The following is a 52,959-nucleotide window of genomic DNA, read 5'->3' as shown; positions in this document are numbered from 1 at the left end:
TGGTTGATGGTGGTGGGGAAACGCCCGGTCCCTTTTCGAACCCGGTAGCTAAGCCCATTTCATGCTGATGGTACTGCATTCGTTGGGGTGTGGGAGAGTAGGTTGCTGCCAACACTAAAAATTCATAATGTGGTGGGGTGGGGTAGTAGGTTGTACTACCCCACCCCACCTTTTTCATACCCTCGAATAGAGTCGGATTCGTGGAAAGGCAGCATATGAATCGAGAGCGCCGGCATTCTCAGCGAGCTGGAAGCCGTAATCAGACTAACCCCCAGCGCCATGGTTTTCGCGAGGAACGGGCTAAGAATCGGGAGGACGAACCCGCTCTGTCGGAGGACATCGATGTCCGGGATCTCGATCCGATGGTGCTTCAGGATCTTAGAGTGCTGTCCAAGCAGAATGCGGAGATCGTGGCCAAACACATGATTATGGCGGCTACCCTCATGGAGGACGATCCCCAGCTTGCTTTGCGGCACGCCCGTGCGGCGAAGAATCGTGCGGGTCGCGTGGCGGTGGCCAGGGAGACTAACGGTATCGCGGCGTATCGTGCGGGGGAATGGAAAGAGGCGCTCTCGGAACTACGTGCGGCGCGTCGGATGGCAGGGGGACCGGGCCTCCTGGCTTTGATGGCCGATTGCGAGCGAGGGTTGGGGCGCCCCCTTAAGGCTATCGAGATCGGGCGATCGGAGGAAGCTACACAGTTGGATGGAGAATCCGCGATCGAGCTCGGAATCGTTCTTGCCGGTGCTCGCCAGGATTTGGGTCAATACGATGAGGCGGTGCTGACCCTGGAGCGGCTCAGCCCGTCGCGTACGGCTACGGGGATGACCGCCATGCGTCTGGCCTACGCTTACGCGGATGCCCTCGCGGCGGCGGATCGGCAGGCGGATGCTCGCCCGTGGTTTGAGCGTGTGGTTGAGCTCGACGAGGAGGGCTTGTTCGACGCCCAGGAGCGGTTATGACCCTGGCCGGTGAGCACGATGCCCTGCTTTTTGATTTGGACGGAACCGTGTGGCACGGTGACACCCCGATTCCGGAGGCAGTGGCGGCGCTACGCGATCTCGACCCTATTTACCTGACGAATAATGCCTCCAAGGCTCCGGAGGAGGTCCAGTCCAAGCTGCGCGGCATGGGGCTTCCGGCGGGAACAGTCTTGACCTCTGCACAGGCGGCGGTGACTCTGGCCCATCAGATGGCACCTGGAGCTCGGGTGCTGGTGCTTGGTGCGGATTCGTTTCGGGAGCTGGCGCAGGCGATGGGGCTGCAGGTCGTCGATAGCGCGGAGGATGATCCCCAGGTGGTGCTGCACGGGCACAGCCCGGAGACCGGTTGGGCTCAGTTGTCCGAGGCTGCCCTGGCCATTCAGCGCGGCGCGCGCTACATCGCTTCCAATCGAGATACTTCTTTGCCCTCGGAACGGGGCCTCTTGGTGGGCAACGGTTCGATGGTCGCGGCGGTGGAATCAGCCACAGGGGTACGTGCGATTGCGGCCGGCAAACCGGAGACCCGAATGTTTGAGCAGGCTGCCGCCGATGCGGAGAACCCCTTGGTGATTGGGGATCGCCTCGACACGGACATCGCCGGTGGCAATGCCGCGGGTATGGCCACGCTGCATGTACTCACCGGGGTTTCGGGTGCACAGGAACTCCTTGCCGCCCCTCCGGAGCATCGTCCCACGTACGTGGCGCGGGATGTAAGCGCCTTGGCTTGTTCGTCCCATCTCCTGCGCCCTGGACCGCAGGCGAGTGTTTGCGCCTATCGGGAGGGCGATGCCGTGGTGGTCGAGGGGGAAGACGATCCCTATCGGCGGCTTTTGGCGGCGCTTCCGGTGGCCTGGGCGGGATCGTTCTCGGAAGTCAGGGGACTATGAGCCCGGAGGAACTCAGCGCGGAGCTGGCCGCGATGCTGGGGCATGCCGCGGATACCCTTGAGGTCGAGGCGGATATTTTAGAGCGGGCCCACGGAATCCTGCAGGATGCCCTGAAGGGAAAGGAAGGCTGATGCGCAGAAGACTGGACGCGGAGCTGGTGCGGCGCAAGATCGCGCGCTCGCGGGAGCAGGCGGTGGAGATGATTCGTTCTGGTCGCGTGGTAGTGGCCGGTTTCCCCGCGCATAAGCCGGCCACCGTCGTCGAGGACTCATCCTCCATCAGGGTCGAGAGCAGCGAGGATGACACGTGGGCCTCCCGGGGCGCGCACAAGCTCATCGGCGCACTGGACGCCTTTGGGGTAGATCCGGCAGGCAAGAAGGTCCTCGACGCAGGGGCCTCTACCGGTGGCTTTACCGACGTCTTGTTGCGCCGCGGCGCGCGCGAAGTAGTAGCCGTGGACGTGGGGTATGGCCAGCTGATCTGGCGGCTGCAAAACGATCCCCGGGTCCGAGTACACGATCGCACTAATGTGCGTTCCCTGACCCCGGAACAGATCGGCGGCACCTGCGAGATGATGGTGGGCGATCTTTCCTTTATCTCCCTGCGGCTGGTGCTGCCGGCCCTGGCGGAATGTGTCACGGGGGATCTTTTCCCCATGGTCAAGCCGCAGTTTGAGGTCGGCAAGGAGCGTCTGGGGAGCGGCGGTGTGGTACGTAGTGCCTCCTTGAGGGCCAAGGCCACGGAGGAGGTCGCCCGTGAGGCGCAGCGGTTGGGCCTGGGGCTGCGCGGCGTGGTGGCGTCACCTCTACCGGGGCCGCAGGGCAACGTCGAATTTTTCCTGTGGCTGACCAAGGGGGCTGCCCCGGCGCGGAATGTCACGGAGATGGTGGCACAAGCCGTGGCGGAGGGACCGCAATGATGCGCGAGGTAGTGTTGGTTCCCCCGATGGGTAATAACGCGGAGGCTGCACAGCGCGCCGCCGAGCTTCTTTCCGCGGGCAATATTGCGGTGCGTTCCCCACGGGCCGGGGTGAGCGCGGGGGTGGAGCTGGTGCTCGTGCTCGGGGGAGACGGTACGTTTCTGCGCGCTGCGGATCTCGCTCACGAGGCGGACGTCCCGGTGTTGGGGATCAACCTGGGTCACGTGGGTTTTCTGGCGGAGTGGGAGGCGGAATCCCTCGAAGAAGCGGTGGGGAAGGTGATTGATGGCGATTACCGGGTGGAGGATCGCATGACCATCGATGCCACGGTGCTCTCGTCGACCCTGGCTCCGATAGCGCACGGCTGGGCGCTCAACGAGGTGAGTATCGAGAACGTGCACCGGCACGGAGTGCTGGACGCGAGCCTGGAGGTAGACGGGCGGCCGGTGAGTTCCTTTGGTTGCGATGGGGTTTTGATCTCTACCCCTACGGGTTCGACGGCCTATGCTTTTTCCGCCGGCGGCCCGGTGCTGTGGCCGGAGCTCGACGCGATCCTCGTGGTACCCAACAACGCCCACGCGCTGTTTACTAAACCATTGGTGATAAGCCCCCGTTCCACCGCGGCGGTGGAATCGCTGTCCTCGGCGCGGGTGGTCATGGATGGATTCCGGGAGGTGACCATGCCGGCGGGTTCCCGGGTGGAGGTGGCTCGCGGTGCGCGGCCGGTACGCTGGGTGCGCCTGGATGATTCTCCTTTTGCGGATCGCCTGGTGTCCAAACTGGAGCTTCCGGTGCAGGGGTGGCGTGGTAGGAAGGATAGTCATGCTGGCTGAACTCACCATCGAAAACCTCGGCGTGATCCCTCGCGCTACTGCGGAGCTGAGCCCCGGCTTGACCGTGCTCACGGGGGAGACGGGGGCGGGCAAAACCATGGTGGTCACTGGTCTGCGCCTGCTCACGGGGGGACGCGCGGACGCCTCGCGGATCCGTAACGGGGCGACCAAGGCGGTAGTCGAGGGGCGTTTCCTGCCGAGTGAAGAGGCCGCGGCCGTCGCGGCGGAGGCGGGCGGAGAACCGGACGAAAATGGCGAGTTCATCGCCTCGCGCACGGTGGCGGGTAGTGGCCGCTCGCGCGCGCACCTGGGTGGGCGCGCGGTGCCGGCGGCTACGCTGGGAGCCTTTAGCCAGGGGCTGCTGACCATCCACGGGCAAAACGATCAGCTGCGCCTGCGGTCCCCGGAACAGCAGCGGGAGGCGCTGGATCGCTACGCGCACATCGACCTGGGCGACTACCGCCGCGCCTATGGAACGTGGCGGGAACGGGAGCGCGACCTACGTAGGCGAACCCAATTGCGCCGCGAGCTGGCCCAGGAATCGGATCGCCTGCTTTTTGCCCTCGACGAGATCGATGCGGTGGATCCCCGGCCGGGAGAAGAAGCCGAGGTCCTGGATCTCGTGCGCCGCTTGCAGGACGTCGATGGCCTGCGCGAGCGGGCGACGGCCGCCCTGGCGGCCATCGACGGGGCGGAAGCCTTTGGGGAGACGGATGAGGCCGATCCCGCTTCCACCCTGTTGGGCCGTGCGGCTAGCTCCCTGACCGGGGATCCCGTGCTAGAAGAACTGGGGCAGCGATTGTCCGAGATCACCTCCGCATTGGGAGAAATTACCGCGGAGTTGGGGGCGTTTCTCTCCGAGCTTCCTACGGATCCCGAAGCTCTCGAAACGGCCTTGCAGCGCCAATACCAACTCAAATCGCTCACCCGGAAGTACGCCCCGGATATCGAAGGGGTGCTTGCCTGGCGGGACCAGGCCAGGGACAAGCTCGCCCGCATGGATACTTCCACGGAGGCGCTGGAAAAATTAAAGAGGCTCACCCGTCAGGCGCACGACGAGGTGCGCGCCGAGGGGGAAAAGATCAGCCGGGTGCGCCGCCGAGCGGCGCGGGAATTGGGGGAGCGCGTCTCACGCGAGCTGCATGGGTTGGCCATGCCCAAGGCCCGGTTCACCGTGGATGTCTGCGCCGGGGAACCGGGCCCGCATGGGCTCGACGAGGTTTCGCTGTTGTTGGCCGCCAATCCGCAGGCCCCGGCCCGTCCCCTCGATTCCGCCGCTTCCGGCGGTGAGCTATCGCGCGTGATGTTGGCCCTGGAAGTGGTTTTGGCGGGAGTTTCACCGGGCACCACCCTGGTTTTTGACGAGGTGGATGCGGGGGTGGGCGGGCGTGCAGCGATGGAGATTGGGCGTCGATTGGCGCGCCTGGCGCGGCACAACCAGGTCATTGCGGTGACGCATCTGCCACAGGTGGCGGCCTATGCCGACACTCACCTGCACGTGGCCAAGGATGATACGGTGACCTCCGGGGTGGAAACGCTCACGGGGCAGCGCAGGGTGGAAGAGCTTGCCCGTATGCTCGCCGGTCTGGTGGACGCCACAGGCCTGGCGCACGCTGCGGAACTATTGGAGCGGGCGCAAGAGTTTTCCCGCGTGCCTTCACCACTTGAACGCCCTGATGCGCAATGATAGCGGGCATGAGTCTGTTCTCCCGCAAAGACGATCTCCCCGGCACCCACGGAGTGCTGCGCGATTGCACCTCGCAGGGCAAAGGCCTCAAGCGTTTCTCCCCGGGGGACATCGCGGTGATTGACGCTGCGGATATCTCCCGCCGCCTGGCGCAGGATCTCATCGACCTTCGTCCCTCCGTGGTCATCAACAAGTCCGCCTTTAGCACCGGGGCCGTACCGAACTTCGGTCCTACCATGCTGCTCGATGCCTCCATTACGCTGATCGATTCCGCGGGCCCGCTGGGTGGGCTGCGTGACGGCAAGAAGGCGCGGGTGTCCGAGGAGGGGGGGATTTACCACGGTGATAAGCACCTGGGTGACGGGCGCGTGATGGGGAAAAAGGAAGCGGATAAGGCTTTCAACGAAGCCCAGCGATCCCTCGTCGAGCGCATGGAGGCTTACTTCGGCAATACCGTGGAGTTCATCAACTCGGAGGCTCCCCTCCTCGTCGATGGGCTGGGGATTCCTGATATCGGCGAGGAGATCCGCGACCGCAAGACCCTGGTGGTCAGTCCCGGCGAGCGCCACCGCGAACAGATCGAGTCGCTGCGCTATTTTATCCGGGAATACGAGCCCTGCCTCGTGGGAGTGGAAAGTGCCGCCGACACCTTGGTGGAGATGGGCTACCGGCCCCATCTCATCGTGGGTAACCCCGTGAATGTGGGCGCTGAGACGCTGCGCAGCGGCGCTCGGGTGGTGCTGCCCGCCGACGCCGATGGGCACGCCTCGGGGCTGGAACGAATCCAGGATCTGGGCATCGGCGCCATGACTTTCCCCGCCGCCACGGATTCCGCGACGGATCTGGCCCTGCTGTTGGTGGAGTACCACGGGGCCGAATTGATCGTGAACGCGGGGGCCTCGGTGAGCCTGGACGGCATGTTCGCCGGGAAGCATCACCCCGCCGCGCTGGTGACCCGGGCCAAGGTGGGCACCAAGCTCGTCGATGCCGACGCCGTGGCCAGCCTTTACATCGTCCCCGCCAGCGGGGGGATCGCTTGGTTGTGGGCGATCCTGGGCGTGCTGGTGGCCTGCGCAACAATCGTACTCATCGCTGGTTGGGAAGGGACGGGCACCTTTAGCGATAACCTCATCGATACCTGGAATAACCTGGCGCTGACCGTCCAGGGCTGGTTTAAGGAGTAACGCATGGCAAAAGCAGGATTGGTGATCGCTGGGCTGGGCTTCGGCGTTGCCCTGGGCTCCGCCCTGGGGGCCTTCGCGCTCGCGCCCGCGGATCACACCGATGAACAAGCGGTAGCCCAGGCCGAGCAACGGGCGCAACGTAGCGCGGACCAGGCGGATGCCTCGGATCGGGTGGTGGAGGGATTGGCGCCCGCCGCGCTGGCTGGCGCACTCGATCAGCGTCCCGTGCTGATCTTCGCGACGGCGGATGCGGCCGATCGTGCGTCCACGGTGCGCCGTTGGCTTAACCAGGCGGGTGCGATCGATGCGGGGCAGATCACCCTGGAGGGGCGTTTCCTCGATCAAGAGGGGGCGGATAGCCTCAAGACCATCGTGACCAACACGCTTCCGGCCGGTGCGCAGCTATCGGAGCACAGCCTTGATCCGGGAACCCACGCTGGGGAGGCGTTGGGGTCTGCGCTCATGCTTAACCCAGAGACGGGGGATCCCCAGGCCACCGTGGAGGAACGGGCCGATCTGCTTATGGCCTTGCGCGACGCGGGGTTCCTCTCCTATGCCAGCGGAACAATCCTGCCGGCGCAGGGAATCGTGGTGCTCGGCGGTCCGGATGAGGGTTTTGCCGAACGCACCCTGGAAAGCTTCGCGGCGGCCCTGGAGACCCGCGGCAACGCGGTGGTACCAGCTCCGGCGCCGGAGCGGGTGTCCGAGCAGGTCAGCGTGGTATTGCGGCTCCGGGATATGTTAAACTGAAGCTCCGTGAAAACGGCCACCAAGTATATCTTCGTCACCGGAGGCGTCGTCTCCTCCCTGGGTAAGGGTCTTACGGCTGCTAGCCTTGGCCAGCTCCTCACTGCCCGCGGCCTCTCGGTCACCATGCAGAAGCTGGATCCCTATCTCAACGTGGATCCCGGCACCATGAATCCCTTTGAACACGGGGAGGTCTTTGTCACCGAGGACGGCGCGGAGACGGATCTGGATCTGGGCCACTACGAGCGATTCCTGGACAGGGCGCTGACCTCCAAGGCTAACGTGACCACGGGTAAGGTGTATTCCACCGTGATTGCCAAGGAACGTAGAGGGGAGTACCTGGGCAAGACCGTGCAGGTCATTCCCCACATCACCGATGAGATCAAGGCGCGGATCTTGGCCATGGGGGAGGACGCCGACGTGGTGATCTCCGAGATCGGCGGCACCGTGGGTGACATAGAGTCGCAGCCCTTCCTTGAAGCCGTGCGCCAGGTGCGCCACGAGGTGGGGAAGGAGAATATCTTTTTCCTTCACGTTTCCCTGGTGCCGTATCTGGCCCCCTCGGGGGAGCTGAAGACGAAGCCCACCCAGCACTCCGTGGCCGAGCTGCGGTCCATCGGTATCGTCCCGGACGCCCTGGTGTTGCGCTGCGATAGGGAGGTGCCGACGGCCCTCAAGCGCAAGATCGCGCTCATGTGCGATGTGGAAGAAGAAGGGGTCATCTCGTGCGCGGACGCGGCCTCTATCTACGACATTCCCGAGGTGCTGTATCGGGAGCACCTGGATACCTTTTTGATTCGTCGGCTCGGCCTGCCGTTCCGGGACGTCGATTGGACCGCCTGGTCCGATCTGCTTGATCGCGTGCATCATCCACGCGGCGAGGTCACCGTGGGAATCGTGGGGAAATACATCGACTTGCCCGATGCGTACCTCTCCGTGGTGGAGGCGGTGCGGGCGGCAGCCTTTGCCCATCGCTTGCGGGCTCGGATCGTGTGGATCTCCGCCGACGAGGATATGTCTGCTCTGGAGGAGTGCGACGGAGTGGTGATCCCCGGTGGTTTCGGGGTGCGCGGTATCGAGGGAAAGATTGCCGCGGTGCGCTACGCCAGACACCACGGGCTACCGTTGCTGGGAATCTGCCTGGGGTTACAGTGCGTGGTCATCGAGGCGGCCCGTAGCGTCGGTATCGAGGATGCCTCCTCGACCGAGTTTGACGCGGACACCCCGGCCCCGGTGATTGCCACGATGGCGGAGCAGGAGGACATCGTCGCGGGGCGCGCGGACGTGGGCGGAACCATGCGCCTGGGGGCGTATCCGGCGCGCCTGCGGGAGGGGTCCGTGGTAGCGGGCCTGTACGGTACGACGGAGGTTTCCGAGCGTCATCGGCACCGCTTCGAGGTCAACAACACCTACCGGGAGCAGATTGAGCGCTCCGGGCTGGTGTTTTCCGGCACCTCGCCGGATGGTGACCTCGTGGAGTTCGTGGAGTACCCCGAGCATCCCTTTCTGGTGGCTACGCAGGCTCACCCGGAATATAAGTCCCGCCCGACCAGGCCGCATCCGCTCTTCGAGGGGCTTATCGCCGCATGTATGAAATAACCGACTCCCGCGTTCTGCTCGATGCCGCCATCATTGCGGTGCGCCGTGATGCCGTGACGATGCCCGGGGGCCGCAGCGCGCACCGGGAGATCGTGGAGCACTTCGGGGCCGTCGCGGTGGTGGCCCACGATGGCGAGCGCCTTGCCCTCGTGCGGCAGTACCGGCACCCCCTGGGCCGGCGCTTGTGGGAGTTGCCCGCGGGACTGCTCGACATCGCCGGGGAAGATGCGGTGGATGCGGCCCGGCGCGAACTCATGGAGGAGGCGGGACTAAGCGCTCGTCGGTGGGAGATGCTGCTTGACGTGGCTACCAGCCCCGGTGTGAGCGACGAGGTGACTCGCGTGTACCTGGCCACGGGGTTGGCCCCCACGCCGCGCCCCGAGCCACGGGACGAGGAGGCGGACATGGAGCTGGCCTGGGTGACGCTGGCCCAGGCGAAGGAAATGATCCTACGGGGGGAGATCGTTAATGCCGTGGCGGTGGCGGGTATCTTTGCCGCGGCGGAAGGGATGACCCGTCCCGTGGACACTCCCTTTGCGCTGCGCCCACAGGCCCTGGTGAGGAGGCGCGGTGGATCTGGCGCAGACATGGCTTAACCACCTGGCCGTGGAGCGGGGGCTGAGCCAGAACACGCTGAGTAATTATCGTCGTGACGTGCAGCGCTACCTGGATTGGTTGGACAAGCCGCTTGCCGAGGTGACCAAGATGGATGTGGAGGCCTATGTCGCGGATCTTCGCCGCGGAGGGCTTTCCGCGGCCTCCGCCGGGCGGGCCCTGGTAGTCGCCCGGGGCTTGCACCGCTTTGGGGTGGAAGAAGGGGTGCTCGACGTGGACGTGGCCAGGGAGGTCTCCCCGCCGGTGACGGGCCAACACCTACCTGATACTTGGACCGTCGAGGAGGTGGGGCGCCTTCTTGACTCCATCCCCAGTGAGACACCCGTGGATCTTCGGGATCGCGCCCTGGTGGAGTTGCTGTACGCCACGGGCGCGCGGATTTCCGAGGTGGTGGCCCTCGACGTGGGCGACATCGACGAGATGGTGGTGCTGACCGGTAAGGGGTCCAAGCAACGCATCGTGCCCGTGGGTGGCGCTGCCCTGCGGGCGGTGGAGGCGTACCTAGTGCGGGGCCGACCGACTTTCCGCGGGCGCTGCCCTGCGCTGTTTCTCAATCGGCGCGGCGGGCGGCTATCGCGGCAGAGTAGCTGGGCAGTGCTCAAGGCGCGCGCGGAAGCCGCGGGAATTGATAAGCATATCTCCCCGCATACCCTGCGCCATAGCTTTGCTACTCACCTTCTGGAGGGTGGAGCGGACGTGCGAGTGGTGCAGGAGCTCCTCGGTCATTCCTCCGTGACCACTACCCAGATCTATACCCATGTCACGGCCGATAGCTTGCGGTCTGCCTGGCGGCAAGCGCATCCTCGCGCCTAGTCTTTCGTCGCCGGACGATGCTGCGTATCGGCGGGAACGCCGATCCACCAGCATCGATAAGCCATCCTCTCGGTGCATGCGATGGTCGAGCTGACGCGACCGGCGCTGGACGGGTGTGGTGGGGATGCCTGGGGCAGATGTTTCTTCTGATCCCTCCGTAAATTATTGCTCCCTGTGATAGTCGAGGCGATGGCTTGGATCCGGTGTTCTATACAATTATTCCTCGTCGCCGGGACGGGGAGGATTGGATGTAGGGTCCCGCCCCCAGTCAAGTCTGTAGACTTGTTTCTGTATCTCCCGGGTAAAGCCTGTACTCTTTAGGGCAGAAAATGACGCGGGTGTAGTTTTCGGCCAAGGAAGTGGGTATGACTGTGGGTGCTGCTGAGTCCGTCGGGCTGACTGGTCGGCCGTTGCGCGACTTGCCCGAACCCGCCCCGCTGGACAGTCATGGTCCCGCCACCATCGTGGCGATGTGCAACCAAAAGGGTGGGGTGGGCAAGACCACCTCGACCATTAACCTCGGTGCCTGCCTTGCGGAACTGGGCCGCAAGGTCCTGCTCGTGGATCTCGACCCCCAGGGGGCGCTTTCCGCCGGCCTTGGGGTAGCCCACGAGGAACTCGACGTCACCGTCTATAACCTGTTGGTGGACAATCGTTCCAGTATTCACAGTGCTCTGCACCGCACCGCCGTGCCGGGATTGGATCTGGTCCCGGCCAATATCGATCTCTCCGCGGCGGAGATTCAACTGGTCAATGAGGTGGGGCGGGAACAAACCCTCGCCAGGGTTCTGCGGCCGGTCATGAAGGAGTACGACTTCATTATTTTGGATTGCCAGCCGTCCCTGGGCCTGCTGACGGTCAATGCGCTAGCGTGCGCGCACGGCGTCATCATCCCGATGGAGTGCGAATACTTCTCGCTGCGTGGTTTGGCGTTGCTGACCGACACCGTGGAAAAGGTGCGCGATCGTCTCAACTTCGACCTAGACATCATGGGCATCCTGGTCACCATGTTTGATCGGCGCACCAGCCACGCGCGCGAGGTCATGTCCCGGGTGGTCGAGGTCTTTGGCGACAAGGTCTTCGATTCCGTGATCACCCGCACCGTGCGCTTTCCTGAGACCTCCGTAGCGGGCGAACCCATCATCTCCTGGGCTCCGCGTTCCCAGGGGGCAGAGCAGTACCGGGATCTGGCCAAGGAGGTCATCGAGCGGGTGTGAGCGAATTCCGCGTGGCCCTGGACAACTTCGAGGGCCCCTTCGATCTTTTGCTCCAGCTCATTCACTCCAAGAAACTCAACGTGACGGAGGTGGCCCTCGCGGAGGTCACCGACGAGTTCATCGCCTATACCAGGGCACTGGGCGCGCGGGCGGAACTAGAAGAAACCACCGAATTCCTCGTGGTCGCAGTCACCCTGCTCGACCTCAAGGCGGCCCGCCTGGTGCCCAGGGGACAGGTGGATGACGAGGCGGATGTGGAACTCCTGTCCGCCCGCGACCTTCTCTTTGCTCGGCTTTTGCAGTATCGCGCCTATAAAAAGGTGGCCGATCTTCTGGCCCAATGGCAGCGCGCCGCGCAACGCCGCTACCCGCGCGCCGTGGCGATAGAGGAACCCTTCGCCGCATTGCTGCCTCCGGTTAGCCTGCCGAACAAGGAGCACTTTGCTCGGATCGCCGCGGGAGTATTTCGGCCCAGGCCACCCGAGGGGGTCTCCACCGATCACGCGCACCAGGTGGCGGTATCCGTCCCGGAGCAGGCCGGCCGGATACTGGAGATGCTGCGGATCGCGGGTGCGCAGCGATGGCTGACTTTCGCGGCCCTGACCGGTGATTGCGGTGTTTCGATGCAGGTGGTGGGCCGGTTCCTTGCCTTGCTCGAGCTGTACAAGGCCCGGGCCGTGGAGGTAAACCAGCACGATCCACTGGGCGAATTGACCGTGGCGTGGACCGGACTGGAGGTGGATCCGGCAGTGGTGGCCGCGGCTAACTGGGATTAGCCGTATCGTGGTGCCCATGGCAGCGATTATTGATGTCGAGCAGTGCGCCAGATTGCGCGGCAAGGCGGTGGTGCTCCATGCCGCGCGCGAAGCCGAGGAGGCGATCCCCGGCTCCCTGGAGATGGACGCAGGCGAGCAGGTAGACGATCCCCGCGAGCATTTCACGGCCCGGGGCATCAGCGATGACACCCCGGTGATCGTCTACGGGGACCAAGCCCCCTACGTGTGGTGGCTGGCCAAGGTGGCGGGACTACATAACGTGGCCGTTCTCGACGGGGGAGTGGCGGCGTGGAAGGCCTCGGGTCGTGCCACGGGGCACCGAGGACAACCCCAACGACCGGGCGACATTACCGCCGCGGTGGCGTGGGAGCGCATTGCCGACGAACCGGAATCCGACGGGTACGTCACCACGCTGGAGATGGACGAGGAATTAGAGACCTCCCTGATCGACAAAGAAGGGTACTTCGCGGAGGATCTGCGCGAGCAGCTGGAGCGGCGCGCCGGGGGTGCCCGCGCGCTCATCTTTAGCCGGGGCGAGCGTGCCTGCCTGGGAGCACTGGCCGCCACGGTCGCCGGATATGGGGATGTGCGGGTGTTGCTGTGAACAAGGTGCGCTCGCAGATTGAGTCCATCTTGCTGGTGGTGGATGCCCCGGTGACTCCCGCGGCCTTGGCTCGGGCGGTGGAGGCGGAGGAGACCGTGGTGCTCGATACCCTGCGGGCCATCGCGGTGGAGTTCGACGAGCGTGGATCGGGCTTTGACCTGCGGGAAAATAGCGAAGGATGGCGCCTTTATACCCGCCAGGCCAACGCGCCGGCGGTAGAGGCCTTTGTTCTCGACGGCACGCAGACGCGGCTGTCGCGGGCCGCGCTGGAAACGCTCGCGGTGGTGGCCTATCGTCAGCCGGTAACGCGCGCCCAGGTTTCCGCGGTGCGCGGTGTCAACGTCGATGGCGTCATGCGCACCTTACAGCTGCGCGGCCTTATTAGGGAGGCCGAAGCTCCCCACACCTATGCCACCACGGAGTTGTTCCTCGAACTCATGGGTATCGATTCCCTGGATCGCCTGCCGGATCTCGCGCCGCTCTTACCGGAACTCGATCATATTGATGAAGAGTATCCGGGGTAGTATGACGAGCGCACAGTAAGCACATGAGGAAGGACGCATCTGTGAAGGACGAGCCCATCGAGCTCTCTTTTGCCCGCCCCGCGCGGCACCAAAACGTGAGCCTCAACGAGCGCCGCGAGAATCCCTCGGCGGGCGGAGTTCGCCTTCAAAAGGTCCTCGCCCAGGCCGGGGTGGCCTCGCGGCGGCACTCGGAGATCCTGATCGACGCCGGGCGAGTGGAGGTCAACGGCAAGGTCGTGGATCGCCAGGGTATGCGGGTGGATCCCAATGTGGACATCATTCGCGTCGACGGCGTGCGCGTCAACGTCAACGAGGACACCGTATACTTCGTGCTCAATAAGCCGCGCGGCATGCAGTCCACTATGCACGATGACCTCAACAGGCCGTGCATCGGGGATATCGTGGGCGAGCGGGTGGCCGCGGGCAAGCGCCTTTTCCACGTCGGCCGCCTGGACGCGGACACCGAGGGGCTGATCATCCTCACCAACGACGGCGAACTGGCCAACCGCCTCATGCACCCCAAGTATGGGATCGCAAAAACGTACATGGCCACCGTGCTCGGTGAGGCCGACCGTGCCCTCATCGCCACGTTGCGCAAGGGCATGGAACTCGATGATGGGCCCGCCAAGGTGGACTACGCACAGGTGGTGGACGTGCACAACGGCCAGTCCATCATCCGGATAGAGCTGCACGAGGGACGCAAGCACATCGTGCGTCGCTTGCTCAAGGCAGCGGGATACCCGGTGCAACGCCTGGTGCGTACCAAGATCCACACGGTGCAGCTGGGGGAGCAAAAACCCGGCTCCATGCGCGCGCTCAATCGTTCGGAATTGACCAGTCTCTATAAGGCGGTGGGAATGTGAATGGCCTGATTGTGACCGTAGACGGTCCGGCGGGAACCGGTAAATCTAGTACCTGCCGGGAACTCGCTCAGCGGCTGGACGCTCGATACGTGGACACCGGGGCGATGTATCGGGCGGCTACCCTGGCCGTCATCGAAGCCGGGGTGGATCCCCGAGATACCGCGGCCGTGGTCAAGGTGACGTCCGAGCTGCCCACCGATTTTGACGAGGAGGCTATCCGCGGGCCCGAAGTCACCAAGCACGTCTCGGCGGTCTCCGCGATCCCGGAGGTGCGTCGCAACTTGGTGGCGCTCCAGCGCAGGATTGCCCTGGAGGCCGGGCGCGCGATCGTGGAGGGGCGTGACATCGGCACCGTGGTGTTCCCGGAAGCCCCCGTGAAGATCTACCTCACCGCCGATGCCGAGGTGCGCGCCCGACGCCGCTATGAGCAAGATCGCGCAGCGGGCCGGGAGGCGGACTTTGAGGCGGTGCTGGCGGACGTGCAACGCCGAGACGAGGCAGACTCCACGCGCGAGGACTCCCCGCTGCGTCCGGCCGAGGACGCCGTGGTGGTGGATACCTCCGAGATGACGCTCGAGGAGGTCATCGATAACCTCACCGGGCTCATCATCGATAGCGAAATGGCCTTGGAGTACGAGGAGGATCATGAGCGGGAGGCCCTATGCACGGTGGCCATCGTGGGACGCCCCAACGTGGGCAAGTCGTCCCTGGTGAACCGCTTTTTGGGCCGTCGAGAGGCCGTGGTGGAGGACACCCCTGGTGTGACTCGCGACCGCGTGAGCTATCTTTCAGACTGGGCCGGGCGGCGCTTCTGGGTGCAAGACACCGGAGGCTGGGACCCCAACGTCAAGGGGATCCATGCCGCCATCGCCCGCCAGGCGGAGGCCGCGATGGCCACCGCGGACGCGATCGTGTTCGTGGTAGATACCAAGGTAGGCATCACCGCCACCGACGAGGTTATGGCCAGGAGACTCCAGCGCTCCGAGGTACCCGTGATCCTGGTGGCCAACAAGTTCGACTCGGATGCGCAATACGCCGACGTGACGGAGTTCTATGCCCTGGGTCTGGGCGACCCCTACCCGGTTTCGGCCCAGCACGGTCGCGGCGGCGCGGACGTGCTGGATAAGATCATCGACTCCTTCCCCGATCAGCCGCGGGCGATGTCGATCGTCTCCGGCCCGCGACGGGTGGCCCTGGTGGGGCGGCCCAACGTAGGGAAGTCCTCGCTGCTCAACAAGTTCACCGGCGAGGAACGCTCGGTGGTTGATAACGTCGCCGGAACCACCGTGGACCCGGTGGACTCCCTAGTGCAGCTGGATCAGAACCTGTGGAAGTTCGTGGATACCGCGGGGCTGCGCAAGAAGGTCAAAAACGCCCACGGCCACGAGTATTACGCCTCGCTGCGGACCCGGGGCGTCATCGACGCCGCCGAGGTGTGCGTGATGCTGATTGACGCCTCCGAACCCATCTCGGAGCAGGATCAGCGGGTGCTCGGAATGGTGCTCGATGCGGGCAAGGCCCTGGTGATCGCCATGAATAAGTGGGATCTCATGGACGAGAATCGCCGCTGGGAACTCGACCGCGAGCTAGACCTCCAACTTGCGCACCTGCCTTGGGTGAACCGGATCAACGTCTCGGCCAAGACCGGGCGCGCCTTGCAGAAGCTCGAGCCGGCCATGCTGGAGGCCCTGGAAAGCTGGGATCAGCGCATCTCCACCGGCCGGTTGAATAACTGGCTGCGCGAGACCATCGCTAAAAACCCGCCGCCGATGAAGAATAATCGCCTGCCCAAGGTGCTCTTTGCTACCCAGGCCAGTACCCGCCCCCCCACGATTGTGCTCTTTACCACGGGCTTCCTGGACGCCGGGTATCGTCGGTACCTCGAGCGCAAGCTGCGCGAGGAGTTCGGCTTTCACGGCAGCCCGGTGCGCATCGCGGTGCGGGTGCGCGAGAAGACGAAGGCATCGCAGCGATAGGGCAGCGCGATGACATCCTCCTCCCCGTAGCCTGAGTGCTCATAGAGATACCACTCCAGGTTGGATTCCACCCGCTGCCGGATGCTGTGCGGGGAGCGTAGCCAGTACGATCGGGTGCGCGCCAGGGCAAGGATCTCCGGGGGAGTGAGGTGATCCTGCCAGGTGAGGCGCTCCTCGGTGGCCAGGCGCCAGGGGGCGGCTACGGCGGGATAAAAACCGGGGCGCAGTACGTCGCCGGCGTGCATGATGCGACTCAGGCGCAGCACCCAGGCATCGGAGACATCTAGGGTGTTCCATACCAGCAGTATCCGCCCGCCGGGGCGAATAACGCGATCGAGCTCCGCGCAGGTTGCCTCGACGTCTAACCAATGCCACGTCTGCGCGCAGGCCGCCGCGTCCACGCTGTGCGTAGCCAGACCGGTGTGTTCCGCCGTGGCCCTCCAGGCAGGGGCGTGGCGGGCTGCGAGGGAAATCATCTCCGGGCTGGGGTCGAGGGCCAGCACCTCGTGGTGTCGAGCCAGGGCCGCAGTGAGTTTGCCGGTTCCGGCTCCCACGTCTACCACTGTGCGCGCCCCGCGCAGCAGGGCAATAATCTCCTCGGGGTAGCCGGGTCGCACGTCGTGATACGCGCGCGCTCCCGCGTCGAAGGCGCGCGCGGCGACCAGGCGCTGCTCGGTGGTGCGGAAGCGCGGTTGCTCCGTCCGGGAAGGATACACGGATGAGGATAGTACCCCGTCGTGCCCTTGTTGTTCCGCACCATAGTCTCGCACGATTCCCCGGCGGGCGGCCACCCCGTGGGGTTATGCGGCGCATCCACGAGATGCTAGGTACCTCCTGGCTGCGCGGCGATGATCCCCCGGTCGTGCGACGAACACCACCATGGTGGCGTGGTGGGCCTGGATCACGCTGTGCGAGTTTCTCGTTCTCTCTTATCCTGCTCATCGGGAACAGCCTCGACCTGACCGTGGGGCCTCTCCTTGGGGTGCGTTCGAGGTCTGTGCGGGTATCGTCTTGACCATGTGGCCCTAGCAGATAAAGTTTTGGTCATGGATAACGGCGAGGCGATAGCGGCGGGCAGCTACAAGGAACTGCTCGCTCGTGGCGGGCAGTATGCGCAACTCGGGAGAGCCTGGTCGAGGGGCCGCCGCGGATGAAGCGCCTGCGCACCGTTATCGCGCTCGTGGCCGTGGGGGTGATCGCCGGGTTTTCCCTGGTGGGGCTGGTCTCGGTGGAGGATAAGGGCGGGGAGGAGGGCTACGCCGCCTTCGAGGAGACCCTTCCCGGGGAAAGCTCGACGATCAGTATGTCTTCGGCGGGCATGAAGCGTTCCCTCATTCTTGCCATGCCCACGGAACCCGCCCCGGATAAGGGCTACCCTGTGCTTTTTATGTTTCACGGCTGGCAGGAGAATGCAGCCCTCATGCAGGAATACGCGCGGATGGATGATGCCCAGGCGATCCTGATCTATCCCGACGGTCTCACCAGAGCTTGGGGCGGGGGGCCCTATGCTCAAACCAACGAGAACAGGGGTGATGAGGCTCTGGTGCGCGATATCATGGGGCGGCTGGAGGCGACGTATCCCATCGACCGGGAGCGGGTTTTTGCTGCGGGAATGTCCAATGGCGGCGGCTTTGCCACGCTGCTGGGATGCCGCGTCGATGACGTGATCCGGGGCGTGGCCTCCGTGTCCTCCGCTAATTACAACGGCATCCGCGACGGTTGCTCCGAGTCCCCCCTGCCGATCCTGGCGATCCACGGAACCGCGGATCAGGTGATGCAGTACGACGGTGGAACTCGCCACGGCACTCGGTATTATTCCGTCGACGAGGCCCGTGAGGCGGACGTGGTGCGCAACAAATGCCGCGAGCCGATTACCAAGCCGGTGGGAGAGACCATCGAGCGCACCGTGTGGCAGGGCTGCGACGCGCCCACGGAGTTTTATACGGTCTACGGCGGCGTGCACATCTGGGACGGCAACCCGGAGGACCTTAATACCACCGTGCCCAAGCAGTTTGCCACGGATGCGGTTCTGAGTTTTTTCGGGATCGAGCGGCGTTAGGCCGCTCGGAGGGGGAAGTATGTAGCGGTCGGAGATATGACAAAAGGGCGCGGTTTCCCGCGCCCTTTATGGTCGGACTGACAGGATTTGAACCTGCGACCCCTACACCCCCAGTGTAGTGCGCTGCCAAACTGCGCCACAGTCCGTCTGCATTATCTGCAACGAGGAAGAGACTACAGCAGCGCCCTTTATTTTATGAAATCGCCAGCGCAAGGCTGCTAAAGGGAGTCGAACCACGCGCAGATCAGATCGGCGGCGCGGTGCGCGCTGCCGTCGGTGGTCAGCATGTGGTTGGCGTGCGTCAGGGAGAGGAAGGACGTGGGGTAATCGGCGTGATGGACAATCTCCTCGGCCTCCGCGATGGGGACTACCTCGTCTTCCGGGGAATGGAGAACGAGCAGGGGGGCCGCGGGCGCGGCGTAGGGAGTATGTGAGGCGAGATCGTCGAGGAATCCGTCGGGCAGGTCGATGGTATAGCCGGTGATGGTGGCGGTGTCGCCGTGAACGTAGGGCAGGATGCTGCGGTGTGGGTCGTGCGGGGATCCCACGGTGGCGCAGGCGACGTCAAGGGCGGCTCGCAGGAGGGCGGCCCCGCCGAGGGAATGCCCCACGAGGAGGCGTGGGCCCTCGCATTCTGCAGCGAGCCAGTCGTGGGCGCGGCGCACGTGCTCGATGTGATCACTCAGCATGAGGGTGGGGAAGTCGAAGCGCAGGGCGGCAATGCCGTGCTGGGCGAGGCGCTTGCTGATTCGAGCGGTGGCGAGGTTGTGGCGCGAGCCGGCAAAGCAGTGGGCGATGAGGGCATAGGCCCGAGGCTCCTCGGGGGCGTCGAGGGTGGCCTTGGCGAAGGGGAGGGTGACGGGATGGGACTGCATTGCCCTAGGATAAAGGGGTTGTAACCCCGCACGCTACGGAAGGCATTACCTTATGGGCGCATTCGATTGGTTCTGGAAGGCCATGGGCTCGGGAACGAGTCGGAACCAGAAGCGCAGCGTGGCGATCACCGAGGCAGCGGCGGACCTAGCGGGAGACGTGGCTGCCCTCGGCGAGGATGAACTCAACGAGCGCGCTCGTGCCGCCCTGGCCGGGGGCCAGCTGAAGAACCCCGCGGACTTCCTGGCGGTGCTGGGGGAGGCTTCACGGCGCACGCTGGGGATGACTCCCTTTAGGGTACAAGCGCAGGCGGTGCTGCGGCTACTGGAAGGCGACGTGGTGCACATGGCCACCGGCGAGGGGAAAACCCTGGTGGGGGCGATGGCGGCCACCGGCTTCGCGCTCATGGGAAAGCGCGTGCACGTCATCACCGTGAACGATTACCTGGCTATGCGCGACGCGCAGTGGATGCGCCCCCTGGTGGAGTTCTTCGGGGTGAGCGTGGGGGCGATCACGGAAGCGTTGCCCCCGGAGCACCGGCGAGAGGCCTATGGGTGCGACGTAGTGTATGGGCCGGTCAATGAGATTGGTTTCGACGTGCTGCGTGACCAGCAGGTGGTGAGCCGCACCGCGGCGGTGCAGGCCCCCGCGGACGTGGCTCTGGTGGATGAGGCGGATTCGGTATTGGTGGACGAGGCCCTGGTTCCGCTGGTGCTGGCGGGAAGCCAACCCGGTACCGCCCCCACCGGGCAGATTACCGATGTGGTGCGAGGACTGCGGGAAAAGGAGGATTACACCACCGATGAGGATAAGCGCAACGTATTTCTCACCGAGCAGGGCGCGGGCAAGGTAGAGCGCGCGCTCGGTATTCCCAGCCTTTACGACGATGACCACGTGGGGGGCACCTTGGTGCAGGTCAATGTGGCGCTGCACGCCAGGGCTCTCCTGCATCGCGATGTCCACTACATCGTGCGGGACGGTAGGGTCCAGCTGATCGACGCTTCTCGGGGGCGTGTGGCGGACCTGCAGCGTTGGCCCGATGGGTTGCAGGCCGCCGTGGAGGCCAAGGAAGGCTTGCGCGTGACCGAGGGGGGAAAGATTCTGGATACGATCACCCTGCAGGCTCTCATGGGGCGCTACCCCCTGGTGTGCGGTATGACGGGCACCGCGGTGGAGGCCACCGATCAGCTGCGCCAGTTCTATGATCTGCGGGTGTCCGTCATCGAGCGCAATAAGCCGCTGCGCCGCTTCGACGAGGCGGATCGTATCTACGCCACGATGGCGGAGAAGAACGCCGCGATCGTGGAGGAGATTGTGGCCCTGCACGCCACCGAGCAACCGGTGCTGGTGGGCACCCAGGATGTGGCCGAGTCCGAGGCCCTGGCTCGAGAGCTGCATCGGCGCGGCATCGAGGCGGCGGTGCTCAATGCGAAGAACGACGCCGAGGAGGCCGGGATTATTGCGCAGGCGGGCCAGCCGGGGCGAGTGACGGTGTCTACCCAGATGGCTGGGCGAGGCACGGATATCCGGCTCGGGGAATCCGTGACGGAGGGACTCGCGGTGATCGGCACCTCGCGGTATCGCTCCGCTCGCCTCGATAATCAGCTGCGCGGGCGCGCGGGGCGCCAGGGTGATCCAGGCCTGTCTCTCTTTTTCGTGTCCTTGGAGGACGACGTGGTGGTGACCGGCGGGGCTGGGGAGGAGATAACGGCCCATCCAGATGCCCACGGGCGCATCGAGCAGAAGAAGGTGCGCGACTTTGTGGAGCACTGCCAGCGGGTGACCGAGGGGCAGCTGCTGGAGATTCACGCGCAGACCTGGAAGTACAACAAACTTCTGGCGGATCAGCGCGAGATTATCGATGCCCGCCGTGCTCGGCTACTGGATACGGATCAGGCTTGGAAGGAGCTTGCCGAGCGTGCCCCGCAGCGCGCCGCCAAGGTGGCCGGGCTAGATACTCGGGAACAGGCCGCCCGCCAGATTATGCTCTATCATCTCGATAGCGCCTGGGCCGACCACCTGGCTTTGATGGACGACGTACGCGAGTCGATTCACCTGCGCGCTATCGCCCGGGAAACCCCATTGGACGAGTATCACCGCATCGCCGTGCGCGAGTTTAAGGATCTGGCACAGCGGGCGGTGGATGCCGCGGTGGAGACGTTCGCCGAGGTAGTGATCGATGAGGACGGCGCGCACCTGGAAGACTGTGGTCTGGTTCGTCCCTCGGCCACGTGGACGTACATGGTGTCCGATAATCCGCTGGCCGGAGGCAATTCCGTCGTGCGCGGCATCGGTGCTATCTTCCGGTAACATCGTCGGAGGATGGACATATCGGTATGATGTGTAGCTAGCGTTTACCCCAAACAAGTGGAGGACTAAAAGTAATGAGCGAGAACACCGGAACCGGCCAGCAGCAGGTGGAAACCACCTCGGTTTTTCGTGCGGATCTGCTCAAGGAGATGGAATCGAGCGCTCCGGCCGCCGTGAGCGCCGAGAACCTGCCGGAAGGTTCTGCGCTCCTCGTTGTCAAGCGTGGCCCCAACGCCGGCGCCCGATTCCTGCTCGATCAGGTTACGACCACCGCCGGCCGTCACCCGGAGTCGGATATCTTCCTCGACGATGTCACGGTTTCGCGTCGCCACGCGGAGTTTCGTCTCACCGACGACGGCGAGTACGAGGTCGTAGACGTGGGATCCCTCAATGGCACCTACGTCAATCGCGAACCGCGCAACGCGGAGACGCTGTCCGCCGGGGATGAAATCCAGATTGGTAAGTTCCGCCTAGTGTATCTTTCCTCCGCAAAGTAAACCCCTCCTTCTCGCTATTGTCATCATCCTATGAGCGCTGTAAGTAAAGCTGCGGCCACGCCGAAGCCAAAAAAAACGATGTCCATTGGAGTCGTCCTGGAGCGGTTGCGTCAGGAATTTCCCGATGTCACCGTGTCTAAGATTCGATTTTTGGAGTCCGAGGGTCTGGTCATGCCCCAGCGGACCTCCTCGGGTTACCGCCGCTTTACCGATCAGGACGTGGAGCGGTTGCGCTACATTCTGACCACCCAGCGCGATAACTACCTCCCGCTGAAGGTGATCCGCGAGCAGCTGGAGGCTATGGATTCCGGGCGTGTCACCGCGATCTCGCACGCCCTGGTTGCTCCGGAGAATTTCCGCAGCTCCCCCCTGCGTCTCACGGACGTCGAGGTGGCGCGCAAAGCCGGGGTGGCGCCCTCCGTGGTGGAGGCGTGTCTGGCGGCGAAGTTGATCAGTCCGGATGCGGCGGGTCTTTTTAGCGCCGACGACGTGACGGTGGTGAGCAACGCCGAGGCCCTGCGGGGATTTGGCTTCGACGAGCGTCACCTGCGCTCCTTGCGTAACGCCGCGCGCCGCCAGGCGGATCTCATTGGCCAGGTGGCTGGGCCCGTGGCGAAGTCCCAGTCCCGCGGCGCCAAGCAGCAGGCCGAGGAGCTGAGCCAGCAGATGAGCGCCTTGGTCGTCTCCCTGCATGCTTCTTTATTCAAGAAGGCCCTGCGAGACGAGCTGGATCTATGATCCCCGTTGAGTTTCGTGGCGTCCGTGCCGTGGGGCCGGAGGGCTTTCGCTGCGTGGTTTTGCGTTGGGAACAACGCAACCGGATCCTGCCCCTGTGGGTATCGCCGCTTGCCGCCGAGGCGCTTGCGGAGGATAGCGAGCCCCGCCGCCCCAGCACCGCGGACGTGCTCGCGGAGGTTGTGCGCGTCGCCGGGGCGACGGAGATTGGTATTACCAGTGCCTTCGAGGGGGTTTTTGTGGCCACCATTGTGCTCGATGATGGCGCGGAGATCGATGCTCGTCCCTCGGACGCCCTGCTGGTTGCGCGTGCTTTGGAGCTGCCCTTTGGGGTGGCGGAGGACGTACTCACTCAGTTCTCCTTTTTCGCCGCCGATGACTCCCTGCGCGAATATCTGAACCTGAGCTTTGGGCCGACTCCCGATTCCGTGTCATTGGCCTCCCGGGATGCCCAGGCGGATGCGGATTTCGAGCTCATGATGCGCCAGCTGGGGGTCTCGGAGGAGGATCTCTCCGGCGGATCGGATGCGACTGGGGATGACAACGGTGAAAGAGATCTCTAAACTTCAACTTGAGGTTTAGGTTTTAAGGCGTGTCGCGCGTGATTCCTGTGGCCGTGGGATAGTCTTGTCCCTAGGAAAGGCGCGAGAAAGCGCAAAAAGATCAACACACCGTGTGGGAGTACCGAGCGTGAGCAACATCCAGGATCGCCCTGTGCAGCAATCACTCTTCGACCTAGGTCCGGGGGAGGAAGTGGGCTATCGCGTGCCCATCGCCTGCCAGGTCGCGGGTATCACGTATCGGCAACTCGATTACTGGGCGCGCACCAACTTGGTCAAACCTTCTATTCGGGGTGCCCGGGGATCTGGCTCGCAGCGCCTGTATTCCTTCCGCGATATCCTCGTACTCAAGATTGTTAAGCGCCTGCTCGACACCGGTATTTCCCTGCAAAATATTCGCCTCGCCGTCGAGCGTCTCCGTGATCGTGGTGTGGACGATATCGCGGAGATCACGCTGGTCTCCGACGGCACCACCGTGTACGAATGCCGTTCGGCGGACGAAGTCATCGACCTGTTGGGTGGGGGCCAGGGGGTGTTCGGCATCGCCGTGCCGGGCATCGTCAAGGAACTATCCGGCACCATCGCCGCCTTCCCCTCGGAGCGGATCGCGGAGATGGATAACGTGATCGCTGTAGATGAACTCGCGGCCCGTCGCCGGGCTCGCAAGAGTTCCTAGAACTTCCGGGTGGAATCTGCCCGGTCAGTGAGAATCTTATCCGCCTGATCGCCTACCTGCACGACCTCCAGGGAGACCTGGGGGTTTTCTAGCGCGCTGGTCACCTGGCGGTCAAAGGCGGCGTCGTCGAGGTCTTCGGCGGCGGTGCCGGAGGTAAAGAGCACCACCCGGGTGGGTTGCTCCGTGACCTGCGAGTGCTCGGCGGCGGTGCGCAGGGCGGCGAGCACGGAGGTGCGGGTCAGCGGAATACCGCCGGTACCGAATCCCTGGAGCACCGGGGTAATCTCCTGCGCGGGGCCGAAGGGGACGTTATCGCGCCACGGGCGCGTCACCCCGGGATTGAGCGGGGAGGAGTAATTCCACAGGGCCACCGGCTGGTCGAGCTGTTGCGCCTCCGCGTCGAGAGCAGCGCGAACGGCATCGAACTGCGGGGCCATGCGTTCGGAGGCATCGAGGAGGAAGAGAGTGTGGGCGGCGGGAGCCTGGGCGTCCCGTTGCCCCTCCTTCTGCTGCGGGTAGGCCGCGGCCGTGGCGGCGTCGACGACCTCCTGGGAGGTTTCCTCCTGAGGATTCAGGGCGATGGCGGAGAAGGCCAGCTCGGCGTCGGGCAGTGGGCTAAAGGCGCGTCCCTCGGGGTTGGTGGTCGCGGTGACGGCCAGCGGCACCGCGGGGTCAGCGGGGGCGGCGGCCTGAGCATCCCGGGCGACGAGGGCCTGCGCGGCCTCGGGATCGCGGGTGAGCGCCAGGGCCGCCGCCTCGGCGACAGCGGGATCGGAACCATAAAACACTGCCTGCGGATCGACCGGTGCGGTCACGGGTTGGGGTGCGCTCAACCCCACGGGGGCGGTGCCCACCACGCGGGCCTGGCCGGGAATGCGGGAGCGGCCCTGCTGGGAGAGCGCCGCGTCCGTGGCGGGGGAATCGATCCCAATGTAGAGGGCCGACTGAGCGGGGGAGTCCACGAGCTCCGGGGTGACGCACGGCGCGGAGAAATCGCGCAGGAACATGTCCGCGGCACCGGGGTACTGCTCCGCGATGGGGAGGATGACCGTGTTCTCGCAGGCGCTGTTGGCCTGGCCGGGTTCGGCGGAGTCGTCGTGGTGGTAGAAAAGCCACCACACCACAGCGGCGATGACGAGAAAGACGACGATGATCGTGGTGATCACCGTGCCATAGCTTTGGCTTTCTGATCTGTGTTGGCCCGGCACCCGGAAACCCTCCCTGTTTTAGGTAGTCGCACGTGTGGCTAGAAGTCTAGCCTCTTTGACTTTATCAATAATCTCCACCAGGGCCTCCCGGATCGGTTGCGCACTGCGGCTTAACTCGCGCTGGCGGCGCACGTATTCGGTCTTGCCCTCCGCGGTTTCAATGGCGACCACGCCAAATCCCAGTCCGCGCACATCATAGGGAGAGGCCTCCATATCCAGGATGCGGGCTCGGCGGGCGAGCGTAAAGGAATCAAGAAGCAATTGCCCGGGAACCAGGGGACCGAGCTTGTGGGCCCATTTGTAAAGATCCATCGTGGCGTGCACGCATCCGCCTTGGTCGTGGCGTATTTGATCCGCACGGCTGAGCACCGTGAGGTTAAGCGGGCGCGCGGGTGGGGTGAAAAAGCGGAAGGCATCGTAATGAGTGCAGCGAAGCTGATGGTCTTCTACCACCCTGTTGGTGGCCTCCGTTCCTAGGCGCAGCGGTAGATTGTGCCTCGGGGTGCCGTGGTAAACCATGGCCCATTCATGGAGACCAAAGCAATCGAAGCGCGCGGGGCGACGTTCGGTGCGCACCAGGAGCTCGCCGATCGCGGCCACGCCTTCGCCGCGCCGGTGCAGGAATCCGGCGACATCCACCCCCACGGGGTCCTCACCGTGATAATCTCGCCACTGTGCGTGCGGAGCGGGGCCGCGCAGCATCGTGCCCACGCCGGGATGCCAGCGGCGCAACTGTCCGGGGCGTACCTGGTAATAGTCGAAGAGAAAATCGAAGACGGGGTGCTTTTCCTGGCGTTGGCGTCGCCGACGATGCTCGGCGGTCAGCGCGTCGGCGCGCCGCTCGTGCGCGGCCATCTCCGCCATCCACTGCTCGGGATCGAGGTAGCGCATCCTTAGTCCTCGTGTGTCCAGTCCGTGACGGTTCCCACGTATTCCTCGATGAGATCTTCTAGGGCCACGATCCCAATGAGCTCGCCGCGATCGCGGACCTGGGCCATGTGGGCGGAACGCACGTGCAGGGTATGCAAGGCCTCGTCGAGCGGCTCCTGGCCATCGATGAAGATGAGTGGGCGCAGCTGCGTGCGCGGTATCACCGTCTGCGCCGAGGAAGTGGACATCCACCCGAGCACGTCCTTGACGTGGATGTAGCCGAGGTAGGAGCCGTCGCGCCTGGTGACGGGGAAGCGCGAAAAGCCGGTCTCGCGCACCAGGTCTTCTAGGTCGCCGATGGTGGGGCCCGTGCGGCCAAAGTCCAGGCTGCGCACCCGATCAAGCGGGATCATGACCTCCGTGAGACTGCGATTTTCCGAGCGCAGTGCCTTGCTGAGGCGAGCATGTTCCTCGGCATCCAGGTAGCCTTCGGCGCGCGACTCCGCGATCATCGAGGCCAACTGTGTGTGATCCACGGTGGAATCCAGCTCGTCTTTCTGCTCGATGCCGAAAAGACGCAGCGTGATTCGCGCCACCCAATTGAGGAAAATAATGATCGGCTTGGTGAGGCGCACCCAGCCGATGATGCCGGGAGCCAGCCACAGCGCCAGGGTCTCCGGCCCAGCGATGGCGATGTTCTTGGGCACCATCTCCCCGAAGAGGATATGCAAGAACGTGATGATCGCTAGGGCAATGAGAAAGGACAGCGGATGGATGAGATCCGCGGGCATCCCCAAGGCGCTAAAAGGCCCCTCCACGAAGTGGGCGACGGCGGGTTCGGCTACCTTGCCCAACACCAGGGAACACAGGGTGATACCAAACTGCGCCCCGGCGAGCATGAGCGAGAGATGCTCGGTAGCATAGAGCGCCCTTCCCGCACCGGGACGCCCCTGGGCGATGAGCGCCTCCACCCGATCCTTGCGGGAGGAGATTAGGGCGAACTCGCTGGCCACAAAGAAAGCATTGACGAGCAACAGGCCGGCGATCAGTGCCACCGTGGTCAGAATACTCACTGCTGGTACTCCTTTGCCTCTTCCTCCGTGATCGGGGTGAGGATGACCCGATCGATGCGGCGCTCATCCATGCCGGAGACCCTGGCGAGCCAGCGATCCGCACCGGGGAGAACCACGGCATCGCCCACCACAGGAATGCGGGCCAGCTGGGCCATGATGAGCCCGCCGAGGGTCTCATAGGGACCCTCGGGAGCCTGGTAGCCGATCTCCTCGCTAAGCTCGGCGGTGCGCACCAGGCCGGAAACCTCCCAGCTGGTGCCAAAGCGCTGAAAATCTCGCTCCGCGACCTGATCGTCGTGTTCGTCGTAAACATCACCCAGGATCTCCTCCACCACGTCTTCGATGGTGATGATTCCGGCGGTGCCACCGTATTCGTCGGCCACTAGCACCATCTGCGATCCTGCCGAGCGGACTGCCTTGAGCACGGCGTCACCGCCCAGGGACTCTGGGATAGCGGGAATCGGGCGCGCCAAAGACCCCACGGTCACGGTGGTGCGCTGGGCGGCGGAAACGGAAAAGGCATCCTTGACGTGCACCACGCCCAGGGTCTCGTCGAGATCGCCGCGCACCACCGGGAACCGGGAGTGCCCGGTCTCCAGGCTGAGGGCGATGAGATGCTGGATGGTTTCTTCTGCCTGGAGTAGATCCACGGTGGATCGAGGGGTCATGAGTTCCTCGGCCGTGGTCTCACCGAACTTAAGAGAAGCCTCCAATACCTCGGCCGTGGCAGCATCGATGCCGCCACGGCCGACGGAATTGCGCACCAGGGAGCCGAGCTCTTGGGGGGAGCGCGCGGAGGCGAGCTCCTCGGTCGGTTCGATCCCCAGCTTGCGCACCGTCCAATTGGCCGTCACATTGAGAAAGGCGATGAACCAAGCGAAGGCGGTATTAAAGATGTGCACCGGATGTACCACAAAGCGAGCTACCGGAAGCGGCATGGTGATCGCGATATTTTTGGGGACGAGTTCCCCGAACACCATCGAGAGCACCGTGGCCACGAGCATGGCCAGCACCAGCGCCACCGTGGTCGATGATTCCTCGGGCAGTCCCAGCAAGCGCAGTAGCGGGGTGAAATACTGAGCCAGGATCGGCTCGGCGAGGAAACCCGTAGCCAGGGTCGTGATCGTGATGCCCAGTTGCGCGCCGGAGAGGACGAAGGAAAGGTTGCGGAAGTCCCGCTGCACGGCGCGGGCGGAGGCGTCGCCGCGTTCCTTGACGTGATTATCCACGGTGGAACGCTCCACCCCGGTGAGGGCAAACTCGATGGCCACGAACAAACCAGTGCTGGCCGTGAGCACCACGAAACCGAGGAGGGAAAGAATACTGATCAATACGTCCATGGTGGTAGCCCCCGCGGGGCCTAAGCACCAGCTTTCTTCTTGGGTGTGCGTGCACCCGTGATCTTAGCTAAAGCGGGGGAGTCTGGGGTGACTTTTTCCTCCACGGCCTCGACCCCAGCCCGGCGCAGCAAGTGCGCCACCTCGTCTTTTTGTTCCTCCATCACCAGGGTGACCACGGTACCGCTGTCTCCAGCGCGCGCGGTACGTCCGGCGCGGTGCAGATAGGCCTTGTGCTCGGCCGGCGGGTCCACGTGGACGACCAGGGAGACCTCGCCGATATCGATCCCGCGCGCGGCGATGTCCGTGGCCACCAGGACAGGAATGGAACCATCCGCGAAGCCTGCCAGAGCCTTGGTGCGGGTGGACTGCCCCTTGTTTCCGTGCAGGCCAGCGGCCGCAATCCCGGCGCGCTGGAGCTTTTTGACCTGCCGATCCACTCCGTGCTTGGTGCGCATAAACATGATGGTGCGCCCCCTGCGGGCGGCGATGCGCAGCACGACCTCGTTGCGCGCCTCGCGGGTGCCCACGAGAAGCGTGTAGTGGCTCATGGTGTCCACTGCGGCCGCGGCGGGGGCGGTGGAGTGTCGCGCGGGGTTGGTGAGGTAGCGCTTGACCAGGGTATCCACCTGCCCATCCAGGGTGGCGGAGAAAAGCAGCCGTTGGCCGCGGGGAGTCAGATCAAGCAGCCTGCGCACCTGGGGCAAAAAGCCCATATCCGCCATCTGATCGGCCTCGTCAAGGGCGGTGATCCGGACGCTGTCGAAGAAGAGATCGCCCTGGTTGACGAGGTCCTGAGCACGCCCGGGGGTGGCCACGAGCAGATCCACGGGGGCGGCGAGGGAAGCCCTGTGCCTTTTGATATTGACCCCGCCGACCACATCGAGGACGCGCAGGCCGAGCGCGGCGGCGGGGTCGGCCAGGCGTTCCCTAATCTGGGCTGCGAGTTCCCGTGTGGGCACCAACACCAGGCCGCGGGGGTGGCCCGGCCGCGAGGGGGCACCGGCGAGCAGGGCGAGCATGGGCAGACCGAAGGCGAAGGTCTTTCCCGAGCCGGTGGGGCCGCGGCCGAGAAGATCACGGCCGGCGAGGATGTCCGGGATCGTCGCCTCCTGAATAGGGAAGGCAGTGGTGATCCCCTGGGCCCGCAGGGCGCGGTGGAGGGGATCGGGGAGGCCGAGGTCTGCGAAAGAGGTCACCCGGTGAGTGTACTAGGCCTCAACCTCGGAGCGATCCTCTGACCACAGGGTGTGGAAGTGACCCGGGCGGTCGGTGCGCTCGTAGGTATGGGCACCAAAGAAATCGCGCTGGGCCTGGATCAGGGCGGCGGGCAGGCGCTCGGCGCGCAGGCTGTCGTAGTAGGACAGCGAGGAAGAAAAGACCGGGATGGGAAGGCCCAGCCGGGTGGCGGCGACGACCACGCGGCGCCAGGAGTCGAGGCAGTTGGCGATCTCCTCGGTGAAGTAGGGAGCCAGGAGGAGCGATTCCACCTGCGGGTTATCGTCGTAGGCCTCCACGATGCGGTTGAGGAACTTGGCCCGGATGATGCAGCCGCCGCGCCAGATGGTGGCGAGGTCGCGGGGATCGACGTTCCAACCGTGCTCGACGGACCCCGCCCGAATCTCGTCGAAGCCCTGGGCATAAGCCACCATCTTGGAGGCGTAGAGCGCGCGGCGTACGTCCTCAACGAAGTCCTCGGTGTCCACGCCAAGGCCGGCCAGGCTGCTCACATCCCCGGTGGGCAGGTTCGTCGCGGCGGCGCGCTGGGCGCGAGCACCGGACAACGCTCGGGCAAAGACGGCCTCGCCGATGCCGGTGACCGCAATGCCCAGATCCAGGGCGGCCTTAACCGTCCAGCGTCCGGTGCCTTTTTGTCCAGCGGAATCCACGATGACGTCGATCAGCGGCTTGCCGGTGGCGGCGTCCACCTGAGCGAGCACCTCCGCGGTGATCTCGATGAGGTAGGAGTTAAGATCCCCCTTGTTCCACTCGGTGAAGATCTCCGCGATCCGCGCGGGCTCCAACCCGGCAGCATAGCGTAGCAAATGGTAGGCCTCGCCGATGACCTGCATGTCTGCGTACTCGATGCCGTTGTGCACCATCTTGACGAAGTGCCCGGCCCCATCTGGGCCGATGTGGGTGCAGCAGGCGGTGCCATCCACCTTGGCCGAGATATCCTCCAGCAGAGGACCCAGCGAGGCGTAGGATTCCGCGGTACCGCCCGGCATGATCGACGGACCACGGAGGGCACCTTCCTCGCCACCAGAGATGCCGGTACCCACGAAGTGCAGGCCCCGTGCGGAAATTTCCTTCTCGCGACGCACCGTGTCGGTATAGAGGGCGTTGCCGCCATCGACAATGATGTCGCCTTCCTCCATGGCGTCCACCAACTGATTAATCACGGCGTCGGTGGCGGCGCCAGCCTGTACCATGATGATGGCGCGCCGGGGGCGCTCCAGGGAGGCCACGAAGTCCTCGATGGTCTCGGCGGGCAGGAAGGTCCCTTCCGAACCATGGTGGGCGATGAACTCCTCGGTCTTAGCCGAGGTGCGGTTATAGACGGCCACGGCGTGTCCGTGATGAGCGAAGTTACGGGCGAGATTGGAGCCCATCACCGCGAGCCCAATGACGCCGATCTGTGCCTGCGAAGTAGTAGTCATGCCCAAAACACTACCCCGAGCGGTGCCAAAAGTGCTTGGATAGGGAAATGGACTTTACCAAGATGATGCAGCTGGCCGCCCGCGAACCCCTCCCACAGGCGGCGCTCGACCAGATCAATTCCGCTAAGCAGGGAGCCGAGGCGGCCCTGGGCATTAGGTTTACCGCCATAGGACCGGACGAGGTGCGCGCGGAGATGGCCGTGGATGGGCGCCACAAGCAGCCGATGGGGCTGGTGCACGGGGGGATCTACTGCGTGCTGACCGAAGGAGTAGCCTCGCTGGCGGCTCTGGTTGCCGCCGAGGGCAAGCCGATCGTGGGGGTCAATAACACCACCGATTTCCTGCGCCCAGTCTCCTCCGGCACGGTAACCGCGCGGGCCACAGGGATCCAGCGGGGACGGCGCACCCAGCTGTGGGAGGTGCGCATGGAACACGAGGGAAAGCTGGTGGCGCTGGGTCGATTGCGAACTATGCTGGCGAGCTAGATTCGCCGGGCGGCGCGGCGCACAAGAGGGATACACTGACGACTATGCCCACGTGGAAAGAACTCATCGACCGCAACCCTTACCACTCCCAGGACTACGCCGCGCGCTGGCGACGCATCGCCGCTAGCGGCAAGGATATCTTCGGCGAGGCTCGGCTTATCGACGCCCTCGTGCCTCGGCAGGCGCGCATTCTCGACGCCGGTTGCGGCACCGGACGCCTCGGCGGCTGGCTTGCCCAACGCGGGCACCGGGTACACGGCGTGGATCTCGACCCGGTGCTCATCGACTACGCCCGTGCCGACTATCCCGAGTCCACCTGGGAGGTGGGCGATCTCGGGGTAGACCCGCTGGAGCGGCAGGCCTACAACGCGGTGGTATGCGCAGGCAACGTTATGACTTTCATCGAACCCGATCGAAGGGAGGCCGCCGTAGCCAACCTGGCTCAGGCGTTGATCCCCGGCGGCCGCGCGGTGGTGGGCTTCGGGGCCGGGCGTGGCTGGGACTTTGCCGATTTCCTCGATACCTGCCGCCGGGCCGGGATGATCCTGGACCACAGCTACTCCACCTGGGACCTGCGCCCCCTGACGAAGGACTCCGATTTTCTGGTGGCGATCCTTTCTACGCCACGATCTTAAACACGATGGCGCTGATGGCCACCAGGCCAGAGAGCATGATAAACACGTTCGAGACCTGTCTGCGGTACGGCGCGAGCGCGGGAACCCGCGCGATGGCATACATCGGCATCAGATAGAGCAAGGCGGCGATCACCGGCCCCGAGAGCGTCTCGATGAGATCCAACACGCTGGGATTAAGAATGGCCGCCAACCAGGTGGTGGCAAAGATAAATCCATATACCCCCAGCTCCAGCGGACGCTGCGGCAGATCCCGCTTGACCACCCCGCGCACGATGCTTTGCGCGCCCTCCGACGCGCCGAGGACGTGACCAAAATACGAGGAAACGATGGCCGCGATCGCGATGACGGGAGCGAGGGAGGACAGCACCGGATTATCGAACACGTTGGCCATGTACGACAACACCGGCAGATTCGCCGCCCGCGCCGCCACCAACCCCTCGGCACCTAACGCCAGGGAACACGACCACACGAAGAACATGGTGAATACCGTGAGCAAAATCGCGGTATAGGCCAGCACCACGGAGGCGCGCCGAGTGGCGTGATCGCCGTGGTTGCGCTGCATCGCCAGGGAGAACTGCGAGATGGCGGGGGAGTGGTTAAAGGCAAAGACCAAGACCGGGATGACCAGCCACACCGCCGTTACGGTGGCCCACACGCCTTTGCCGGGGGTGCCGAAAAACCCCTGGAAATCCCAGGAAGGGATCAGATACAGGGAGATAGCGCCTAGCAGGAAGATCAGCGGGTAGACCAGCAGCTGGGTGACCGCGAGCATGAGCTTTTGACCAAACACCAAGACCAGCGTCATCCCGCCCACCAGTAGTCCGGAGAGTAACGGGCGGGGAACCTGCGGGCCGTGAAGCTGATGGACGATGAGGCTATCGACGGTGTTGGTGATGCTCACCCCGTAAATCAGCACGATCGGGTAGATGGCAGCGAAATAGAGCAGGGTGATGACCCAACCGATCTTTTCCCCGAAGTAATCGCGGGCCACCACGGTGATGTCCTCACCCTTGCGCGGCGATACGCACACCATGCGTGCCAGGGCCCGGTGCGAAAAATACGTCATCGGACCGATGAGCAGGGTGGCGATGAGCAGCGGCCACACGCCGGAGCTCCCGGCGTTGATGGGGAGAAAAAGAATACCTGCGCCCACGGCGGTGCCGAATAAAGAGATGGTCCAGCTGGTGTCGATGCCGCGCGGCGGGCGCTGCGTGGTAGTGGCCATAGGAAGCGTCCTTGCTATTGAGGGGTAATTCCTATGACACTGTAGAGCCTGCGGTGAGGACACGCACAATCGGTATGGCGGTTTGCCGCGGCAGCCGTGGTACGGATTGGTGAACGGGGCCTTGTGCTTGCGTCGGGTTCTCTACCGTGAGTGCTTCCTTTTGTTTCATTCCCTCGCGGGACCCCTGGTCTAGGGTCCGCTCCGGGCAAAGGGCGCTATCCGAGGGTGGGAAAATGTATTAGTTTGTATAAGTATGGTTTTTGGTATTGGTTCTCCTGGCGGATGGTGAATATTCTGCGGGAATTTAGCGCCTCTATTAGTGATGGGTATAGAAACTCCAGCTGTGGAAGATGGGGTGGGGCTGACGTCAGGTGAAGGTAAGGATACTTCGCGAAATATAGTGGAAACATTTTCTTGCCGCGACTACCAAGAGTGCAACCGTCTATGGCAGCTGTGGGGCGCTCGGAGGTTGCGTTTCTCCTCGGCATCCTTGCTGGGGGTGTCTTGCGGCCGATTCGCCGTGGGCATGGGCGATCGTGTGGGGGATTCTTGGTAAGTATTGACCTTGCGTTTCCTTATCTGATCTCCATGCCCTTTTCTTCGTTGAGATATTGTTGACTATTTTTACCTTGAGAAGTGACGTGTGGGTAGAAGTATTGACAATTGGACGTGAGTTCGTCCGTGCTCTTTTCCTCCTGCGGTGAGAGGGGACGGGGGAAAACTGATTGGCGGCTAAGCGATAGTTATTGCAAGGCGGGGGGATCGTTATTCTTCTTTATGCTGGCCCTTGCCTCTATGGTGGATGCGTAACCCAAGAGCCGCGTGTGACATTTGTGCGGCCAAGGGGGTGGTGTTGTTATCTCCTTTTTAAGGTTGGGACATGACTGTATGTGTAGGCCAGGTCAATTTCTCCGGATTGAAGGAGGGGAGCATCACCGGGACGGCGGTGCGGCCGGGGGGATAAGACATGCAGCGCCTTATCCCCGATTATCGACAGGAGCCCTGAGCAAAGAAGTCCCGTTCGAAGTAACATGCCGCCACGAAAGCTCGCGCCGCGCGCAACCGTTGCTCCGGGGAGGCCTGCTCCAGGGCGTCTTCCACGCGGGCGATAGCCCGGCGGGCACCGCTGAGAAAGCTGGGGTCGCCATAGGTGCTCAGCCACGGGGCATAGGGGTGATCCGGGGTGATTCCTTCGCTAAGCCGCAGGCCGATGTGCGCGTAGAGCCAGTAGCAGGGCAATACCGCGGCGGCGGCCTCCGCGTAGCAGCCGGAATCGGCGGTGGCGGAGAGAAAAGAGGTGTAGGCCAGCGTGGTGGGGGAAACGTCCTCGGTGAGGGCACCCAGCTCCGAGCGGTGTAGTTGGGCCTCTTCCTCAAGACAGACGGCGGCATCCTGGGCCCACTGAGTAGCGTGATCGGGCCGGTTACAGCGCGAGGCTACTCGCGCCAGGGTGCGGGAATAGGAAAGCAGGTAGCGGGAGTCCTGGGCAAGATAGAAGAGGAAATCTCCGCGATCCAGGCTCCCCTGGCCCAGCTGCTGGATAAAATCTAGTGCGTAGGTCTCCTGCAGGGGATCACGGGCCAGCGCCCACAGTGCCCTCGTCCAGGGACCAGCGGCCCAGGAATCATCCGGCGTGGGCTGAGCGGAAAACTCCGTGGGCAGCGGCCAGGGGACAGCAGAGCCGGCCGCGCTGAGTCGCCGGCTGCGGTGGCAGTGATCCACCGGTCCGTTGCCTTGTCCCACGTGGAGCTCCCCGCCGTGACGGATAGCCTCGGACAACCAGCGGGTGGACCAGCCCAGGGCGGCGGCCGGGGTGTCGTCGATGACCAGGCGTGTGGCCAGGCTAGAGGACAGGGAACAGCCGGTGCCGTGGGTGTGCGGGGTGGCGATCCGCGGGCAGGACACCATGTTGACGGTGCCGTCCGGAGCCACGAGCGCATTGTCGGCATGCTCGCCCTGCAGGTGTCCGCCCTTGACTACGATGGCGGTGCCCCAGTCCCGCGCTAGCGGCAGCGCCTGAGAAACGGCCTCCTCCAAGCAGCGCGCTGGGGCGGCATGCGCCAGCACCGCCAGTTCCTTGAGATTGGGGGTGATCACGTCCACTTGCGCGCACAGTCGGCGCAGGGCGTCTTCGGCCTCGGGGGCTAAGAGCCTGTCGCCGCTGGTGGCTACCATCACTGGATCGAGGACGATGGGAGCCACCGGGTGCTCGCCGAGGTACTCGGCCACGGTTTCGGTAGTCGAGGCGTCGCCCAGCATCCCGATCTTGAGGGCATCGATCTGAACGTCATCGAAGACGGCATCGAGTTGGGCGAGCAGGAACTCGCGTGGCGGGGTATGCACGCAGCGTACTCCGAGGGTATTTTGCGCCACCAGGGCGGTGACGACGGAAAGCGGGAAGCCTCCGGCCTCGGAGATTGCTTTGATGTCCGCCTGGATGCCGGCGCCCCCGGTGGGGTCGGTTCCGGCGATGGTCAGTACGCGCGGTATCAAGATATGACATATCCCTTCGCTAGTCCGAACTAGAGCAGGTTCTACGGGTATGATCTCAGCGCTGTGTGCGCACCCCGTTGCCTGCCGCCAGACTAGCAGAAGGGATGGTGTTTTACTGCTCCCCGAAGCGACGGGTATCGCGAACCTCGATGGGGAAGTCCGCGTCCGAGCCCACCATGCCGTTGAGCTTGTTCAAGCCGTTGCGGCCGTGGAGCTGCTGGCGCGTGGTGGCTAGGTTCCACCGCTTGCGCGACAGCGCGTTGAGGCCCCAGGCGAAGGCCGCCACCAGGCGGTTGCGGAAACCCACCAGGTACATCACGTGCACGGCCAGCCACAGCAACCACCCGATGAAGCCGGTGACCTCCACCTTGCCCATCTTCACCACGGCGGAGAAGCGGGAAATGGTGGCCATCGATCCCTTATCGAGGTACTCGAAGGGGGTACGTTCCTCCGGTTTCTGCTTGCCCTCGGCCTCCGCGGTGATCTGCTCGGCCACGTATTGACCGGTTTGAATGGCGGTCTGGGCCACGCCCGGCAGGCGGTTGAGCCCCATCATGTCGCCGATGACAAAGACGTTCTTGTACTCGCCCACACTGAGGTCGGGATTGACCTGTACGCGCCCGGCGCGATCCACCTCGACGCCGGCCTGATCGGCCACCAGCTTGCCTAGGGGGGAAGCGGCCACGCCGGCAGACCAGATCTTGGTGTAGCTTTCGATGGTGTGCTCCTCCTCCCCGGCCTTGTAGGTGACGGAAGACTCGTCCACGTTGGTCACCAGCGCGCCGAGTTTGACCTCGACGCCGAGCTTTTCAAGCTGGCGTTGCGCCTTACGCCCCAGTCGTTTGCCGAAGGGGGGCAGGACCTGGGGGGCGCCGTCGAGAAGCAGGATTTTGGCGGAGGCCGTGGAGAAGTTGCGGTATTCCCCGGAGAGGGTGCGGTGCGCCATCTCTGCGAGCTGACCGGCTAGTTCCACACCGGTGGGCCCGGCACCGACGATCACGAAGGTCAAGAGGCGTTCGCGCTCGGCGGGATCGGTGGTTAGCTCGGCGCGCTCGAAGGCGCCGATGATGCGCGCGCGGATTTCGAGGGCGTCATCCAGTGTTTTCATGCCGGGTGCGTACTGGGCGAAGTGATCGTTGCCAAAGTAGGACTGCCCGGCGCCGGCGGCGATGATGAGAGAATCGTACTCGTAGCTGCGTTCGTAATTGCCCAGATGGGTGGTGACGGTTTTGGTCTCGATATCGATATCGGTTACTTCGCCCTTGACCACGGAGGCGTTTTCCTGCCCGGCCAGGATCTGCCGGGTGGACGGGGCGATCTCCCCGGAGGAAAGGATACCCGTAGCCACCTGGTAGAGCAGTGGCTGGAAGAGGTGGTGGTTGCCACGATCGATGAGGGTGACATCGACGTCCGCGTCCTTGAGATCCTTGGTAGCAAAGAGACCGCCGAATCCGGAACCGATCACCACGACGTGGTGGCGGCCGCCGGCGGGACGGTAGGCTTTCTTACTGGATGACATGGCTTTTTATGCTCCTGAATTGCGTCTATATTCCGTGCAGTGCTGGCTAGTGCTGATGATAATAGTCGCCCTGCTCACTTTTAGCAGTCCAGGGGCCACAAGAATCCACCCATTCGGGCTAAAACGCAGAAATATTGAGGCGCTGATGTTTGGTTTAGCGCGCTTCGGTGCCGCCTCGGTATCGTTGGTCTGCGATATTGACGGGTATGGAGGCACAATGACGGACCGGCATCTCATCGCCATCGACGTCCAGGCGTGGCCGGGGTTACGGGCCGTGCCGAAGGACTGGCGGCTCCGCAGGCGAGCGCGCCGCGCCGAGGCAGAGTTCGCGCAATCCTGCGCGCAGGCGGGGCTGGATCTAGAATCCGAACGACCGGACCTGGTGGTGGAGCATGATGAGTTGTTCTACCGCATTGCTTCCTCCGGCTGGCTGGGTCTGGCGGAATCCTATATGGCGGGCGAGTGGAATGCCGCCGATCTCCATGGGGTGCTCCTCGCTTTACTCGGCATCGGCTATAAGCCCGCGCGCGGAGAGGTGCCCCCCAGGGCCTACGACGGTGGGGCGCTGCCCTCGGAGCTTGTGGAATTGTCCTCCTCTGACGGTATGAGTCTCATGGGGGGTCTCTTCGAATCGGGAGTGCCCACCACCGTACGGCGTTCCGTGCCCAGCTTTGTTTCCGGTGCGGGGCACGGGGGTGAACCGGCGACGCACTTTGTGGACATCACCCGCCTCGCCCCACCGGTGGCGGTGGAGCGTGCCGACCTGGGTGCCTCACAGGCCGGCGTAGTGCGGGCACTTCTCGATGCCGCCGAGGTACGTCGAGGAAGCGACGTCCTGGAATATCCCGCTACGGGAGGTGCCATCGCCCTAGCTGCCGCCGGGCGTGGAGCTCGGCCGAGCGCCGTGACGGCTGACGCCGCATGTGCGGCAGCCATGGAGGAGCGGCTCACGCTCGCGGGCGTGACGGGAATGCGCCCGGTGGCCATGACGCACCCGGTCGCTCCGGGGGGTGTGCGCCCCGGAGCTCAGGCCGTGGTGAGCGTGGAATATCTGGAGCTATTGGACCCTGGGCAGCGGGCGGACTTCATGGCGAGTCTGGATCACTCGGTGCGCCCCGGGGGCTATTGCGCGATGCAGACCCTGGTGGCGACCGCCGATTTCAGCGCCGCAGCGCACCGTAGTCTCGATGTGCTGCGCGCCTATATTTGGCCGGGCCTGCAATACCCCACGGCGCAAGAGGTGCACCGGCTTAGCGACCGGGCCAGTGGGTTGCGGGTGGTGGGCGAGCGCCACTTCGCGGAGCACTACGCCCTGGCGCTCAAGCTGCAATCGGAGTGCTTTGAGGGCCACTCCCGGGAGGCCGCGGCCGCCGGATTCGACCAGGTTTTCCGCAGGCTTTGGCGCTATCAGTTTGCGTTGCGGCGGGCCCTGCTCGACCTTGGGATGATCGAGGCCGTGCAATTTACGCTCACGCATCGGTGCCGGCGGGGGCGCTAGATCGCGGTCATGTCGTGCTCGCGGGTCTCGTGCATGAGGAGAATCGCCGCCAGTGAGATCGCAGAGACCACGCCAAGGTACAGGCCTACGTAGCCCACTCCGTATTCCTTGGCCAGGGCGGTGGCAATGAAAGGAGCGATCGCGGCTCCCAGGATCGAGGCAACGTTATAGGAAATGCCGGAGCCGGTGTAACGCACGTTGGTGGGGAAGAGCTCGGGCAGTACCGCGGACATGGGGCCGAAGATCAGTCCCATGAGGAACATACCGACGGTAAGGAATACGAGGACGCTGGCGGTGGTGGCCGACTGGGTGTTTAAGAGAAGGGAGAACGTGGCGCTAAAGGCGATCATGGCTACCGTGACCCACAGCAGGGTGGGCCTGCGTCCGACCTTATCGGCTAGCCAGCCGGAGAGCGGTACGCCCGCGATGAAGGCGAAGATGGAGATGAGCTGGAGCTTGAGGAAGTCCGTGTAGGCGAAGTTCAAGCCGTCCTTGGCGATGCCGTGCGAGAGGATCCACGTGGTGACCAGGTAGAAAAGGGTGTAGCAGCCGACCATCACGAAGGTGCCGGTCAGCAGCGGCCTCGTGGCGGTGCGGAATACCTCCTTGAGTGGCGAAGGCACGCGCTTGTTTTGCTCGATGGCCTTTTGGAATACCGGGGTTTCCTCCAGACGCAGCCGCACGTAGAGTCCCACGGCCACCATGATCGCCGAGGCGAGGAAGGGGATGCGCCAACCCCACACCATGAAGGCGCTGTCCAAGTCGCCGTTAGTGTAGCCGAAGCTACTCACCAGGATCAGGAAGAGGCCGTTGGCGAGAAGAAAGCCAAAGGGTGCGCCCAGTTGCGGCCACATGGCGGCCCAGGCGCGCTTACCCTCCTCGGCGGTCTCGGTGGCCAGGAGGGCGGCCCCGGACCATTCTCCGCCTAGCCCAAGGCCCTGACAAAAACGCATGAGGGCCAGCAGCGTCGGTGCCGCGATGCCGATCTGGTGGTAGGTAGGCAGTAGGCCGATGAAGAAGGTGGCGATGCCCATGGTTAACAGGGCGAAGACGAGGGTGGCTTTACGCCCCAGGACATCGCCAAAGTGTCCGAAGATGATGGACCCCAGAGGGCGAGCGACGAAGGCCAAGCCAAAGGTGGCGAAGGAGGCTAGCAGGGCCACGGTGGGATTGTCATTTTTGGGGAAGAAGAGGTGGGGAAAGACTGCCACGGCTGCGGTGGCATAGATATAGAAGTCGTAGAACTCGATGGTGGTGCCCACGGTGGAGGCGGTGATGATGCGCGCCCGGTCGCGGCGGGTGAGCGCGGGTGGGGGAGAAATCGTCATGGGGAGCCCTTCGCATCTGTCGTCCGATCGTTGGATTACAAGATACTGTTCCGTATTGTGAGATAACAAATCCTGTTTTGCGGGATTTTCGTCGGGTGTGCGTTCGTCTGGCCGATCCTGTGTGAACCGTTGATGATGCGGCGCCCCTCCCGTCTGCACTGGGACTTTCGGTGGCATGCACGCTTGGCGTGGAGCGGGGCCGTTTGGGGATGGTCTACCGCGGTGTCCTTAAATGACATAATGTACATTATCGGACAATAGGGCTGGTTGGCTATCATGGCTGCATCCCGATGGTCGATGCGAAGAAAGGCTGTGGAGATGGATCGTGCGGAGGTCGTGCAACACGTGTGGCAACGGTATGGGGTATCTCCGGAGTATCTTTGGCCCGAGACGAATCTGAGCGGCGCGGTGTTTCGTTGCCCGAGTAACGGCAAATGGTTTGGGTTGATGATTGAGGCGCGTGGCGACAAAATTGGTCTCCGTGGCGCGGCGGAAGCCGCGCGCCACGATCTCCTGGTGGTGAAAAACGATCCCGATGTGGTGAGCTTTCTGCTGGCTCAAAGTGGTTATTGCCCTACGTATCACATGAATAAGCGGCATTGGATTTCCGTGCGTCTCGGCGGACCCGTTGAGGCTCGCGAGGTGTGCGATCTCATGGCGGATAGCTTCCTTATGGTCCATGCCGTAGAATAGTCACCCGTGACACTTCTTTCTTCATGAATTGCGAAAATCATGTACGGTGGATGGAGTTGGTTTTCCCTTCACCGAAAGGATTGAACAATCATGAAGAAGAATCTCCGCCTTCTCCCGCTGCTGGCTGTGGCTCCCCTCGCCCTGGTTGCCTGCTCCTCCGATGACGGCGACAGCACCGAGGCCACCACTGAGTCCGTGATGACCACCGCCCCGGCTACCACCGCTCCTGCCGACGCTATGACCTCTCAGGTCTCCGAGGCCTCCGAGAAGGCTTCGGAAAACGCCAACGAGGCCGTGGACAGCTTCAATGAGAAGAAGGATGAGGTGGCTCACGATCTTTCCGATGCGAAGGATGATGCCACCGATAAGCTGTCCGACGCCAAGGACGGCGCGGCGGATAAGATCTCCGGCGCTGCCGATAGCGTCTCCGACAAGATGGATGAGCACGCTCACCACTAATTGCGCGTGCTCGGGCGGCGCCTTATGGCGCCGCCTTTTTTTCTTCCCGCCGCTGGTAGGCGGCGATAACCTGGGCGACGGTGATACTGCCCAGGGTGATAGCGATCGCGCCAACCACCCACATACCCTGGGCGAATACCCACAGAGCAAAGGCGATGATGACGGCGAGGCGTAGCCAGAGCGCCGGAATCATGTGGTCCGGGCTCATGCGGTCTTTTCCAACGCGAGACGGATGTTAATCTGTCCCTCCTCGGCGATGGAGGCTGCCACAAAGTCAGGCGTTTCTACCTCGTAGTCGGCGCGCCGAAGCGGAATATCACTGGACACCGCCACGTAGTCGCCGCTGCGCAGAACCTTCATGGTGGCTTCAACATCCCTGGTGTGGCCGTGGAGGGTGAGTTTCCCCGGCACGATGACCTCTCCCACGGTGCCGTCGTCTGGCATCCCGGAAAGATTCACGGGGGCGGTAACCTCGAAGTCCGCCGTGGGATAGACCTCGGTTTCCAGGATCTTGGTGCGCACGTTGATGTCGCGACGCTCGTTATCGGAGGCCACCGCGGTCATGTCCACGGTGATCAGCCCGCTGGTCAACGCGTCTTCCTCCACGTTGAGGGACCCTTCCACCTTGGTGGTAGAGCCCGAGGTGACGCGCTTATCGCCGGGCAAGATCTCGTGGAAGGTATAGCCAGCCGAGGTGGTGTTCTCCCCTGCCCTGGCGGTGACCTGCCAGTGCCCGTTCATGCTGGTGGAAGCGGCCTTGGCCCCCTGCGGATTGAGGCCCTGCGTTTTAACGCCGGGGCCGTTCATCGCGCTGAGAACCGTGGGCAGGATGGAAAGCACGGCGATCAGGGCGATGGCGATGATAAAGACGGTGACGACGAGTTTGCGATTGTGCAGCATGATCTACCTCAACTTTTCTATGGATCGCGCTAGGGATACAAGCTCGGAGCACAGGCCTTGTAGTTCTTCTTCACCGGCTCCCTCGCGGGCGGCGGTGGCGATGTCCTCCGCGGAACAGCGCAGTTCGAAGAGGGAATCCTGGAGCCTTTCGGCGCGATCCGCCGTCATGATGACGGCGTCCTCGGGAATGCGCGTGCCGGTGATATTGTGCCGCTGTTCGTAGGCGCGTTGTTTGCAGGAGGGGCTGCAGTATTTCTTGGGGCGGCCTCGGGTGGAGGCCGCCATTTCCTTGCCGCACCAGGTGCATCGTGGTTGCTTCTTATGCGTCACGTGACTCATGTTAGCCCATCGGAGGCGGTGGGGAACAAACATCGTGGGCGATTCGTTATACTCGCGTAGTTGGTACTAAAAGCGGGATGTAAAGGATGATGCTGCAATGGCAGATCGGGTGCTTCGAGGCAGCCGCATGGGTGCGGTGAGCTACGAGACGGACAGGGATCACGACCTGGCCCCCCGTCAGATGGTGAAGTACCGCACGGAATCCGGGGAGGTCTATGAGGTTCCCTTCGCGGACGATGCAGAGATCCCCGGCGAATGGATGTGCAGGAACGGCCAGCTAGGTATCCTTATCGAGGGTGAGGGCGTCGATGCCAAGCCGGTGAAACCCCCGCGCACGCACTGGGATATGCTCCGCGAGCGACGCAGCATCGAGGAACTCGACGAGCTGCTAGAAGAACGTATCGAGGCGCTGCGGAAGCGTCGTCGCAACGCGGCCAAGCTCCTCAAACAGCAGAAGGAAGAGGAAGCCGCCAAGGCCGCGCAGTAGCCTGAGGCGTGGGCCGCAGCGCTTTCCGAGCGATATTAGATACGGTGCTTGCGGCGGAAGCGACGCACCTCGTGTCCCACGATCTTGCGGGTCTCCGCGTACAGCTGGCGCACCTGCTCACCACGGTGCGCCAGCCCCCACTTGGTCACCTGAGTTAGGCTATCCTTGACGAAGCTACCGTCGAGTTTGGATTCTCCTATCTCGCGTTCCGTGAACGTGATGGGTACCTCGCGCACGTCGTGGCCCGCCTCCACGGCTCGCCACGCCAGATCCACCTGGAAGATGTAACCGGCCTGGGCCAGCTCGTCGAGGTCCATCTCCGCTAATATTTCGCTGCGGTAGGCGCGGTATCCGGCCGTCATATCGGAGAGCCCTGCGCCCAGGGCCAGGGAAATATACAGGTTACCCGCCTTGGAGAGCAACCAGCGCTGCCACGGCCAATTCACCACGCGCCCGCCGGTGATGTACCGAGAGCCGATCGTTAGATCCGCCCCGGCATCGATCTCCTGTAAGAGTAGGCGCAGCTGCTCGGGTGCGTGGGAGCCGTCCGCATCCATCTCGCAGAGCACGGTATAGCCGCGTTCCAGGCCCCATTGGAATCCCGCCACGTAGGCGCCGCAGAGTCCGCCCTTGCCCGCGCGGTGGAGCACGTGTACTCGATCGTCCTCCGTGGCGAGGCTGGTCGCCTTGTCCCCGGTGCCGTCGGGGCTGTTATCGTCGACGATGAGGACGTCGACTTCGGGAGTGGCGGCGCGCACTCGTCCAACGATGAGCGGGAGATTTTCCAGCTCGTTATAGGTGGGAATGATCACGAGCGTCGCATCGCTGGGACGAGCCACTAGTTTACTCCTTATAGCCGGGATGAAGATGAGCGTCGGCGCCATACGGCAACGAGCACACTGAGTGTACCTATGATAACGATGCTTGCTTGTACCCAGAAACCGAATCGCATAGCGGGCGTCACGGAGTCTCGCAGCTCCAGTGTGTCCACCAACGTGGCGGGTTCGAAGATCTTCGTCTCCGCGCGCACCCACCCGTCCGGGTCGATGATTGCGGAGACGCCGGAGGTCGCGGCCACCACCACCGCGCGATCGGTCTCTATGGCCCGCAGGCGGCTCATGGCCAGCTGCTGATAGGTCATGTCGGTAAAGCCAAAGGTGGCGTTGTTGGTGGGCGTGGTCAGAAGCTGCGCCCCGTGAGCAATCGCGGAACGGTATGCCTCGTCGAAGATCACCTCGTAGCACGTGGCCACCCCCAGGGTAATGCCCCCGGCGTGCACCACGCCGGGGCCGGAACCCGGCTGGAAGTCCCCGGCGCGATCCACGTAGGGGGATACGCGACGCAGCAGCGAGCGCAGCGGCATCGTTTCGCCAAAGGGTTGGAGGAACTTTTTGTGGTGGTACTCCCCCGGCCCGGTCGTGGGATCGAAGACCATCATCGTGTTGTGCGGACCTTGCTCGTCGGAGGTGAGCGTGCCCACTAGCACGGGGGCCTGCGCGGCGGCCACCGCGCGATCCACCAGCTCGCGGGCGCGGGAATCGGTCAGGGGATCGACGTCGGCGGCGTTTTCCGGCCAGATCACCAGGTCCACCGGCTCGTTGAGCCGCTGTGTTTGGCGCACGTGGTTGGCTAGCACGGCGCGGCGTTGGGCGTTGAAATCAAGCCCCATGCGCGGCACGTTGCCCTGGATCGCCGCCACGCGAACCTCGCCCACGTTCTCGGACTTGGGCCATTGGGCGAGACCGGCGCCCAGCCCCAGGGGAATCAGGGCGCACACAGCCGCCAGACGCGCCGAATGGCGTAACTGGAAGAGAGCACAGCCCACGATGGCCGCCCCGAAGGTAACCAGCGTGGGGCCGCCGAGGAAGGCCAGGTGCGCCAGGGGTCCATCGACCTGGCCCCACGCTAAGCGCACCCACGCAAAACCGCCGAAGGGCCAGGAAGAACGAGCGTATTCCACCGCCACCCACCAGGCGGGAAAGAGGAGGACGCTACCGCGGCGCAGCGCTACGCCGCCGAGGCCGATGAGGATGCCGAAAAGCGCCAGGGCCACGCTCAGCGCGATGTAGGGACCGGGCCCGACGAACTCCCCGACCCACGGTACTAGGAGTAGAAAGAGACACAGCGCCTGCACGAACCCCACAAGGGCCCCTTCCCGCAGGCTCCGGGCGTGGCGCAAGGCGTGATGTAACAGGCCTAGGCCGACGATCCCGGCGGGCCACCAGCCCAGGGGCGCATAGGAGGCAAAGACCAGCAGGCCCGAGGCCGCCGCAGCCACCAGGCGCCAGATCATTTAGCGGAAATCCTCCGGTGTGATGTTGCGGCTCCACCGCTGGACTTCGTCCTCGTCGATGACCTCTCCCCCGGCGAAGGAACCGTAGCTGGTGCGTTGCCGGTATGCGCTCGCCCGCTCGAAGCTGCGCATCCCTACCTCCTCGATCCGGGCGCGTAGCTTCTTGGCGAGGGTACGTCGAATCAGGGAGCGGGTGGGCGGGATAATGAGCAACAGACCCGCCACCGCCGTGGCGAAGCCGGGTAGCCCCACCAGGAGTGCGCCGGCGGCGATGAGCCCGTAGTTACCCATCGCTTCCCCTGGGCGCAACCGCCCGGCTGCGGTGGATACCGCGATGGAGCGCATCTCGTAGGTGGCCAGGAAAAGGCCGCCGAAAAAGACCAGGATCAGGGACACAAGTGCCCATCCCACGCCGATGAGGTGGGCCACGGCCCAAAACGTGAGGGCCTCGATCACGATATAAGGTACGGCAAGAAAAAGTGGCACCCCACCAACCTACCTATATTGCCGCGACGACGTCTTGGGGAGTGGTGGCCACCGTCGCGGCCCCCAGGGAGGGCCGGGTAATGAGCGCCACCGGGATGCCCAGCGCTGCGGCCGCGGCGACGGTGGCGGCCAGGTCGGGGCGCCCGGTATCGCTGAGGATGACTCCGTCGATCTGATGATCGCGCATGAGCTTTTTTTCCTCGTTCAGGTCGCCTACGCGCGGTGGCAGGACCCGGTGCCGGGCCGGGGCAGCGCCACGGCGCGGGCGCTGTTGTTGACGCAGCACGTAGAGATTATCGGAATCCGCGGCGAGCTCGGGGGCGAGGTCTATCCCTTCCGTGTCCACCAGGATGTGATGCCAATTGCGTCGCGCCCAGGCGGCGGTGTCGGCGGGGAGCGGGGTCTCGAGGATGGGTGCGATCTCCCAGCGCTGCGGGGAATAGACCACCAGGGCTACGCCGGTGGCGTGAGCGGCCTCTGCGATGTCGGCGTGTGCGGGATCGAAGGGATGCGTGGCATCCACCAGCGCCTCGATTCGCTCGCGCACCACCAGGGCCGCCAATTCCGCCGGGCTAGCGGGCAGCGCCGTGGTGACCTCCCAGCCCGCGGCGGTCAGGGCGTGCACCACCCCGGAAAATCCCGCGGCGCCACCGATAACTAAAACGCGCATGCGCATACGATTGCTTACCTCCTCATCGCGGCATTTTACGCCAGAGGCATCGTGGCACCAGACGCATGGCCCAGGCCAGGAACCGCAGCCTGCCGGGTATCCATAGGGTGCGGCTACCGCGATCGCGGGCAATCTCCGTGGCGACCGCCTCGGCCACCTGGTGTGGGTATACCGACATCGGCGCCGGCTTCATACCCCGGGTCATGCGGCCGATCACGAAGCCGGGTCGGGCGGTGATCAGGCGCAACGGGCCACCGTGAAGCCGGTCGGCCAGGCCCTGGCAGAAGGCATCGAGGCCGGCCTTGGTGGAACCGTAGACGTAATTGGCACGCCGGGCCCGCCACCCGGCGATGGAAGAAAACGCCACGATGGTGCCGCGCTCCATCACCTGGGTCAGCGCCGTGAGCGCAACCACCTGGGCGGTGTAATCCACGGTGGCGATGTGTGCCGCGTGTCGCTCGTCGGCCTCTGCTCGCTCCTGTTCCCCCAGTATCCCAAAGCACACCAGGGCAATCTCGATGGGCCCAGCCAGGCGGGCGGCCTCCTCGATCACGGTGCGGTGCGAGGGCAGGTCGGTGGCGTCGAAGAAGAGCGTATGTGCGCTGAGCGCCCCGGCATCGAGGAAGCGGCGGGGGTCGAGATCCCCGGGGCGCCGGGCCGCCAGCACGACGCGGCGACCCCGGCACAGATGGGTGGCAAGCTTGCCGCCGATATCGCTGGTGGCTCCCAGTACCAGGAGCGTCCCGCTCATCGCAGGTGCCTCGGCTGGGTGTTGAGCCGTTCGCAGCCCTCGGTGGTTACCACCACGATATCTTCGATCCGGGCACCGTACTCGCCTTCCAGGTAGATGCCCGGTTCGATGGAGAACGCCATGCCCTCTTCTAGCACCAGATCGTTGCCCGCCATGAGGAAGGGCTCCTCGTGCGTGGACAGGCCGATACCGTGGCCGGTGCGGTGGAAGAATTCCTTGCCGTAGCCGGCCTCGGCGATGATCCGGCGCGCCACGTCGTCGATCTGCGCGGCCGTCACTCCGGGGCGCACGGCCGCACAAGCGGCCTCCTGCGCCTCGCGCAGCACTCGGTACATCTCCGGTTCCTCACCCGAACCGCCCACGAGGTAGGTGCGGGTGCAATCGGAGTGATAACCCGCACCGTAGGTACCGCCGATGTCTACCACCACCATTTCCCCGGCGTGCAACTCGCGGTCGGAAAAGCAGTGGTGCGGGTTGGCTCCGTGAGGGCCTGAGCCCACGATGATGAAGTCCACCGCGTGGTGCTCTCGTAGGATGAGGACGCGCAGGTCCTCGGCCACGTCGGCCTCCGTGCGTCCCGCGCGCAGGAGGCCGGGGACGCGGGCGTGGACGGCGTCGATGGCCGTGGCCGCGGCGCGCAGCTGAGCAAGCTCGGCCTGGTCCTTGCGCATGATGAGTTCCTTGAGCGCCTCGGTGGCCAGAATCATCGGGCGGTTGGCATAACGCACCTGGAGGGCCAGCACGTGCGCGGTGGTCAGGGATGCACCCAGCCCGATGGGGCCTGGGGTCGGAAGATCCACAAGAGCGTGGGGGTCATCCCCGTCGGCCCAGCCGCGCACGGTCACGCCGAGTTCCGCGAGTAGGTCGGGGCGGAAGTCCGCGAGGTCCGCCTTGGGCGCGATCAGGCAGGGTGCGCCCTGGGCGGGGATGACCAGGGCGCTGAAGCGCTCGTGAGTCGAGGCCCAGGAGCCTAGAAAGTAGGCCAGCTCCGCGCCGGGGCCGATGATGAACCCGCTGAGGTTGCGCTCCCGGCCGAGCTCGGCGGCGCGGCCGAGGCGGGTGGCGTACATGGTGGAATCGAAGCGCTGCGTCATAGGGGTCTATCGTAATGCGTTAGAGTCCCAGCGCCACCACGCCGCGGCGGATGGTCTGGGTGGCCCGGCGCGCCTGAGACCTGGTGTGGTCGCTGTAGGCCGTGGTGGCGATTTGTTCTAGGAGATCGACCACCTGGCGGCACCAGCGCACGAAGTCTCCCGGGCTGAGTTCGGCCCCGCACTGGGCGGCCGCCGCGAGGCAGTATCCCAGCGGGGCGCCGGCGGTCCACTGGTGCAAAGCCAGGGCGAAGGCTCCCTCGGGTGCCGGGGTGAGCGGGAGACGATGGCGTTGTTCGTCGCGGGTGAGCTCCGCCCATACGCGCTCGGTGGCGGCCATGGCACCGGCCATGGCCTCGGTGGCTGCGCCGGCCTCACCCTGGGTGGCCTTGCGGTTATCGAACACGCACAGGGAGACCACCCCGGCGAGCTCGGCGGGGTCGAGGCCGTCCCAGATGCCGCGGCGTAGGCATTGGGCGACGAGGAGATCCGTGGTGCAGTGAATCCGAGCCAGGTTCTCCCCTTCCTCGGTGAGTGCGAGGGTGGGTGTGAGGTAGCCGAGTTCGGTGAGGAGGGCCAGGATCCGGCGGAAGGTGTGCGACAGGGTATCGCTGGCGGCGGCCTCCTCCTGGCGGCGCTCCTGATCGCGATAGCGCAGGATCTTCTCGGCGTGGCGAGCGAGGTATTCCCTGTCTCCGGGGGGCCAGTGGTGTGCGGGGTGGGCTCGTACCTCCTCGCGCAGACGGGTGATTTCCGCGGTGGGGCGGGTCCTGGCCTTGGTCTTGAGCCTGGTGGGGCCGGTGAAGCGTTGCAGGCTGCGCACGATGGTCCTGGTGTTCTTGTGGTGGTGGCCGGGGATACGCATGCGGCCCAGGCGCACGGGGGCATTGCGCAGGGAGTGCGGGTTGAGCCGACCCGTCCAACCGGTGTGGGCAATCATCAGGGGGCGCGGGTCACGGGTGTGACGAGCTGGCTCGACCACGACGGCGATCAACGGGCGCTTTGCCCCAGGTAGGGCGAGGACTTCCCCGCGTTCGGCGGAGGCCAGCAGGCGGGTGATCTCGGCTTCGCGTTGCTGCTGAGAGTGGGCGCGGTGGCGTTTCTCCGCGGCGGAAAGGCGTCGGCGCAGGGCGACGTAATCGAGTAAGTCTTCTAGGGTGCCGGGTGGGGCGAGGGCGGTGGTTACGCGGGTGAATTCCTCCTCCTGGGTGCGCAGTCGGGCGCGCGTGCGTTCCAGGGCGCGGGCCTCGGCTACCACGGAGGCGTTCGCCTGGAACTGGGCGAAGGACATCTCTAGTAGTTCCAGGGTGCGCTCGTACCCGTGACGACCCAGGAGGTTGACGGACATGTTGTAACCGGGCTGGAAGGTGGACACCAGTGGGTAGGTGCGGGTGGTGGCCAGGTCGGCCACGGCGCGCGGATCCAGCTCGGGGTTCCATTGCACCACGGCGTGCCCCACGGCGTCGATGCCGCGGCGCCCGGCGCGTCCGGTGAGCTGAGTATATTGGGCCGGGGTGAGGTCGGCGTGGGTCTCTCCGTTGAACTTGACGAGGCGTTCGAGCACCACGGTGCGCGCGGGCATGTTGATGCCGAGGGCCAGGGTCTCGGTGGCGAAGACGACGCGTAAGAGCCCCCGACTAAAAAGGTCCTCGACGATGTGCCGGAATGCGGGCAGCATGCCTGCGTGGTGAGCGGCGAAACCGCGCATGAGGGCGGCGCGCCACGGCCGGAAGCGCAGCACTTCCAGGTCCTCGGGTGGGATATCCGCCACGGCGGCGTCGATGGTCTCTGCGATGCGCTGGGATTCTTCCTGGGTGGTCAGTCGCAGCGCGGAACGCAGGCAGTCGAAGAGGGCGGTGTCGCAACCGGCGCGGGAAAAGATGAAGGTGATAGCGGGCAGCATGTCGCGGCGGCGGAGGGCTGCGATGACCTCGGGGCGTGCCGGGGGGCGGGTGCCGGTGGTGCCGTAACGCTCGGTGCGGCTAAGCAGGGTCGGTGAGACGTGCCGGGGATCCTGCGGATCGAGGAGGGGGTAGGCCATGGTGCCCACCATCATCCATGGGTGCAGCGGCACGGGGCGGTGTTCGGAAACGATCACGTGGGTGTCGCCGCGCACGGTGGAGAGCCAGCGGCCGAACTCTTCCGCGTTGGAGACCGTGGCCGAGAGACCGATGATCCGCACCGATTCGTCGAGACCGAGGATGACCTCCTCCCACACGGCCCCGCGGGAGGCATCCGCGAGGAAGTGGATCTCGTCCATGACTACGTGGCTGAGCAGGCGTAGGGCGTCGGCATCCGCGTAGATCATGTTGCGCAGCACCTCGGTGGTCATGACCACGATGGGGGCATCGCGGTTGATGCTCTGGTCTCCGGTGAGCAGGCCCACCCGATCTCGCCCGTAACGCCGGACGAGGTCGTGGTATTTTTGGTTGCTCAGCGCCTTGATGGGGGTGGTGTAAAAACAGACGGTGCGCTGGGAGAGAGCAAGAGAGACGGCGAACTCCCCCACGATGGTTTTGCCGGATCCGGTCGGCGCGCAGACGAGCGCGCTGTGCCCCTCTTCGATCGCCGCGCAGGCTTCTTCTTGGAAGGCGTCGAGGGGGAAATCGAGGGCTGCGGTGAAGTCTGCGAGGTGGGTCATCTAGAGAACGTCGTCGTAGTTGGCGGTGCTGATCGGGGCAGGGGCGGCGATGGGGTGAGATTCCTCGTCGGCGGCATCCAGCCAATCCGGGCGCTCGCGCTGGCGGCGCTTGTCATGCCAGCGGCAAAACTGCAGGGCCACCTCCACCAGGGCGGTCAGCGCACAGGTGAGAATGACCATGGAAACGGGTTCTTGCCCCGGTGTCATGAAGGCGGCGAAGATCGCCAGACCCACGATGATGTAGCGGCGTTTGTCTTTGAGTTGGTCGTACCTGATGACGCCGGCGATGTTGAGCATGACCAGCAGCAGCGGCACCTCGAAACTCACCCCGAAGATGAGCAGGAGGCTGAGCATGAAGCTGAAGTAATACTGGCCGGTCAGGGCCACTTCCTGGGCTTGGTCACCGATGGTGAGGAGGAACTCCAGCCCGTAGGCGAGGATGACATAGGCGAGCACCGCCCCGGAGACGAAGAGAAGGACGGCGATGGACACAAAGGAGGCCGTCCAACGCCGCTCGTTTTTGAGTAGGCCGGGGGTGATGAAGGCCCAGATCTGGCCCAGCCACACCGGAGAGGCGAGTACGGAGCCCACCAGCGCGCCAACCTTGAGCCGCAGCATGAACATCTCGAAGGGAGCCGTGGCGAGTAGGCGACACTCTCCCGAGGCACCCAGATCCACCCGCTTGCTGGGATCGACCGCGCAGTACGGGCCGCGCAGGATCTCGCCCAGGGAAGGCACTCCGAGAAAGGAGTGCTGGTACCAGATAAAACCCGCGATGGTGCCCACGCACAGGGCGATCAGCGAGATGATGACGCGCCGGCGCAGCTCCTGGATGTGTTCGACGATGGACATCGTGCCATCGGGGTTTTTCTTGCTCACGAATTTATAGGGTATCGCGGTAATCGGCGGTGGTCTGGGTGGGGGCAGCCTGGGGTTGGTTCTGAGTCAGGGGCTTGGGATCCTCGTCATCCTTGTGCATTTCCTTGACCTCGGACTTGAAGATGCGCATGGAGCGGCCCAGGGATCGTGCGGCGTCGGGAAGCCGCCGCGCACCGAAGAGGACGACGAGGAGAACCGCGATAATGAGAAGTTCGGGAACGCCTAGGTTAGGCATGAGGGGCCTTTCTATCGAACGTGGTGGTCTGCGAGCCATCATAGGCGGCGATGGCTCGCGATGCCCAGGTAGATACCTGTGAACTTACCCGAGTGGGGCTGAGCACCCGCAGCCGGTCCGCGTTGCTCAGCGCAAAGCGCACCAGCCACTGTTCGGAGGCATAGGGCATGGTGGCGGGCACCCACTGCGCGCCTCGATCCTCCGCCAGGCTCAGGGGATAATACTCGGCCAGCCACATCGCATCCCGGTGTACCTCCAGGCGCGCCTGACGATTCAGGCCGAAGGAGGAATCCACGCCCGTCGGTGCCTCGACGGGTGTGTCTATGACCTCCGGTGTGCTCATGCGATCCAGTCGAAAGGTGCGATGCCCCTCCTCCCAGGCGCTGAGATATTGGTAGCCGGAATCCAGCACCACCCGCAGCGGGGAGACCTCGCGCACCGCATCGGTATCGCTGCTGGCCGAGGCGTACCGGAAGCGCAGCTGTTTTTTCTCCGCGATGGCGAGGCGAATGCACTCCCCCACCGTAGAATCGCTGCGGGGAGGGGCGGAGTCGAAGATCGCGGTGGCTCCCGTGATGGCCCGGAGCTTGGCGGCGGCCGAGCGCACCGCGGGGACAGGCAGCAGCCCCGGTTGATTTTCTAGGGACTCCAGCATCATCAGCAGCACCGAGGCCTCGGCGGCGCTGAGCCGCAGAGCGCGATCCAGACCCTGGTTATTGGTGATGCGCACGGCGGTGTAGCTGTGCACCATGTCCACCAGGTTGTCC

The 52,959-nt window shown here is 64.4% G+C and carries 54 protein-coding genes, 1 tRNA gene, 1 rRNA gene and 1 riboswitch (1 of these 57 running past the window's edge); of the genes, 30 read left to right on the top strand and 26 right to left on the bottom strand.

What is annotated here, in order from left to right; genetic code table 11:
- Positions 1 to 2: 2 nt before the first annotated feature.
- The 18 genes from rrf (at position 3) to der (ending at position 16,227) form a co-directional block, all read left to right on the top strand.
- Positions 3 to 114: ribosomal RNA gene (rrf, locus tag H7347_RS03360) — 5S ribosomal RNA — on the top strand.
- 86 nt (positions 115 to 200) lie between these two features.
- A complete protein-coding gene (locus tag H7347_RS03355; protein ID WP_370513895.1) occupies positions 201 to 962 on the top strand; it encodes a hypothetical protein in 762 nt (253 codons plus the stop codon).
- Positions 959 to 1,870, top strand: a complete 912-nt coding sequence (locus H7347_RS03350) for an HAD-IIA family hydrolase (RefSeq protein ID WP_152821180.1) — start codon at positions 959 to 961, stop codon at positions 1,868 to 1,870. The genes H7347_RS03355 and H7347_RS03350 overlap by 4 nt, the downstream gene beginning before the upstream one ends.
- Complete coding sequence (locus tag H7347_RS10665) at positions 1,867 to 2,001, top strand: hypothetical protein (RefSeq protein ID WP_255476809.1); 135 nt, start codon at positions 1,867 to 1,869, stop codon at positions 1,999 to 2,001. Before H7347_RS03350 ends, H7347_RS10665 begins: the two co-directional genes overlap by 4 nt.
- A complete protein-coding gene (locus tag H7347_RS03345; RefSeq protein WP_152821177.1) occupies positions 2,001 to 2,789 on the top strand; it encodes a TlyA family RNA methyltransferase in 789 nt (262 codons plus the stop codon). Before H7347_RS10665 ends, H7347_RS03345 begins: the two co-directional genes overlap by 1 nt.
- Complete coding sequence (locus H7347_RS03340; RefSeq protein WP_152821175.1) at positions 2,786 to 3,622, top strand: NAD kinase; 837 nt, start codon at positions 2,786 to 2,788, stop codon at positions 3,620 to 3,622. Before H7347_RS03345 ends, H7347_RS03340 begins: the two co-directional genes overlap by 4 nt.
- On the top strand, positions 3,612 to 5,309 hold the full coding sequence (recN, locus tag H7347_RS03335) for a DNA repair protein RecN (RefSeq protein WP_152821173.1): 1,698 nt from the start codon (positions 3,612 to 3,614) through the stop codon (positions 5,307 to 5,309). The genes H7347_RS03340 and recN overlap by 11 nt, the downstream gene beginning before the upstream one ends.
- A gap of 8 nt (positions 5,310 to 5,317) precedes the next feature.
- Entirely contained in the window at positions 5,318 to 6,493 is a 1,176-nt protein-coding gene (steA, locus tag H7347_RS03330; RefSeq protein ID WP_152821171.1) for a putative cytokinetic ring protein SteA, read from the top strand.
- 3 nt (positions 6,494 to 6,496) lie between these two features.
- The gene (locus tag H7347_RS03325) at positions 6,497 to 7,243 is read left to right on the top strand and encodes a copper transporter (RefSeq protein WP_152821169.1); all 747 of its coding nucleotides are present in this window, start codon (positions 6,497 to 6,499) and stop codon (positions 7,241 to 7,243) included.
- A gap of 6 nt (positions 7,244 to 7,249) precedes the next feature.
- Positions 7,250 to 8,839 carry a CTP synthase gene (locus H7347_RS03320; RefSeq protein WP_186337178.1) on the top strand — a complete coding sequence of 530 codons (1,590 nt, stop codon included), beginning with the start codon at positions 7,250 to 7,252 and terminating at the stop codon, positions 8,837 to 8,839.
- Positions 8,827 to 9,435 (top strand): NUDIX hydrolase, encoded by a 609-nt coding sequence (locus H7347_RS03315; RefSeq protein WP_152821167.1) that lies wholly within the window; start codon positions 8,827 to 8,829, stop codon positions 9,433 to 9,435. The genes H7347_RS03320 and H7347_RS03315 overlap by 13 nt, the downstream gene beginning before the upstream one ends.
- Positions 9,410 to 10,267: a site-specific tyrosine recombinase XerD gene (gene xerD / locus H7347_RS03310; RefSeq protein ID WP_186337177.1), complete on the top strand. Its 858-nt coding sequence runs from the start codon at positions 9,410 to 9,412 to the stop codon at positions 10,265 to 10,267. Before H7347_RS03315 ends, xerD begins: the two co-directional genes overlap by 26 nt.
- Before the next feature lie 365 nt (positions 10,268 to 10,632).
- Positions 10,633 to 11,484 carry a ParA family protein gene (locus H7347_RS03305; RefSeq protein WP_152821165.1) on the top strand — a complete coding sequence of 284 codons (852 nt, stop codon included), beginning with the start codon at positions 10,633 to 10,635 and terminating at the stop codon, positions 11,482 to 11,484.
- Positions 11,481 to 12,260 carry a ScpA family protein gene (locus tag H7347_RS03300; RefSeq protein WP_370513894.1) on the top strand — a complete coding sequence of 260 codons (780 nt, stop codon included), beginning with the start codon at positions 11,481 to 11,483 and terminating at the stop codon, positions 12,258 to 12,260. Before H7347_RS03305 ends, H7347_RS03300 begins: the two co-directional genes overlap by 4 nt.
- A 16-nt stretch (positions 12,261 to 12,276) precedes the next feature.
- On the top strand, positions 12,277 to 12,864 hold the full coding sequence (locus tag H7347_RS03295) for a sulfurtransferase (RefSeq protein WP_152821161.1): 588 nt from the start codon (positions 12,277 to 12,279) through the stop codon (positions 12,862 to 12,864).
- Positions 12,861 to 13,388 (top strand): SMC-Scp complex subunit ScpB, encoded by a 528-nt coding sequence (gene scpB / locus H7347_RS03290; RefSeq protein ID WP_186337176.1) that lies wholly within the window; start codon positions 12,861 to 12,863, stop codon positions 13,386 to 13,388. The genes H7347_RS03295 and scpB overlap by 4 nt, the downstream gene beginning before the upstream one ends.
- A 23-nt stretch (positions 13,389 to 13,411) precedes the next feature.
- Positions 13,412 to 14,251, top strand: a complete 840-nt coding sequence (locus tag H7347_RS03285) for a pseudouridine synthase (protein ID WP_152821157.1) — start codon at positions 13,412 to 13,414, stop codon at positions 14,249 to 14,251.
- Complete coding sequence (gene der, locus H7347_RS03280; RefSeq protein WP_186337175.1) at positions 14,248 to 16,227, top strand: ribosome biogenesis GTPase Der; 1,980 nt, start codon at positions 14,248 to 14,250, stop codon at positions 16,225 to 16,227. The genes H7347_RS03285 and der overlap by 4 nt, the downstream gene beginning before the upstream one ends.
- Here the strand turns inward: der and H7347_RS03275 are convergent.
- Positions 16,164 to 16,943 carry a class I SAM-dependent methyltransferase gene (locus H7347_RS03275; protein WP_186337174.1) on the bottom strand — a complete coding sequence of 260 codons (780 nt, stop codon included), beginning with the start codon at positions 16,941 to 16,943 and terminating at the stop codon, positions 16,164 to 16,166. The two genes, der and H7347_RS03275, sit on opposite strands and share 64 nt — an antisense overlap.
- Before the next feature lie 434 nt (positions 16,944 to 17,377).
- On the opposite strand from H7347_RS03275, the gene H7347_RS03270 reads away from it, so the two are divergent.
- The gene (locus tag H7347_RS03270; RefSeq protein WP_152821155.1) at positions 17,378 to 18,286 is read left to right on the top strand and encodes a PHB depolymerase family esterase; all 909 of its coding nucleotides are present in this window, start codon (positions 17,378 to 17,380) and stop codon (positions 18,284 to 18,286) included.
- Between the two features lie 69 nt (positions 18,287 to 18,355).
- On the opposite strand, the gene H7347_RS03265 is transcribed toward H7347_RS03270, so the two are convergent.
- Positions 18,356 to 18,432 (bottom strand) — tRNA-Pro (locus H7347_RS03265).
- A gap of 72 nt (positions 18,433 to 18,504) precedes the next feature.
- The gene (locus H7347_RS03260; RefSeq protein ID WP_152821153.1) at positions 18,505 to 19,161 is read right to left on the bottom strand and encodes a S9 family peptidase; all 657 of its coding nucleotides are present in this window, start codon (positions 19,159 to 19,161) and stop codon (positions 18,505 to 18,507) included.
- Between the two features lie 52 nt (positions 19,162 to 19,213).
- On the opposite strand from H7347_RS03260, the gene secA2 reads away from it, so the two are divergent.
- From secA2 to H7347_RS03235, 5 genes are all read left to right on the top strand, one after another.
- Positions 19,214 to 21,469 (top strand): accessory Sec system translocase SecA2, encoded by a 2,256-nt coding sequence (gene secA2, locus H7347_RS03255; RefSeq protein WP_152821151.1) that lies wholly within the window; start codon positions 19,214 to 19,216, stop codon positions 21,467 to 21,469.
- Between the two features lie 74 nt (positions 21,470 to 21,543).
- Positions 21,544 to 21,966 (top strand): oxoglutarate dehydrogenase inhibitor Odhl, encoded by a 423-nt coding sequence (gene odhI / locus H7347_RS03250; RefSeq protein ID WP_152821150.1) that lies wholly within the window; start codon positions 21,544 to 21,546, stop codon positions 21,964 to 21,966.
- 78 nt (positions 21,967 to 22,044) lie between these two features.
- Entirely contained in the window at positions 22,045 to 22,704 is a 660-nt protein-coding gene (locus tag H7347_RS03245; protein WP_152821148.1) for a MerR family transcriptional regulator, read from the top strand.
- A complete protein-coding gene (locus H7347_RS03240) occupies positions 22,701 to 23,264 on the top strand; it encodes a bifunctional nuclease family protein (protein WP_152821147.1) in 564 nt (187 codons plus the stop codon). The genes H7347_RS03245 and H7347_RS03240 overlap by 4 nt, the downstream gene beginning before the upstream one ends.
- Before the next feature lie 127 nt (positions 23,265 to 23,391).
- A complete protein-coding gene (locus H7347_RS03235) occupies positions 23,392 to 23,937 on the top strand; it encodes a MerR family transcriptional regulator (RefSeq protein WP_186337173.1) in 546 nt (181 codons plus the stop codon).
- On the opposite strand, the gene H7347_RS03230 is transcribed toward H7347_RS03235, so the two are convergent.
- The 6 genes from H7347_RS03230 to gndA are packed head-to-tail and all read right to left on the bottom strand — an operon-like array spanning position 23,934 to position 31,085.
- On the bottom strand, positions 23,934 to 25,103 hold the full coding sequence (locus tag H7347_RS03230) for a vWA domain-containing protein (RefSeq protein ID WP_152821145.1): 1,170 nt from the start codon (positions 25,101 to 25,103) through the stop codon (positions 23,934 to 23,936). The two genes, H7347_RS03235 and H7347_RS03230, sit on opposite strands and share 4 nt — an antisense overlap.
- A 60-nt stretch (positions 25,104 to 25,163) precedes the next feature.
- Positions 25,164 to 26,036: a 3-methyladenine DNA glycosylase gene (locus H7347_RS03225; RefSeq protein ID WP_152821143.1), complete on the bottom strand. Its 873-nt coding sequence runs from the start codon at positions 26,034 to 26,036 to the stop codon at positions 25,164 to 25,166.
- A 2-nt stretch (positions 26,037 to 26,038) separates the two neighbouring features.
- The gene (locus H7347_RS03220; RefSeq protein ID WP_186337172.1) at positions 26,039 to 27,088 is read right to left on the bottom strand and encodes a hemolysin family protein; all 1,050 of its coding nucleotides are present in this window, start codon (positions 27,086 to 27,088) and stop codon (positions 26,039 to 26,041) included.
- On the bottom strand, positions 27,085 to 28,428 hold the full coding sequence (locus tag H7347_RS03215; RefSeq protein ID WP_152821141.1) for a hemolysin family protein: 1,344 nt from the start codon (positions 28,426 to 28,428) through the stop codon (positions 27,085 to 27,087). Before H7347_RS03215 ends, H7347_RS03220 begins: the two co-directional genes overlap by 4 nt.
- A 20-nt stretch (positions 28,429 to 28,448) precedes the next feature.
- Entirely contained in the window at positions 28,449 to 29,624 is a 1,176-nt protein-coding gene (locus H7347_RS03210) for a DEAD/DEAH box helicase (protein ID WP_186337171.1), read from the bottom strand.
- A gap of 12 nt (positions 29,625 to 29,636) precedes the next feature.
- On the bottom strand, positions 29,637 to 31,085 hold the full coding sequence (gene gndA / locus H7347_RS03205) for an NADP-dependent phosphogluconate dehydrogenase (protein ID WP_152821139.1): 1,449 nt from the start codon (positions 31,083 to 31,085) through the stop codon (positions 29,637 to 29,639).
- A gap of 47 nt (positions 31,086 to 31,132) precedes the next feature.
- On the opposite strand from gndA, the gene H7347_RS03200 reads away from it, so the two are divergent.
- Both H7347_RS03200 and H7347_RS03195 read left to right on the top strand, forming a co-directional pair.
- The gene (locus tag H7347_RS03200; RefSeq protein WP_152821137.1) at positions 31,133 to 31,570 is read left to right on the top strand and encodes a PaaI family thioesterase; all 438 of its coding nucleotides are present in this window, start codon (positions 31,133 to 31,135) and stop codon (positions 31,568 to 31,570) included.
- A gap of 44 nt (positions 31,571 to 31,614) precedes the next feature.
- Complete coding sequence (locus H7347_RS03195) at positions 31,615 to 32,205, top strand: bifunctional 2-polyprenyl-6-hydroxyphenol methylase/3-demethylubiquinol 3-O-methyltransferase UbiG (RefSeq protein ID WP_152821134.1); 591 nt, start codon at positions 31,615 to 31,617, stop codon at positions 32,203 to 32,205.
- On the opposite strand, the gene H7347_RS03190 is transcribed toward H7347_RS03195, so the two are convergent.
- The 3 genes from H7347_RS03190 to H7347_RS03180 all read right to left on the bottom strand — a co-directional run bounded on the left by H7347_RS03190 (position 32,189) and on the right by H7347_RS03180 (position 37,442).
- Positions 32,189 to 33,430 (bottom strand): amino acid permease, encoded by a 1,242-nt coding sequence (locus H7347_RS03190; RefSeq protein WP_152821132.1) that lies wholly within the window; start codon positions 33,428 to 33,430, stop codon positions 32,189 to 32,191. The genes H7347_RS03195 and H7347_RS03190 overlap by 17 nt on opposite strands.
- 987 nt (positions 33,431 to 34,417) lie before the next feature.
- Positions 34,418 to 35,923: a bifunctional hydroxymethylpyrimidine kinase/phosphomethylpyrimidine kinase gene (locus H7347_RS03185; protein ID WP_152821130.1), complete on the bottom strand. Its 1,506-nt coding sequence runs from the start codon at positions 35,921 to 35,923 to the stop codon at positions 34,418 to 34,420.
- A riboswitch (TPP riboswitch) is annotated at positions 35,917 to 36,010 on the bottom strand. Its footprint overlaps the gene before it by 7 nt.
- Positions 36,011 to 36,035: 25 nt before the next feature.
- Complete coding sequence (locus H7347_RS03180) at positions 36,036 to 37,442, bottom strand: NAD(P)/FAD-dependent oxidoreductase (RefSeq protein WP_152821128.1); 1,407 nt, start codon at positions 37,440 to 37,442, stop codon at positions 36,036 to 36,038.
- A 217-nt stretch (positions 37,443 to 37,659) separates the two neighbouring features.
- Between H7347_RS03180 and H7347_RS03175 the strand changes: the two genes are divergently transcribed.
- Positions 37,660 to 38,940, top strand: coding sequence for a class I SAM-dependent methyltransferase (locus H7347_RS03175; RefSeq protein ID WP_152821126.1), 1,281 nt, complete (start codon positions 37,660 to 37,662; stop codon positions 38,938 to 38,940).
- On the opposite strand, the gene H7347_RS03170 is transcribed toward H7347_RS03175, so the two are convergent.
- Positions 38,937 to 40,268, bottom strand: a complete 1,332-nt coding sequence (locus H7347_RS03170) for an MFS transporter (RefSeq protein ID WP_152821124.1) — start codon at positions 40,266 to 40,268, stop codon at positions 38,937 to 38,939. The two genes, H7347_RS03175 and H7347_RS03170, sit on opposite strands and share 4 nt — an antisense overlap.
- A gap of 318 nt (positions 40,269 to 40,586) precedes the next feature.
- Between H7347_RS03170 and H7347_RS03165 the strand changes: the two genes are divergently transcribed.
- On the top strand, positions 40,587 to 40,961 hold the full coding sequence (locus tag H7347_RS03165; RefSeq protein ID WP_186337170.1) for an MmcQ/YjbR family DNA-binding protein: 375 nt from the start codon (positions 40,587 to 40,589) through the stop codon (positions 40,959 to 40,961).
- Between the two features lie 90 nt (positions 40,962 to 41,051).
- The gene (locus H7347_RS03160; RefSeq protein ID WP_152821120.1) at positions 41,052 to 41,420 is read left to right on the top strand and encodes a hypothetical protein; all 369 of its coding nucleotides are present in this window, start codon (positions 41,052 to 41,054) and stop codon (positions 41,418 to 41,420) included.
- 22 nt (positions 41,421 to 41,442) lie between these two features.
- Here the strand turns inward: H7347_RS03160 and H7347_RS03155 are convergent, their stop codons facing one another.
- From H7347_RS03155 to H7347_RS03145, 3 genes are read right to left on the bottom strand one after another with little or no spacing between them, the layout of a single operon-like run.
- Positions 41,443 to 41,628, bottom strand: a complete 186-nt coding sequence (locus H7347_RS03155) for a hypothetical protein (RefSeq protein WP_152821118.1) — start codon at positions 41,626 to 41,628, stop codon at positions 41,443 to 41,445.
- Positions 41,625 to 42,320 (bottom strand): YceI family protein, encoded by a 696-nt coding sequence (locus tag H7347_RS03150; RefSeq protein ID WP_152821116.1) that lies wholly within the window; start codon positions 42,318 to 42,320, stop codon positions 41,625 to 41,627. Before H7347_RS03150 ends, H7347_RS03155 begins: the two co-directional genes overlap by 4 nt.
- A gap of 3 nt (positions 42,321 to 42,323) precedes the next feature.
- Positions 42,324 to 42,659 carry a hypothetical protein gene (locus H7347_RS03145; RefSeq protein ID WP_152821115.1) on the bottom strand — a complete coding sequence of 112 codons (336 nt, stop codon included), beginning with the start codon at positions 42,657 to 42,659 and terminating at the stop codon, positions 42,324 to 42,326.
- A 97-nt stretch (positions 42,660 to 42,756) separates the two neighbouring features.
- Between H7347_RS03145 and H7347_RS03140 the strand changes: the two genes are divergently transcribed.
- Positions 42,757 to 43,146, top strand: coding sequence for an RNA polymerase-binding protein RbpA (locus H7347_RS03140; protein WP_152821113.1), 390 nt, complete (start codon positions 42,757 to 42,759; stop codon positions 43,144 to 43,146).
- A 35-nt stretch (positions 43,147 to 43,181) separates the two neighbouring features.
- Here H7347_RS03140 and H7347_RS03135 read toward each other — a convergent pair whose 3' ends face one another.
- The 10 genes in view from H7347_RS03135 to H7347_RS03090 are tightly spaced (at most 31 nt apart) and all read right to left on the bottom strand, a layout consistent with a single transcriptional unit that may run on beyond the window.
- Positions 43,182 to 43,985, bottom strand: coding sequence for a polyprenol monophosphomannose synthase (locus tag H7347_RS03135; RefSeq protein WP_186337169.1), 804 nt, complete (start codon positions 43,983 to 43,985; stop codon positions 43,182 to 43,184).
- An 11-nt stretch (positions 43,986 to 43,996) separates the two neighbouring features.
- The gene (gene lnt, locus H7347_RS03130) at positions 43,997 to 45,439 is read right to left on the bottom strand and encodes an apolipoprotein N-acyltransferase (RefSeq protein WP_152821109.1); all 1,443 of its coding nucleotides are present in this window, start codon (positions 45,437 to 45,439) and stop codon (positions 43,997 to 43,999) included.
- On the bottom strand, positions 45,440 to 45,925 hold the full coding sequence (locus tag H7347_RS03125; protein WP_186337168.1) for an FxsA family protein: 486 nt from the start codon (positions 45,923 to 45,925) through the stop codon (positions 45,440 to 45,442).
- Positions 45,926 to 45,938: 13 nt separating this feature from the next.
- Positions 45,939 to 46,595, bottom strand: a complete 657-nt coding sequence (locus H7347_RS03120; RefSeq protein ID WP_186337167.1) for a precorrin-6A/cobalt-precorrin-6A reductase — start codon at positions 46,593 to 46,595, stop codon at positions 45,939 to 45,941.
- 22 nt (positions 46,596 to 46,617) lie between these two features.
- Positions 46,618 to 47,346, bottom strand: coding sequence for an SDR family oxidoreductase (locus H7347_RS03115; protein WP_152821106.1), 729 nt, complete (start codon positions 47,344 to 47,346; stop codon positions 46,618 to 46,620).
- Positions 47,343 to 48,440, bottom strand: a complete 1,098-nt coding sequence (locus H7347_RS03110) for a Xaa-Pro peptidase family protein (RefSeq protein WP_152821104.1) — start codon at positions 48,438 to 48,440, stop codon at positions 47,343 to 47,345. Before H7347_RS03110 ends, H7347_RS03115 begins: the two co-directional genes overlap by 4 nt.
- 19 nt (positions 48,441 to 48,459) lie before the next feature.
- Complete coding sequence (locus H7347_RS03105; RefSeq protein ID WP_152821102.1) at positions 48,460 to 51,078, bottom strand: RNA helicase; 2,619 nt, start codon at positions 51,076 to 51,078, stop codon at positions 48,460 to 48,462.
- Complete coding sequence (gene tatC / locus H7347_RS03100; protein ID WP_152821363.1) at positions 51,079 to 51,930, bottom strand: twin-arginine translocase subunit TatC; 852 nt, start codon at positions 51,928 to 51,930, stop codon at positions 51,079 to 51,081. It lies immediately after the preceding gene.
- A 31-nt stretch (positions 51,931 to 51,961) separates the two neighbouring features.
- Positions 51,962 to 52,192: a Sec-independent protein translocase subunit TatA gene (tatA, locus tag H7347_RS03095; RefSeq protein ID WP_152821100.1), complete on the bottom strand. Its 231-nt coding sequence runs from the start codon at positions 52,190 to 52,192 to the stop codon at positions 51,962 to 51,964.
- Positions 52,185 to 52,959: the 3' portion of a YafY family protein gene (locus H7347_RS03090; protein ID WP_152821098.1), read on the bottom strand. The gene runs 176 nt beyond the window's last position; the window shows 775 of its 951 coding nt (coding positions 177–951); its start codon lies beyond the right edge, outside the window; its stop codon occupies positions 52,185 to 52,187. Before H7347_RS03090 ends, tatA begins: the two co-directional genes overlap by 8 nt.

It is taken from the genome of Corynebacterium sp. zg-331 (assembly GCF_014267345.1).
In the GTDB taxonomy this organism is placed as follows: Bacteria; Actinomycetota; Actinomycetes; order Mycobacteriales; family Mycobacteriaceae; genus Corynebacterium.
This window is presented reverse-complemented; position numbering and strand designations above follow the sequence as displayed.

Bases quoted from the DNA above. Each gene is read 5' to 3' on its own strand.
- H7347_RS03160 (WP_152821120.1), top strand. From the start codon at position 41,052: ATGAAGAAGAATCTCCGCCTTCTCCCGCTGCTGGCTGTGGCTCCCCTC.
- H7347_RS10665 (WP_255476809.1), top strand. From the start codon at position 1,867: ATGAGCCCGGAGGAACTCAGCGCGGAGCTGGCCGCGATGCTGGGGCAT.
- H7347_RS03155 (WP_152821118.1), bottom strand. From the start codon at position 41,628: ATGAGCCCGGACCACATGATTCCGGCGCTCTGGCTACGCCTCGCCGTC.
- H7347_RS03315 (WP_152821167.1), top strand. From the start codon at position 8,827: ATGTATGAAATAACCGACTCCCGCGTTCTGCTCGATGCCGCCATCATT.
- H7347_RS03150 (WP_152821116.1), bottom strand. From the start codon at position 42,320: ATGCTGCACAATCGCAAACTCGTCGTCACCGTCTTTATCATCGCCATC.
- H7347_RS03180 (WP_152821128.1), bottom strand. From the start codon at position 37,442: ATGTCATCCAGTAAGAAAGCCTACCGTCCCGCCGGCGGCCGCCACCAC.
- H7347_RS03115 (WP_152821106.1), bottom strand. From the start codon at position 47,346: ATGAGCGGGACGCTCCTGGTACTGGGAGCCACCAGCGATATCGGCGGC.
- H7347_RS03175 (WP_152821126.1), top strand. From the start codon at position 37,660: ATGACGGACCGGCATCTCATCGCCATCGACGTCCAGGCGTGGCCGGGG.
- recN (WP_152821173.1), top strand. From the start codon at position 3,612: ATGCTGGCTGAACTCACCATCGAAAACCTCGGCGTGATCCCTCGCGCT.
- H7347_RS03345 (WP_152821177.1), top strand. From the start codon at position 2,001: ATGCGCAGAAGACTGGACGCGGAGCTGGTGCGGCGCAAGATCGCGCGC.
- H7347_RS03325 (WP_152821169.1), top strand. From the start codon at position 6,497: ATGGCAAAAGCAGGATTGGTGATCGCTGGGCTGGGCTTCGGCGTTGCC.
- H7347_RS03340 (WP_152821175.1), top strand. From the start codon at position 2,786: ATGATGCGCGAGGTAGTGTTGGTTCCCCCGATGGGTAATAACGCGGAG.
- H7347_RS03165 (WP_186337170.1), top strand. From the start codon at position 40,587: ATGGATCGTGCGGAGGTCGTGCAACACGTGTGGCAACGGTATGGGGTA.
- steA (WP_152821171.1), top strand. From the start codon at position 5,318: ATGAGTCTGTTCTCCCGCAAAGACGATCTCCCCGGCACCCACGGAGTG.
- H7347_RS03305 (WP_152821165.1), top strand. From the start codon at position 10,633: ATGACTGTGGGTGCTGCTGAGTCCGTCGGGCTGACTGGTCGGCCGTTG.
- lnt (WP_152821109.1), bottom strand. From the start codon at position 45,439: ATGATCTGGCGCCTGGTGGCTGCGGCGGCCTCGGGCCTGCTGGTCTTT.
- gndA (WP_152821139.1), bottom strand. From the start codon at position 31,085: ATGACTACTACTTCGCAGGCACAGATCGGCGTCATTGGGCTCGCGGTG.
- H7347_RS03200 (WP_152821137.1), top strand. From the start codon at position 31,133: ATGGACTTTACCAAGATGATGCAGCTGGCCGCCCGCGAACCCCTCCCA.
- H7347_RS03270 (WP_152821155.1), top strand. From the start codon at position 17,378: ATGAAGCGCCTGCGCACCGTTATCGCGCTCGTGGCCGTGGGGGTGATC.
- H7347_RS03105 (WP_152821102.1), bottom strand. From the start codon at position 51,078: ATGACCCACCTCGCAGACTTCACCGCAGCCCTCGATTTCCCCCTCGAC.
- tatA (WP_152821100.1), bottom strand. From the start codon at position 52,192: ATGCCTAACCTAGGCGTTCCCGAACTTCTCATTATCGCGGTTCTCCTC.
- H7347_RS03350 (WP_152821180.1), top strand. From the start codon at position 959: ATGACCCTGGCCGGTGAGCACGATGCCCTGCTTTTTGATTTGGACGGA.
- tatC (WP_152821363.1), bottom strand. From the start codon at position 51,930: ATGTCCATCGTCGAACACATCCAGGAGCTGCGCCGGCGCGTCATCATC.
- H7347_RS03215 (WP_152821141.1), bottom strand. From the start codon at position 28,428: ATGGACGTATTGATCAGTATTCTTTCCCTCCTCGGTTTCGTGGTGCTC.
- H7347_RS03260 (WP_152821153.1), bottom strand. From the start codon at position 19,161: ATGCAGTCCCATCCCGTCACCCTCCCCTTCGCCAAGGCCACCCTCGAC.
- H7347_RS03225 (WP_152821143.1), bottom strand. From the start codon at position 26,036: ATGCGCTACCTCGATCCCGAGCAGTGGATGGCGGAGATGGCCGCGCAC.
- H7347_RS03245 (WP_152821148.1), top strand. From the start codon at position 22,045: ATGTCCATTGGAGTCGTCCTGGAGCGGTTGCGTCAGGAATTTCCCGAT.
- H7347_RS03240 (WP_152821147.1), top strand. From the start codon at position 22,701: ATGATCCCCGTTGAGTTTCGTGGCGTCCGTGCCGTGGGGCCGGAGGGC.
- odhI (WP_152821150.1), top strand. From the start codon at position 21,544: ATGAGCGAGAACACCGGAACCGGCCAGCAGCAGGTGGAAACCACCTCG.
- H7347_RS03195 (WP_152821134.1), top strand. From the start codon at position 31,615: ATGCCCACGTGGAAAGAACTCATCGACCGCAACCCTTACCACTCCCAG.
- H7347_RS03170 (WP_152821124.1), bottom strand. From the start codon at position 40,268: ATGACGATTTCTCCCCCACCCGCGCTCACCCGCCGCGACCGGGCGCGC.
- H7347_RS03140 (WP_152821113.1), top strand. From the start codon at position 42,757: ATGGCAGATCGGGTGCTTCGAGGCAGCCGCATGGGTGCGGTGAGCTAC.
- H7347_RS03120 (WP_186337167.1), bottom strand. From the start codon at position 46,595: ATGCGCGTTTTAGTTATCGGTGGCGCCGCGGGATTTTCCGGGGTGGTG.
- H7347_RS03110 (WP_152821104.1), bottom strand. From the start codon at position 48,440: ATGACGCAGCGCTTCGATTCCACCATGTACGCCACCCGCCTCGGCCGC.
- H7347_RS03190 (WP_152821132.1), bottom strand. From the start codon at position 33,430: ATGGCCACTACCACGCAGCGCCCGCCGCGCGGCATCGACACCAGCTGG.
- H7347_RS03285 (WP_152821157.1), top strand. From the start codon at position 13,412: ATGAGGAAGGACGCATCTGTGAAGGACGAGCCCATCGAGCTCTCTTTT.
- H7347_RS03295 (WP_152821161.1), top strand. From the start codon at position 12,277: ATGGCAGCGATTATTGATGTCGAGCAGTGCGCCAGATTGCGCGGCAAG.
- secA2 (WP_152821151.1), top strand. From the start codon at position 19,214: ATGGGCGCATTCGATTGGTTCTGGAAGGCCATGGGCTCGGGAACGAGT.
- H7347_RS03145 (WP_152821115.1), bottom strand. From the start codon at position 42,659: ATGAGTCACGTGACGCATAAGAAGCAACCACGATGCACCTGGTGCGGC.